Source organism: Rathayibacter sp. AY1B6 (genome assembly GCF_002932755.1).
In the GTDB taxonomy this organism is placed as follows: Bacteria; Actinomycetota; Actinomycetes; order Actinomycetales; family Microbacteriaceae; genus Rathayibacter.
In genome coordinates this window covers 110,554-165,919 of sequence record NZ_PSWL01000004.1, presented here as the reverse complement: position 1 = coordinate 165,919, position 55,366 = coordinate 110,554, and the positions used below count along the sequence as shown (strand labels likewise).

Genomic DNA, 55,366 nt, shown 5'->3' with positions numbered 1-55,366 from the left:
CCCCCGACCTCAGGACACCGTGAACCCTCAGGACACCGCGAAAGCCCCCGCCTTCCCCTGGATCGGCCTGCTCACGCTCGCCGGCGCCGTCTTCGTCTCGGTGACGAGCGAGTTCCTCCCGACCGGGCTCATCCCCGACATGTCGCGCGACCTCGGCGTGAGCATCTCGCTGACCGGCCAGCTCGTCACGATCTTCGCCGCGACCGTCGTCGTCGCGACGACCCCGCTGACCCTCGTCACCCAGCGCTTCTCGCGCAAGAGCCTCCTCCTCGTGGCGCTGTGCACCATCGCGGTCGCCAACGTCCTCGCCGCGCTCGCCCCCACCTTCGGGCTGCTCATCGGCGCGCGCATCCTCGGCGGCCTCGCCCACGGCCTCTTCTGGGCGATCGTCGCCGCCTACTCCGCGCACCTCGTCGCTCCGGAGCAGCTCGGCCGCGCGACCGCGATCACGGCGGGCGGCGGATCCGCGGCCTTCGTCCTCGGCGTCCCCCTGGGCACGGCGCTCGGGCACGCGTTCGGCTGGCGGCCCACCTTCGCGATCCTCGGCGGCGTGGTCCTCGTGCTCGCGCTGATCGTGGTGAAGTTCCTGCCCGCGGTCGACCACCACATCCCCTTGCGGACCGGCGAGATCCGCCTGCCCGCGCGAAAGGACCGCACCCTCCCCCGCATCATCGGGGTCTGCGTCGTCATCCTCCTCGTGCTGATCGGCCAGAACACCCTCTCGACCTACATCACGCCCTGGCTCGAGAACGCCTCCTTCGCCCCCGACACGGTGCCGCTCGTGCTCTTCGCGTTCGGCGGCGCAGGGGCGGTCGGACTCGTCCTGGCCGGCTTCGCGACCGACCGGTTCCCCCGCTCCGGCTTCGTGGTCGCCGCGATCGCGGTCGTGCTGGCGCTCGCGGGCCTGGCCGTCGCCGCGGGCACCGGCGCCGCCACGGCCGTGGTCGTCGCCGCGGTGGTCTGGAACATCGCCTTCGGCGGGATCCCGGCGATGCTGCAGACCCGGATGCTGCGCACCTCCTCCTTCCAGCTGCGGAGCCTCGCCGCGGCGCTCCAGACGACGGCGTTCAACATCGGCATCGGCGGCGGCGCAGTCGTCGGCGGACTGGCGATCGACGCGAGCGGGCTCGACGTGCTGCCGTGGGTCGCGATCGTCATCGTCGCGGTGGGGCTCGTGGTCAGCCTGGTCGTCGACGCGCGGGCGACGGCGGCGGTGCGCGCGGAGGCGGTCCCCAACCGCTGATCGTGTTCACAACGGAGGAAGAACGTGCTCCGGCGCGCGCCGATCCGCCTGTTCGCGCTCGACCTGGAACGTTCTTCCTCCGTTGTGAACACGGCGGCCTCCAGCGTCGTGGACACAGCGGCGATCGTCCGGTGCGAACACGGGGATGTCGTCCGGTGCGAACACGGGGATGTCGTCCGCACGGACGACGCGGCGCCCCGGGGAGCAGGGGATACGGTCGAGGGATGAGAGACGGAACCCGATGAGCCCGAGCACCCTCGAGCCACCGCTGACCCTCCCCTACTACGGTGCTCCGCCGATGGCGGCGCTCCGCCGCTTCTTCGGCAACTACCTCCGCTTCCGCGGGAGGGCGAGCCGGGCCGAGTACTGGTGGATCATCCTCCTCGGCAGCGTCCTCACGGGGCTGCTGCAGCTGGCCGACGGCGGTCCGTGGCGTCTCGACTTCACGCTGACGCCGTACCCGAGCGGCGCGCCGTTCCAGACCTTCTGGGTGTCGCTCGCCGCGGGCGCGATCGCTCTGGCGACGTTCCTCCCGTCCCTCTCGCTGATCTGGCGGCGACTGCACGACGTGAACCGCAGCGGGCTCTGGATCCTCCTGATCCTCGTGCCGATCGCCGGCTACGTGTTCCTGCTGATCCTGTTCGTGCTGCCGCCGCGGCCGGAGGGCGCGCGATTCGACTGAGCGGCGGGCGCGTCGGCGGTGGAGGGCCGGACGCGGTCGGCGAGTCGATGGCCGGTCGTCAGGACGGCACCTCCGCAGTCAGGTGGACGAGCCGGTCCTCAAGCGTGCAGCTCTGCAGTCAGGTCGATGAGCCGGTCGTCGGGCCGAGCGTCGGCAGTAGGGCCGACACCGTGACGGCGGGCCGAACCTCGGCAGTAGGGCCGACACCGTGACGGCGGGCCGACGCCGTCACGGGCCCGGACGCCGCTCGTGCACGAGCCCGACGCCGCGAGGCGCGACAGCCGTCCCCCTATGCGCACCAGTCGCGTGAGCGCCCGTTGACGCTGCGCGCGGTGTCGCCGGTGCCGAGGTCGACGAGCACGGTCGAGGTCGCGCTGAAGCCCGGCTCGCCCGGGTAGTCGTCCGGCCTGCCCTCGACCGAGACGGTCTCGACGGCGAGGTACTGCCCGTTCGGCGAGAGGCAGACGCCGCGGATGCGCCCCGTCGGCGAGGTGCGGAACACCTCCGACGTGCCGGACCCGTTGACGCGGACGACGGAGTACTGGGTCGCCCCCGTCTCCGGCGCGTACTCGGCCTCGAGCTCGACGTAGCTCCCGGAGTCGAGGAGCAGGACCTGCACGGGCGACGCGGTCGCGCTCACGTCCGCCGGCGGGAGCGCGAGCGTCTCGACCGAGCCGTCGGCCAGGTCGATCAGCGAGCCCGACTCGGGGTCGGCGACCACGAGCCGGTTCGCCCCGGGCACGAACCCGCGCAGCTCCGCGTGCTGCCCGAGCGGGCTGATCGAGCCGGGCGTCAGCAGGTCGAGCAGGAGCACCATGTCGTCGAGCGAGTGGGTGACGACCGAGGTGGTGCCGGGCACGAACATCCAGTCGCGCGCCCGCAGCGGCCCGCCGTCGATCCCGAGCACGGGGACCGCCTCGGCCTTCTGATCGGTGAGGTCGTAGGAGTAGAGGGCGCGGTCGAGCGGGCCCGACGGCGCCTGGCCGGTGAAGGTCCAGCCGAGCACGCCCTTCTCCGGCGAGGAGTGCAGCTCGCGCACGGTCCCGGGGCCGGGGAGCGGGATGACGCCCTCGGAGCCGGTGTCCAGCGTGACCGTGCGGAGGAGGTTCGTGTCGTCCGGCTCGATGGTCACGACGACCAGCACCGGGCCGACGACGGCGTAGTCCTGGATCCGGTCGGCCGTCACGAGGACCCGGGCGTCGCCTCCGGAGAGCGGGCGGACGCGGACGGCGTCGGGCTGCGAAGGATCATCGGCGGTGCGGTCGAGGGTGAAGAGGTCGGGGTCCTTCGTGGTGAAGGAGGCGGAGACGTCGGCGGCCGAGCCGGTCGCGGCGCTGCGGGCGTCGTCGATCCCGATCTCGTAGCGGGTGGCGTAGCGGAGGGTGTCGGTGAAGGTGACGGTGAGGACGCCGCCGTCGAGCTCGGCGGTGTGGGGAGCCTCCGGAGCCACTCTCACCCGGTCCAGCGCGTCGGGCTCGAGAGCCTGGTCGAGGTGCAGCCGGGCGCGGGAGCCGTCGCGCTCGACCACGGCGCCGGTGCCGACCTCGAGGGACGCGACCCTCGGTCCTTTCGCCACGGTCGCTGCGGTCAGCCCGCCGACCGCGAGCACGAGCACGGCGACGACGATCCGGAAGCCGCGGCGGAAGCCGCGGGCCGGTGACGAACCGAGGTCGGGAGCTCGACGCGCGCCCCTTCGGCCCGTTCCTCCACTCTCGACCTCGGTTGCGAACGGATCAGTAGACATACGGCATCGCCGGCTCGTCGATCGGAGTGAGTGCCTCCGGCTCCAGCACCACCGCCTCGGCGCTCGTGACGCTCGGGTTCGCGCCGAAGCCGCCGCTCGCCTCCAGCCACTGCCCCTCGGCGTAGGTGTCGGCCCAGCCGGCCAGGTGGACCGGCACGCCCACCGGCTGCGCGTCCACCGCGCAGCAGGTGACCACGAAGCGGGCGATGTAGAAGACGTTCTCGGGGTCGGAGGCGTCGGGGGTCACGAAACCGCTCACCGTGGCCGTGCGGCCGGCGAGGAACTGCTCGCTCGCGCCCTGACGCAGCAGGGTCGCCCAGTCGCGCACGCTGAACGAGGCGGTGTCGCCGGTGGGCGCCGCGGCGGTCACGGAGGCGTCGACGGCGCTGGTGTTGACCTCGCGCTGCGTCGCGGTCGAGGCGGTGAGGGCGGCCGGCGGGAGCACGAGCAGGGCGACGGCGGCGGAGGCGATCACCGCGACTCCGGCCGCGACCGCGACCACACGGCGCCAGGGGCGGGCGGGCGCCGGGGCGTGGAGGTGCTCGACGTCGTCCTCGTGCGCGTGGGCGTCCTCCTCGGCGCCCGGCACCACCGCGAACGCCGCGATCAGCAGCACTCCCGCGATCACCGCGAGCACCACCGAGAACTCGAAGTAGCGGGGGTGGATGTAGAGGCCGAGCCGGCCGGTCGCCGCGAGCCACAGGGTCGAGACGACGCCGATCAGGCTGAGGACGACGCCCTTCCAGCGGGCGAGGAGGCGCTCAGAGCGCATAGTTCACCGCCAGTCCCAGCACGGCCGCGGCGAGGGCGACCAGCACGGTGACGCGCACCAGGGTCGCGGCCGAGAACGTGGTGCGCAGCAGCGCGAGCATCTTGACGTCGATCATCGGGCCGAAGACGAGGAACGCGATGATGCCTCCCGGCAGGAACGTGGAGCCGAACGAGAGGACGAAGAACGCGTCGACGTTCGAGCAGATCGAGATGACGAAGGCGAGCACCATCAGCGCCAGCACCGACCAGAGCGGGTCGCCGCCGAGCGTGGTCAGCACGTCGCGCGAGACGCCGACCTGGATCAGCCCTGCGATGGCGGCGCCGACGAACAGCGCCGGCATCATCGCCCCGGTCTCCTCGGCGAACAGCAGCACACTGCGCCGGGAGCGGTCGCGGAGGGAGCGGGACGGCCGCTCGCCCGCCTCGCACGCCGCGCGGAAGCGGTCGGTGAGCAGGCTCATCGGCTCGGAGTGGCGGCTGAAGATCCAGCCGACGAGGTTCGCGATCGCGAAGCCGCCGACGATGCGCCAGACGAGGATCCCGTCGGCCCAGCCGAAGGCCTGGTACGTCGTGACGATGGTGATCGGGTTCACGATCGGCGCGGCCAGCAGGAACGTCATCGACTCCGACACCGAGAGGCCCTTGACGATCAGTCCGCGGGCGAGCGGCACGTTGCCGCACTCGCAGACCGGGAGGAGCACGCCGAGCAGCGAGATCACGAGCCGCCGCGGAAGCGCCCGCTTCGGCAGGATCCTCAGCAGCACGGCCTCGGGCACCCACAGCTGCACGGCGATCGAGAGGACGATGCCGAGGAACACGAACGGCAGCGACTCGATGACGACGCTGATCGAGAGGGTGAGGAAGTCGCGCACCGCGTCCGAGAGCGAGTCGCCCGCCGCGTCCGGGGCGAGCAGGCGCGTCGCCACGAGGACGGCGACCAGGGCGAGCCCGAGGAGCGGCCCGCGCCGCGACCGCCGGGCGCCCGGGGACGCGCGGGTCGGGGCGGCGAGCGCGGATTCGGGGGACATCCCGACCCATCGTAGGCGGGGCCCTTGGGGGCCGGCGCGGGACGCGGCCGGTCGGCGCCGGGCCGCGAGTACGCGACGTCGACTGCGCCCGGGCCCCGCGAGTGTCCGGTGCGAGGGAGGGCGCCGAGGTCGCGGGAGGCGGTCGACGCACTCGCGCAGAAGCCCGGCGGGTGCAGGATGAGCGCATGCCCGCCTCCCCCGCGCACCCCCTCCGCGTGCGGATGCAGCCGCGCGCGATCGACGAGGCGCACCGCGTCTCGAGTCCGCTCGAGCTGCTCGTCGATCTGACCTTCGTCGTCGCGATCGCCCAGATCGCCCAGCAGCTCGCCCACGCCACCGAGGAGGGGCACCTCGCCGAGGGGCTCCTCCCCTTCGGCATGGTGTTCTTCGCGATCTGGTGGGCGTGGATGAACTTCACCTGGTTCGCCTCCGGGTACGACACCGACGACGTGCCCTACCGGCTGCTGACCCTCGCCCAGATGGGAGGAGTCCTCGTGCTCGCGGCCGGAGTGCCGGCCGGCTTCGAGGAGGGCGACTACCGGGCGATCACCATCGGCTACGCGATCATGCGGTTCGCGCTGGTGAGCCAGTGGATCCGCGTCGCCGTGTCCACTCCGCAGCACCGCACCTCCGCCGTGCGCAACGCCGTCGGCTTCTCGATCGTGCAGGCCGGCTGGCTGCTGCGGCTGCTCCTGCCCGAGGAGGTGGGGGTGGTGAGCTTCCTCCTCCTGGTCGCCTGCGAGCTGGCCGTGCCCCTCTGGGCGCAGCGGGCGGGGGACGCGAACTGGCATCCGCACCACGTCGCCGAGCGGTACGGGCTGTTCACGATCATCCTGCTCGGCGAGGGCGTCCTCGCGGCGGTGATGGGCGTGCAGCGGGCGGTGACGGAGGCGGGCGTCAGCACCTCGCTCGTGCTGGTCGCGGCGTGCGGGCTGGTGATCGTGTTCGCGCTGTGGTGGCTGTCGTTCTCGCATCCCTCCGGCGAGCTGCTGGAGCGGCGGCGCGGACTCTCCTACCGCTGGGGCTACGCGCACTTCGCGGCGTTCGCGGCCCTCGCGGCACTGGGATCCGGGCTGGAGGCGGCGGTCGCCGCGACCGCGGGCCACCTCGAGGCGTCCGACACGGTGATCGGCGCGGCCGTCGCGGTGCCGGTCGCGGTCTTCGTGCTGACCCTGTGGGCGGTGCACGCGCCGCTCGGCGAGCACCAGCCGATGCCCGCGCGACTGGCGCTCCCCGGCGTGGTGCTGGCGCTCGCGACTCCGCTGGTCGCTGGAGAGTTCGGAGTGGGCGGGGTGCTCGTCGCGCTGGCCGCGGTGTCGGCGGGGCTGGTCGCCGCGGTGGTGGGACGCGGGCGCACCGCGGAGTGACGGGGTCGGCGGGCGAGGCGCGTCGCGGTCGCGAGAGGCGCGGCCGGCGCCTCGAGACACCGCCCTCGTCGGCGAGACGCCGGGCTGGGGCGGCGTCTCGGCGGTAGCGGGACGCCTCGGCGACCGCATCGCGCCGGCGGCCCCGCGGCAGCGGCTACCGCGGCAGCGGCTCCGGCCGGCGGGGCACCCAGCAGCGGACGCGCGCGCGGTAGCGCTCGAAGTCGGCGCCGAAGCGGGCGGCGAGGTCCGCCTCCTCCAGGGGGCGCACGGCCTGGTTCCAGACGACGGCGCCGAGGAGCGCGTACAGGACGACCAGCCACGACGAGAGCAGCAGCCCGACCGCCGCTCCCTGCGCGATGCCGGCGACCGCCATCGGGTTGCGGACCCAGCGGTAGGGGCCGGCGATCACCAGGCGGTTGGTCATCGCGATAGGCAGCGGCGTGCCGTCGCCGAGGAGCGACATCGTCAGCGCCGACCAGATCCCGAGCGCGCTCGCCGCGACCAGCAGCAGGACGCCGAGGCCGACGACCACCGGCGGTGCCGCTCCGAGGCCCACGCCCCAGCGCGCCTCCAGCGCGGCGATGACCAGCGGGATCACGACCAGCGCGCCTCCCCAGAACACCGCGATCTGAGCGAGGGTCGCCGCGAGGTGCGAGCCGGGGCGGCGGCCGGCGGTCGCGACGCGGAAGGAGAAGGGGCCGGAGGCGATCCAGCGCGTGGGCACCCGGCCGAGCAGGAGCAGGCACGCCGCGACCAGGGAGCCGCCCGCCGCGGCGAGCATCGCGACGACGCCCCAGCCCGCCTCCCCCGTCAGGGTGGCCCAGGCGGTCAGCGCGACCGCGACGAGGAGCGTCCAGGCCGTCGCGGTGACGGCCGCCCAGCGCACCCCGGCGGCGGCGAGAGCGGAGGCTCCCACGAACAGCGGGAGGTCGAGTGCCGCGACAGGGACGGGATCGAGGCTGCCGAGCGTAGCGATCCGCACGGCCGGGACGAGAGCCACCGCGATCCACCACGCCGCTCCGCCGAGGGCCTGCGCGGCGAAGTAGAGGCGTCCCCAGGGCATGGCTGCACGGTACTTCATAGGGGAACCCTAGGAACGACCCAGGGCGTTGACGGGCTGGGCGCCCTAGGCTCGGAACCAGTTCCCGCCGCCTCCACGAGAAGCGGCCCACCACGACGCCAAGGACGACGCCGATGAACCGCACGACCGTGATCACCGCACTCGCCTGCGGGCTCCTCCTCTCCGCCGCCGCAGCGACTCCCGCTGTCGCCGCGACCTCCGACACCGCCGGCGACTCCGCCCGCTCCGTCGACGAGTTCGGCGTGCTCGCCGCGACCGACGGCGACACCCTGCTGATCAACGGGCGCGCCTTCCTCCTCGAGTAGGTCCTCCCCGCCGCGCACGGCCGCGAGGACGCCACTCGAGACCCGGGCCTCCCGATCCGCCACCGCGTCGACGTCGACGCCACCCCGGGAGCGCTCCGGGCGGCCGTCATCGAGACCGCCGACGCCGACCACCGACCCCGCCGAGACCCTCCCTGCGGCCGTCACCGAGACCGCCGACGCCGACCACCGACACCCCGGCCCCCATGGCCCGTGGGCGAAGCCTCGCGGCGGGCGACCCCGGATCGTCATCCACCCCCGCTCGGGTGACGCTACTCATGCCGGGTCCTCCGGCCGTGGACCGGATCCGACAGGGATCCCGCGAGGGGTGCCGCCCGGCAGTCGTCTCGCCCGTTCGCGGACCGCCCTCTCCGGGAAGGCTCCGCCTCCCCGCGGCTGGAGTCAGCATAGAGTCCCCCTTCCCCCTCGCGCACCGGAGATCCGGCACCACCGTCGGACTGCTGTCGACCTTCCCGCCCACGCGCTGCGGGCTCGCGACCTTCACCGAGGCCCTCGGCGGTGCACTGGCCGACGACCACGGCGCCGGCATCCGCACCGTCCGCGTGATGGACGAGCTCGCCGTGCCCGGATCGACGCCCGGCACGAGCGTCGTCGCCGAGCTCGTCGCGGGCGACCCGGTGAGCACCGCGCGCGCTGCGGCCGAGCTCGACTCCTGCGACGTCGCGATCATCCAGCACGAGTACGGCATCTACGGCGGACCCGACGGCGACGAGGTGATCGCCCTGATGGAGCGGCTCGCCGTGCCCGCGATCGTGGTCCTGCACACGGTGCTGGAGACGCCGACCCCCTCGCAGCGCCTCGTGCTGGAGCGGGTCGCCGCTCTCGCCGACGCGGTCGTGGTGATGACAGCCGTCGCGGCCGAGATCCTCGAGCGCCGCTACGACGTGGACGCCTCGCGCGTCGTCGTCATCGCGCACGGCGTCCCCGTCTGGAACGCGGCAGCCCGGTCCGCCGCCGCCGCGGATCCGCAGATCATCACCTGGGGCCTGATCGGCCCGGGCAAGGGCATCGAGTGGGGGATCCGCGCGATGGCCGACCTGCGCGACGCCGGCGTCTCCGCCCACTACACCGTCTACGGGCAGACGCACCCCAAGGTCGTCGCGCACGCCGGCGAGGCCTACCGGGAGTCGCTGGCGGAGCTGATCGCCGAGCTGCGGCTCGAGGACCGGGTCGTGCTCGACGGCCGCTACCTCGATCCCTCCCAGCTCGCCGCGGCGGTCGCCGATGCCGACGCGGTCCTGCTGCCCTACGACTCCCGCAACCAGGTCACCTCGGGGGTGCTCGTGGAGGCGCTGGCCGCCGGACGACGGGTCGTCGCGACGGAGTTCCCCCACGCTCTCGAGCTGCTCGGGAACGGCCGCGGCCGCACGGTCGCGCACGAGGACCCCGCCGCGATGGCCGCAGCACTGCGCGAGGCGCTCGCCGACTCCGCCCCCGCAGCCGCTCCGGCCGCCCTCCCCTGGCCGGCGGCCGCCGGCCTCTACCTCGGTCTCGTCGAGCGCCTCCGCATCGAGCACGCGGCGTGACCGCGGGGCCCGCACTCGCGACGGCACTCCCCTACGAGCACCTCGACGCCCTCACCGACGAGCGCGGACTCCACGAGCACGCGCTGCTCGACGCGCCCCGCCCCGAGCACGGGTACTGCGTCGACGACGTCTCGCGCGCCCTGATCGTGGTGGCGCAGGAGCCGGAGCAGACGTTCCGGACCCGTCGCCTCACCGAGCAGTACCTCCGCTTCCTCGAGGCGGCCGCGGAGCCGGACGGCACCGTGCACAACCGGCTGTCGCCCGACGGCGAGTGGGCGGACGTCTCCTCGCTCGGCGACTGGTGGGGCCGCAGCGTCTGGGCCGCCGGGGTCGTCGCCGCGCACGCCGAGCTGCCGCTGACCCGCCGCCGCGCGATGCGGCTCTTCCTCCACCTCGCGGAGGAGCGCTCGCCGGACCTGCGCGCGATGACGTTCGCGGTGCTCGGCGCGGTCGAGGTCGTCGCCGTCCGCCCGCACTCGCTGGTCGCGGTCCAGCTGCTGCACGACGCCGCGCCGATGCTCCTCTCCTGCACGGATCAGGCCTGGCCCTGGCCGGAGGCGCGCCTGCGCTACGCCAACGGCTGCGTCCCCGAGGCCCTCCTGGCGGCGGGCGAGGCGCTGCAGGATCCGCCGCTGCTCGCGCGCGGGTTCGCCGCCCTCGCCTTCCTGCTGGGCCTCGAATCGCGCGACGGCCGCCTCTCGGTGACGGGCGTGGCCGGCCGCGGGCCGGACGAGCTCGGAGTGCTCTTCGACCAGCAGCCGATCGAGGTCGCCGCCATCGCCGCCGCGTGCGCCCGCGCCCTGACGCTCGACGAGGATCCGCTCTGGCGCGAGGGCCTCGCCTCCTGCTGGGCCTGGTTCCACGGGGTCAACGACTCCGCGACCGTGATGGTCGATCCGCTCTCCGGCGCCGGGTACGACGGACTGGAGCCGCAGGGCCGCAACGAGAACCGGGGCGCGGAGTCGACGATCGCCGCTCTGCACACCTCGCTCGTGGTGCGGCGGGCCGGCCTGCAGCCGACGCGGCCGAGCGTCCCGGCGACCCCCGCGGTCGTCGCCGCCCGATGACCGCAGGACCCGGGGACCCGGCGGCCGGGCTGCGGATCGCGATGCTCGCGCCGGTCGCGTGGCGCACGCCGCCGCGCCACTACGGGCCGTGGGAGCAGGTCGCGAGCCTCCTGACCGAGGGGCTGGTCCGCCGCGGAGTCGACGTGACGCTCTTCGCGACCGGCGACTCCGTGACGACAGCCGCGCTCGAATCGGTCACTCCGACGGGCTACGCCGAGTCGGGCCGCGACGGCCGGGTGTGGGAGGCGCTGCACATCGCGGCGGTCCTCGACCGTGCCGGCGAGTTCGACCTGGTGCACAACCACCTCGACTGGCTGCCGCTCGCCCTCGCGGCGCAGTGGCCCGTCCCGCTCGTGACGACGGTGCACGGTTTCTCGGGGCCCGAGATCCTGCCCGCCTACCGCGAGGCACTGCGGCACCCGCGCACCGCGAACCTGGTGTCGATCTCGGACAGCGACCGCTCCCCCGAGCTCGACTACGCGGCGACGGTGCACCACGGGATCGACGTGGAGGGCTTCCCCGCCGGATCCGGAGGAGAGGACCTCGTGATCCTGGGCCGGATCCACCCCGACAAGGGCACGGCGGAGGCGGTCCGGATCGCCGCCGCGGCCGGGCGCCGCCTCCTCCTCTGCGGCATCGTCCAGGACGAGCGCTACTGGCGCGAGGAGGTCGAGCCGCTCGTCGACGGGACGCGCGTCGTCTACCGCGGCTCGGTCGGGCCGGAGGAGCGGGCCCTCGTGCTCGGCGGGGCGCTCGCGCTCCTGCATCCGATCGGCTTCGACGAGCCGTTCGGCCTCTCGGTGGTCGAGGCGATGGCGTGCGGGACGCCGGTGATCGCGTACCGCCGCGGATCGATGGCGGAGATCATCGACGAGGGGCTCACCGGGTACGCGGTGGGCTCCGCGTCGGAGGCGGTCGCCGCGGTCGAGCGGGTCGGGCTCCTCGATCGCGCGGCCGTGCGGGCGACTGCTCGCCGCCGCTTCGCCGTGGACCGGATGGTCGACGAGTACCTGGCTGTGTACGCGGGGGTGCTCGGGCGACTCAGTGATGCTGATAGGAAGAGGGCGTGCCTCGACCTCATCTCTTCGTCACCCGCGGAAGTTTCCGACCGGCCGCAGATGGCGGGCCAGGCTCCGCGCAGACCCGAGCGCTCGACCGGAATCGAGCCGGAGGGGAAGCGGCTGGGTGCGGTCAGCCCCTCAGGCCCTCCTGCAGCCGGACGAGCAGCCTCTGGTCGGCGGGGGCGGCTGCAACGAGCCCGTCCTTCGTGACCGCCAACTGCGACTCCACCACTCCATAGGCCTTCACTTGATCCAGGAAGACCTGCTTGTCCTCGATCGACGCGAATCGATAGAGCTGAACCCGCACTCCGTCGAGCTGGCAGGTGCCGTACTCTGCTGCACCCGGCGCGACCGTCGCAGCCAGTGCGTAGTCGGAGCACTCGAGATCCATGGCGATCTCCGCAAGTGCGACGCCCTCGACAGGCGCCCCGCTCGGTGTGGGCACCTCGGAGTCAGATGTCGCATCGGATTCGACAGCGGTCGGCGCCGAGCTCGACGGTGCGGGCTCGGAAGGCACTGACGCCTCCGAGCACCCAGCGAGAAGCGAGAGCGAGACCAGAACGACGGGGAACACCGCGAGGGTGCGCATATTGAAGCGTCCTTGGGGATCTGTTGAGGCGCGAGTCGAACGCATCCGCACGCTCGTGCTACACGGAGGAACGGCTGACCCCACGGCTCAGACGGCGGCGTGAAGTCGAACGTTGTCCTGATAGTCGAAGTGCGTCTGGACGCGGTCGGACACGTCGATGTTCTGCAGCTTGCTGGACGCCGGAACGAAACCGCTCAGGCCCGCCGCCGTCTCACCTGCCTGCGCTGTTCGGTAGACCACCTTAAGGATGTTGTCGTTCCTCGAGTGGTAGTTGTAGACCGCTTCATCGACCGAGGCGGTGAGAGACTCCCACCTGCTCTTCGCACCGATGGCGGCACCGAGGAGGTGGGCCGACTGGATCCGAGGACCTCCGGGCTTGGTGCCGAGAGATTCCGTGGCGACCACCATCGCTCGCGCCCCCAGGCTGTGACCGATGAGCACGTAGGACTCCGCATCCGTGCGTGCCAGCAGGTCGCCGATGATCACGCCGGTCTTGTCCGCCCGGTTCTTCGCGACGTGCCAGGGGTTTCTCGCCAGGTCGGAGATGACCATCGCCGGACCCACGACCGCTCCGAGCAGCTTCGCTCCTGCTTTGTTGCCCACCGCTGCAGCTCCTCTCAGAGCCGCCATGGCGCCACCCTTTCCCACAGCCCCGAAGGCCATATCGGTCAAGTCCCGGAGCTCCTTCGCTCCCCACTTGACCCGGTAGACGGGCGAGTCCGGATACCGTGCATCGACGATCGACCTCCACCCGCCCCATTTCTCGCCCTTGACGTCGGTGAGGAAGCCGTTCGCGACGACGACGGGGATTCCGCCCTTGCCTGGTCGGAGCAGTTCGATGTCGAACGACTTGTCCTCGCTCAGGTACGCGTTCGCGACGGACGCCCCGAGGACACCTCCCACCGCAGCTCCGACGGCCGTCACGACCGCCGTGCCGCCGGCCATGCCGAGTCCGCCCGCGGCGAGGGTGCCGCCACCGAGCAAGGCGAGTCCGTGAGAACTCGCCGCTGCGCCGGACAGGCCGCCGAAGAGGCCGAGTGAGCCGATCGCGCCGCCGATCGCCGGAGCGGCGAGGAGCGCTACCGGGGCCGCTGCCGCGAGGACCGCGATCCCACCGATGACGATCTTCGAGGTCGCGTCGAGGTCGGGCTTCTCGTATTCGAGGAAGGCCTCGTAGTCGTGCAACTCGCCGAAGCTTCCCTGGGCCTTCTCGAAGCCTGGGATCTCGTGCTTGTGCTCGGCGCAGAACTGGGGGACGCGCAGAGCGCCGCGCTCCCGCACCGCCATGTTGCCGCAGCCGACAGCCACGCACGGGAGCGTCGCGGACCCGCAGCCCTGGCAGACATAGACGGGAAGCTGCCCAGCGGGACGGTTCGACTTCCGGTGCTCGGTGTTGAAGAAGCACGAGGAGCACCATCCGTGCTGAACGTCCAGCAGCGAGACGTCGTCCGCGACGTCCGCGATCCACTGAGCCGTCTTCGCGTACGTCTCGGCCATCTTCTGTGCGGTCCGCCGCTCCTGCTCCACCTGCTGGAGAGCGGCTTTCTGCTCGGCCGGGTCCGAATGCGCGAGAGCCTCGGCATTGGACGTCGTCCGGGCGCGATACCAGGTCTTGGCGTAGGCCCACATGTTGCTGCGCAGTGCGGGATTGCTCTCGAGCACGCCACCGCTTTCTGTCACCGGCTCGAGATCGGTGAATTCTCCTGCAAGGGAGAGAGCCGCCCCCTGATCCGAGACCACATCCACTCGGAGACGGGTTCCTTCGACGACGTAGGCGTGCAGTGAGCCGGGCATGGGTTGATCGTGCCACACCGGTCGGGGTTCGGGTCGCCGCAGAAGGACTGTCGTCTTCTTCTGCACCGGCTACTGATCACCTCGATTCTCCCCAGTGAAGTGCACTCTCTGATCCCCCGTTCCAGCTCGCGCAGTCGACCTCAAGCCGCGCAGCAAGCACTCACGGACCGGTTCTTCCCCTCTCTCCGATGAACGACCGAGACTCTGAGTCGATGGAGAGACATCTCGCCGTCGATCACCCCACCGCGGCCGGCCAGCCGCCCGGACCCCACTCCTCCAGCAGCTCCCGCTCCCGCTCCTCCTCCAGCCCCGCCCCGCGTCCCGGCACGTGCGCGGCCGCCGCGTCCCGCAGCGTCTCGGCGAGCTCGCGGCGCTCGAAGCCCGCCGCCTCGGCCCGGGCCGTCGAGCGCGCGTTCATCCCCCTCCAGTCCGGGTCCGCGATCCACAGCGGGAGCGAGCCCGGGCCCGCCCACTGGCCGACGCCGCGCTCGAGCAGCCACTCCTCCGGCACGGCGACCGCCTCGGCGGACGATCCGCCGCGCGCCGCGGCCAGGTGCTCGCCGAACGGCACGGGGGCCCCGCAGACGTTCATCACGCCCGCCACCCGCGCCTCGGCGGACGCCACCAGCCAGGCGGCGAGGTCCCGCACGTCGACCACGGACGTCGGCAGCTCGGGCGCATCCGGCACCAGCACGGGGCCGGACCGCGCACCGAAGCGCCAGGGCCAGTAGGAGGAGCGGCTCGTCGGGTCGCCGGGGCCGCCGATCAGGCCCGCGCGCGCGATCAGCGACGGCGCGGATCCGGCCAGCACGGCCTGCTCGCAGGCGGCCTTCGCGGCGCCGTACGAGGCGGGGTCGTCGGAGGGAGCGAGCAGCTCCGCGTCCTCGTCCGCTCCGACGACCGTGTTGTCGGCGTAGACGCTCGTGGTCGAGACGAGGAGGTAGGCGCCGCAGCGCAGGTCGCGGACGGATCGGCGGATGTGCTGCGGGGTCGAGGAGACGTCGATCACCGCGTCCCACGATGCTGCAGCCACGGTGTCGAGAGCGTCGTCGCGGTCGCGGTCGGCCCGGACGAGGGACGCCCCCGCGGGCACGGCCGCCCCGCGCGCGAGGCAGGTCACGTCGTGGCCGCGCCGCAGCGCCTCCGCCGCGAGGTGCCCGCCGAGCCGGCCCGTGCCTCCGAGGATCAGCGTTCTCATCCCCGCATGCTCGCACGGGCCGCCTCCCGCGAGGCCCGCTGAGGTGCCCGAGAATGTCCCCGAACGGCCGGAAAGGCTGCATTCTCGGGCGACTCACCGCAGTGGGCGCCGGGCGGGCGGATCTCGACGCGACGAATCGGGACGAGCACCTCCACGACGCCGGACCCCGAGCGACCACCTCAGCGAGAACGAACCCGCCCAGGACCCCCGAACACCCGGCCACCCGAGCCCGCCCGCGTCCTCTGTCCGGAATCGCGCGGGCGGCTCGGGCGCCCGAGCGGCTCACACGACGACGAAGGCGTCCAGGATCAGCGAGTTGCCCGTGGAGGCGGCGTTGCGCTTGCTGCCGCGGCGGATAGTGATGGTGTGCTCGCCGGCGCTGAGGGTGCTGCTGGTGAACACGGTGCGGGCCGAGCGGTTGGTGGCGCTGTAGCGGTCGACGGAGGCGACGAGCACGCCGTCGATCAGGACCTCGTTGATGCCGGAGGTCGGGGTGATCCGGCTCACCCAGCTGACCTTCGTGCCCTGGAAGCGGAGGGTCGCCGAGGCCGTGGAGGTGCTGGAGTACGAGATGCTGCCGCCGCTGTCGGCGGTGCTCGAGAGCGTCGCCCAGGTGCCGACGGTCGCGATGACGGCGGCACCGTTCTGGTACGTCCCCGCCGCCGGCAGCGTCGAGGTCGGGGTGGGCGTGGAAGTGGCCGTCGGGGTCTCGGTCGGAGTGGGAGTGTCGGTGGGCGTCGGCGTGTCCGTCGGTGTGGGCGTGCTGGTCGGCGACGCCGTCGCGGTGGGAGTGGGGGTCGACGTGGAGACGGTCCCGGCGGTCACGACGAAGGCGTCGAGGATCAGCGTGTACCCGGTGGACGCCGGGTTGCGCGTCGTCCCGCGGCGGATCGTGACCGTGTGGGTGCCGGCGGCGATCGGCCCGCTCGTCCAGACCGTCTGACCCGAGCGGGTCGTGGGGCTGTAGCGGTCGACGGTGGCGACGAGGACGCCGTCGAGCAGCACCTCGTTGATGCCGGAGGTCGCCGTCATCCGGCTCACCCAGCTGACGCCCGTGCCCGAGAAGCGGAAGCTCGCGGACGCTCCGGCCGAGCTGGAGTAGCTGATGCTCCCGCCGCTGTCGGCGGAGGAGGAGATCGTGCTCCAGGTGCCCGCGGTCGTGATGAGCGGGGAGTAGTTCTGGTACGTGCCCTCGCCGGGGATCGACGAGGCGGGCTCGTCGGGCAGCGGAACGACCGGCTGCTCCGCGAGCCAGCGGTCGAACGTGTCGAGCATGTCCTTGTTCGTCAGGCTCGGCACGTTGTGGCCGTTCGGAGCGCCGTCGGTGGGCGTGTAGAGGACCGCCGCCTCCTTCGCGACGGGCTTCGCGAGCGCGACCCAGGCCCCTCCGTGCACGGCGATCGGGACGAGGACGTCCTCCGTCGAGCCGGTCGCGCGGATCCGCGCCCCCGCCCACGAGGCCTGCGGCAGCAGCGCGGGGTCGGTCGCCGGGATCGTCGAGGGGTCGTTGTCGTAGTCCGGCAGGACCCGCTCCGGGTCGCGGCGGGCCATGTCGCCCATGTCGTAGACGCCGGCCGCGTGGTACGCGCCGCGGATCTCGGGGACCAGCTTGTTACCGTACGCCCAGCAGAGCAGTGCGCCACCGCCGGAGTTCGAGCGGAGGAAGCTCGCGCCGATGCGCCACGTCTTCTGGAACCAGGCGACCGCGTCCACCTGCATGGCGACGGCCCGCTTGTTCGTGTAGATGCTGCCGCCGTAGTTGGGGCAGATCGAGATGACGCCCTTGTCGACGGCCTGGTCGGCGCTGTACTGGTAGGCGCCGGACAGGGCCGCGTAGGTGCTCCCGTTGGCGTGGTAGTACCAGTAGACGACCCGGCCGATCCGCTGCGAGGGGACCGCGGTGTGCGGGACGAAGAGCCGCGCGCGGTCGGTGCCGATCATCACGTCGATGATCTGGTACGGCTTCTTCCCCACGCGCGAGATCGCCGTGTCGCTGCGCCCGAGCTCGCCCGGCAGCGGCGGGATCACGCTGTAGTCGGGCGCCGCGGACGCGGTCATCGCGTAGGCGAAGGCGGATCCGACGCCGAGGGCGGCTCCGGTGAGGACGAGACGGCGGCTGTGGCGCGCAGGAGAGGACATGGGATCCCGACGTGGAGAGGGCTGCTCGGTCGGCGGAGCCTGACCGGAAGGTGTGAGGGGGGGTGCTGCGGTCCGGATCGGACCACCGTGGAGGGGGCGCGGTGCGGTCCTTCGGGGGACCGTGCGGGCGGGCAGGCGCGAGTGCATCCTCCCGCGTCCGCCGCGCGACCACCAGACCCGCTTCAGGGACACCCGCGGCGGCGCTCCCACCTGGCGTCGAGCGGCGGGGGTACGCGGAGGAGGTCCTGGTGAGAGCGCTATCTCGCGCCACTGCTCTGGAGATGCCCGCCACGGGAGCGGAACCGCATCGCCCCGACAACGGATCACACCGGCCGCACCGGGCCGACGCGGATCCGGGCGTCTCACGGCCGCTCCGACAGCCATGCGCACGTCAACACGCCCGCCGGGGCACCCTGGTGAGGGCCCGAACCCTGTGCGCGGGCTGAGCGATGGTTCAGCACACCCTGTCCCCATTCTGAGTGCCCACCGGATCGGGGGCCCGTCGTCTGCCGCCCCTGTCCCGTCTCAGGGGGACAAGGCCCCTCCGAGCCGCGACCTATCGTGATCCCGCTCCACCCGGAAGGCCCGGCGAGGCGCTCCGGGGGGAGGTCGATCCGTGTCGAACGCGCATGCCCGACCGAGCCACGACCGCTCGATCGCCCTCGGCCTCGTCCTGCTCCTGCTCGCCGCGGTCCTCGTGGTCCTGCCGGCGACGAGGGCCGCGGCGGCCACGGTGCTCCTCCAGGAGGGGTTCGGCGGCACGTCCGTCCCGGATCCGGCGTGGCAGGCCCTCGACGGTGGCTGCCTCTCGCGAGCGACGGCCGCGCCCCCGACCGGATCGTCGAACCTCGGCGTCTGCGCCAACCGGATCCAGGCGCCCGCCACCGGGACGACGCCGGGATTCCTCCAGCTCACCGACAACCGGACCAACCTCAAGGGGGGCGCGGTCTTCAACCGTCCGATCCCCTCCGTCGCGGGCCTGGACGTGCAGTTCGACCAGTACCAGTACCAGTCCGTCGCCTCCCTGCAGGGTGCCGACGGGATCGCGTTCTTCCTGACCGACGGCTCCCGGAACCTCACCGCGGCCGGCGCCCCCGGAGGATCACTGGGATACGGGCAGTCGAGCACCACCGACGGGGTCAACGGCGGCTACCTCGGCATCGGCCTCGACGTCTACGGCAACTTCTCGAGCACGGACGGGGGCCTCGGCGGCACCGGATGCGCCGGCTCCCCTGCACCGCCGGGCCGGTTCGGCGGCCGGATCGTGGCGCGCGGTCCCGGGCAGGACAGGACCGGCTACTGCTACATCCAGGGCAACAACGTCCCGAACGGTCTCGCCGGGCTCCGTCCCCTCGTCAACGTCGGCACCCCGACCGCGCCGGACGCGACGACCGGCCGCACCATCCGCGTGACCGTGTCGCCGGCATCGCCGCCCGTCGTGACCGTCTACTACGGCGCCCGAGCGGGACTGGCCGCCGCCGACCTGACGCAGGCGATGCAGTTCACGATGCCGACGACCGCTCCGTCGACCTACAAGCTCGGCTTCACGGCCTCGACCGGCGGCTCGAGCGACACCCACCTGATCCGGAACGTCTCCGTCTCGTCCGTCAACACGCTCGACGACATCACCCTCGTCAAGCAGATCGACCGCACCACCGCGCAGCCCTCCGCCTACACCGAGGGCGCTGCGATCCCCTACCAGTTCGTCGTGACGAACGGCTCGATCAAGGCGTCCCTCAGCGGGATCGTCGTCACCGACCCGAAGGTCGCGACGATCACCTGCGCGGCCACGACGCTCGCTCCGCTCGCCTCCACGACCTGCACGGGATCCCATACGGTCACGGCAGCGGAGGCGGTCGCCGGCTCCCTCGTCAACACGGCGACGGCCTCGGCGACGCGGACGGCGTCCGGCGAGACGACGACCACCGTCACCAGCCGGACCGCCACCGTCACCGCGCCCATCGCCACCCCCGCTCCCTCCCTCTCGCTCACCAAGACCGCCCTGCTCACCGACACGAACGGCAACGCCCAGGCCGACGCCGGCGAGCAGATCCGCTACTCCTTCCTCGCCCTCAACTCCGGCAACGTCACGCTGCAGACGGTCGCCGTCGCCGACCCGAAGGTCACCGGCATCACACCCGCCTCGACCCAGCTCGCACCCGGAGCGAGCGCGACCTTCACCTCGGCGCCGTACACGGTGCTGCAGACCGACATCGACAAGGGCACGGCGGTCACCAACACGGCCACGGTCAGCGGGCGCACGCTCGCGGCCTCGCCCGTGGCGGTCTCCGCCTCCTCCACCGCGATCACGCCGATCCGCTACGCGCCCTCGATCTCGCTGGCCAAGACCGGCACGCTCCCGGCCGGGGCCGCGACCGGCGCGACCCTCTCGTACAGCTTCACCGCGGCCAACACCGGCAACACGGCGCTCACCTCCGTCGCGATCAGCGACCCCAAGAGCGGGCTCTCCGCGCTCGCCTACTCCTGGCCGGGAACCGCCGGACGCCTCGAGATCGGCCAGTCGGTCACCGCGACCGCCTCGTACACGCTCACGCAGGCCGACGTCGACGCGGGCCAGGTCCTCAACACCGCCACCGCGACCGGCACCCCTCCGACCGGCGCCGCCGTCACGGCCACCGCCTCGCGGACGGTGACGATCGCCCGCACGAACGACCTCGCCCTCGTCAAGACCGCGAACCCCGCCTTCATCAGCGCCGCCGGCACCGTGGTGACCTACACCTTCCGCGCGACCAACACCGGCAGCACCACCCTCACCGCGGTCGCGATCAGCGACCCCAAGAGCGGGCTCTCCGCTCTCACCTACTCCTGGCCGGGCACTTCCGGACGACTGCTGCCCGGCCAGGTCGTCACCGCGACCGCCGCCTACACGACCACCGCCGCCGACGTCACCGCCGGCACGATCGCCAACACCGCCACGGCGACGGCGACCGGCCCGACCAGCGGGGCCTTCACCCGCACGGCCTCGGTGAGCATCTCGGTGATCCCCGATCCGGCCGCCGACGCCGCGACGGTCGTGCAGGGCGGCTCGGTCGTGATCGACGTGCTCGCGAACGACGGGCCCGCCGCGACCGGCGCGACCTTCTCGCGCGCTCAGCTCTCGGCGACGCCGAAGGCGATCGGAGGCGCGGCGGCACCCGCCCCCGCCACTCCCGTGCAGGGAGCCGTGTCCTGCGTCGCGAGCGGAGCGACCCGCGGCCAGTGCACCTACCGCCCGATCGCCGCCTTCGTCGGCACCGACGTCTTCGACTACTCCCTCTCGGGCCAGTACGGCACCTGGAACGTGCGGGTCACGGTCACCGTCACAGCGCTCAACCGCGCGCCGGTCGCCCGGCCCGACCGCGTGGTCGCGACCACCGGCGGCCCCGTCGTCACCGTCGCTCCGCTCGCGAACGACACCGACGAGGACGCGGGCACGACCCTCTCCCTGGCCGGGACGAGCGTCCCTGCCGGGCTGCGCGGCAGCTTCTCCTGCTCCGGATCCACGTGCACCTACACTCCCGCGGCCGACGGCTGGACCGGCAGCGCGACGATCGCGTACACCGTCTCGGACGGGGCGCTCACGGCGGGCAGCACGATCACGGTCTGGGTCGATCCGGCGCCGCTCGTCCGGCGGGGATTCTCCGGCACCGGCACCACGAGCGGAGCGGTCGGGCTCGGCGCCTGGACCGGTTCCTCCGTGGTCGCGACGCCCGTCGCGAGCTGCACGGCCGGTCGGCCGAGCACCCTCGTGAGCTGGTCGGCCGCCGCCGGAGCGACCGGGTGGACCCTGGAGCGCCGCCTCGCCGGGACGACGCCCGGACCGTGGACCGTGATCGCGGCACCCGCCGCCTCCGCGACGAGCTTCACGGACGACCGGGTCGGCGAGGGCCGCAGCTACCAGTGGCGGGTCCGCCCGGATCTGCAGCGCTGGCTCGGAGTCGCCTCCGCCGCCTCGACCGCCGTCGCCCAGCCGGCCGTCACCACCGCCGGAGGCTGCTGATGCCTCCCCCTCGACACCCCTCTCGTCCTGCACGTGTCCTCGTGAGGGAGACCACGCCCGCACCGGGCACCACCCACCAGAAAGGAACGGTCGCCATGACCACCACAGCACCCACCCGTCGCAGCCCCTGGAAGAAGATCGCCCTCACCGGCGGCGTCCTCCTCGCCGCGGGAGCCCTCGCCGGCGCCGGCGCGTTCGCCGTGTTCACCGACTCCGGGACCGCCGTCGGCAACGTCGACGCCGGCCAGACCGACATCGCGGTCACCGGAGCGTTCACCGTCGCGAACATCGCGCCCGGCGACACCGTCCAGCGCCCGATCAAGCTCGTCCTGCCGAACGCGACCAACGACGGCGACCTCGTCTCGTCGGTCCGGTTCTACCAGGACGTCACCAACGACGTCGTCGGCTCGGACACCACCGACCCGGGCCGCGTCGGCGCCTCCCTCGTCACCGGCGAGAACGGCCTCGACTACCGCCTGCTGACCTGCTCGACCGCCTGGGTCCCCGCCGCCGCTCCCGCGGAGGCCGGCCCCTACACCTGCGCGGGCACGCAGACCGTCACCGGCACCGGCAAGCTCTCGACCATCGGCGGAGTCGCCAACGCGGCGAACTTCACCCCGGCGAACTTCGGCATCACCCCCACCGCGACCGGGACCTTCCCCTCGGACGCCGGTGACGTGACGCTGAACACGCTGATCGAGCTCGTCCTGCCGACCGCGGCCGACAACGCCTACGAGAACGCCTCCGCCACGGTCACCTTCACCGCCGCCGCGATCCAGCGCGCCGGCATCCAGAAGTAGACCGTCCCCCACCGCCTCCGCCCTGCCCGGCCGCCGCCGGCGCGGGGCGGAGGCATCCCCCTTCTCCCGGAGTCGTCCCCATGCCACACGCCCGCGCGCTCGTCGCCGTCCTCGCGGCGGTGCTCCTCGCCCCTGCGGCGAGCGCCGAGCCCGTCGGAGTGCTCGACGTGCGCGAGCTCTCGGCACCCGGGTCCCTCACCGACCTCGCTCCGGGCGACCGCGCCGAGTGGGCGGTCGAGGCGACCAGCACCCGCCTGTCGCCGGAGGGGGTCTCCGTGGCCTTCGCGGTCGACGGAGGGACGCTGGCTCAGGACCCGCGCGACGGCCTCCAGCTGTCCGTCGAGCTCTGCGACTCGGCGTTCACCGTCGCCGAGGTCGTCGACGGCGCTCGCACGGTCGAGCGCTACCTCTGCCCCGGTGACGCGGTGCCGCTCGGATCCGGACCCGCGGCGACGCTCGGACGGCTCGACGGCGTGCGTCCGCTCGAGCCCGGGTCCACCGTGGGCGTGCGCGTCCGCGTCCGGTTCCCGGAGTCGGCCGGCAACGGGTCCGAGCTCGCGGCGGCGTCGCTGCGGGTGCTCGTGGGCACGACGGAGGAGGATCCCTCCGCGGCGCCCGGCCCCGGCTCCTTCCCGGGTGCGGCGGGCGGCGGGCTGGCCGTCACCGGCCGCGACCTGGGTGCTGCGCTCCTGGGCGGGATGCTCGCCCTCGGCTCGGGCGTCCTGCTCGCCGCGGCCGCGCGCCGTCGTCACCGGAGGGAGCAGGCGTGAAGGCCCTCCGCGCTCTCCTCGGCGGCCTGGTCACGATCGTGGCCGTCGCAGGCATCACCGTCTTCGTCCTCTCCGCCCTCGGTCTCGTGCGGCTCGTTCCGGTGCTGTCGAATTCGATGGCACCCGGGATGCCGGTCGGCTCCCTCGCCGTCACTCTGCCCGTCGACCAGGCCGGGATCCGCGCCGGCGACGTCATCGTCTTCACCGACCCCGACGATCTGGGCCGCCGCGTCATCCACCGCGTCACCTTCGTCTACTCCGAGGAGGAGGCGGCCGCCCTCCGTGGCCGCGAGCCCGGCCAGCTGGCGCTCACCACCAAGGGCGACAACAACGAGTCGGCCGACCCGTGGATCGTGACGATCGCGGACGAGCGGATCTGGCGCGAGAGCTCGGTGGTGCCGCTGCTGGGCTGGCCGAGCATCGGCCTCGCCCACCCGGAGGCGCGGTTCGCGCTCTTCGCCGCGGGCGGCGCGGTCGTCGTGGGCGCGCTCCTGATCGCCATCTGGCGCCGCCCCGCGGAGGTCGCCCCGTGAGCGGCGCGCACCGCTCCACCGACGGGACGCCGCCCCCGGAGCCGCAGCGTCCTCCGGTCGAGCACGGCCGGCACAGCGCACGCCCCACCGGCCGCGACCGCGGAGCGCCGCGCCACTCCCCCGACGTCCGCCGCCGCGTGGTCTCGCGCGCCGGTCTCACGGGCATCATCGCCGGCGCGCTCGTCCTCGGCGCCGCCGCCACTGCGACCGCCGTGTTCCTCGACCGCGCCTCCGTGAGCGCACGGGTCGCCTCCGGCACCGTCATCGCGAGTCTCTCCGGTACCGGAGCGACCACCGTGCCGGTCCCCGTCGCGGGCCTCGTCCCCGGCGGCACGGCCCGGCGCCTCCTCGACCTGACCAACGCCGGCACCCTGCCGATGTCGGCCCTCCAGCTGCAGACCACGACCGGCACCGACCTCTCGGACGGCCTGCATCTCGTGATCGAGCGCTGCACGCAGTCCTGGTCGGCCGATGCCGCGACCTGCCCCGGCACGGTCACCACCGTCTCGGCCGACCGGCCCGCCACCTCCCGGCTCGACCTGCCCGGCTCCCCCGCCCTCGCCGTCGGCGCGACCGACCACCTCCGCCTGACCGTGCGCCTGTCGGACTCGTCCCCGTCCGCCGCGCAGAGCACCTCCGCGACGCTGACCGTCACCGTCGTGGGCGTGCAGCGGCCGGGCCGCCAGCTGTAGGGCACGGTCGGCTCACTCGGCGGCGGCGAGTCCGACGGAGTCGCACAGCGCGTCCGCGTCGCTCGCCTCACCGGGCAGCACCACCGCCAGGCCGTCACCCTGACGGCAGGCCACCAGCGGCGGGACGGGCCTGCGCACCCCCCGCTCCGCAGCCGCGTTCGCCGCGGCGCGGTCGAGCTCGAAGCCGCCGTCCTCCCAGACGCCGGCGCAGAGACCGACCGCGGTCTCCGCCGACAGGGGCGCACCCTCCTCCAGGGGCTGCCCGTCCTGGTCGAGGAGGGACTCGGACACCTCCCCCACCAGGCCGGTGTCCACCGGTCCTCCAGCGCCTCGGGCACCCGCCTCGAGGGAGGCGGTCGGGTAGCAGCGCGCCCCGATCTGCGTGAGTGCAGGGGGAGTGAGCACCGCGGCACCCGCTGCGAGGAGCACGCCCCCGGCGAGGGCACCGGTCACCGCGACCACGGTGCGGCGACGACGGATCGCTCGGCGGTCGTTCCGCATTCTCCCGAGCACACGCTCTCGGACGAGCAGCGCGCGATCGCGTCCGGGGTAGTCGTCCGTGTTCACAGGGCACCTCTCACGTAGTCGTCGTCCCGGATCCTCCGGCGGAGGCGGGAGAGTCTGTTGCGGACCACCGAGGTGGTCACGTCCAGTTCGGCGGCGGCCTCGTCGTAGCCGAGTCCGCGCTCGAGGCATGCCGCGTAGATCCTCCGGTCGAGCTCGGGGAGCGCGGCGACGACCGCATCGACCGATCGGAGCAGCGCGGCCACCTCCGCCGCTCGCTCCGGCCCGTCGACGGTGGGCCCGTCGAGCACGTCGGCCCCGCTCGCGAGCGGCCTCCGAGAGCCTGCTCGGTTCTCGTTCATGGTCAGGTTCCGTGCGGTCACCATCAGCCACGGCAGAAGCGAGTCGCCCGCGATCCTCACCAGGTCGCGCTTTCTCCAGAGCACGATGAACGCCTCCTGCACCACGTCGTCGACGGCCGAGGCATCCGTCACCCGGCTGCCCACCAGCCGGAACACCGCCGGCGCGTGGCGGTCGTACAGCGCCCGCATCGCGGCCTCACCTCCGCTGCCGGCGAGCCGTCGGAGCAGCTCCCGATCCTCGACCTCGTCCGTCATGTGCGCCCGTCCTGCTCCCCCGTGCCCTGCCCGGCTCGGTCCGCCGGCGGCCGGTCGGCGATTCACCCTGCCGCGGCCCTCACGGAGAAGTCTCCGGAGGCGAGGATTCGTCTCGAAACAGTTGCAGGACATGACGATATGTCGGATGCTGGCTGCGGGTCCCGCCGACCCGACATCATCCGACACTCTTCAGACGGGACCATTCATGCCGATCATCACCCGACGCTTCCCCCTCACCGCCCGCGGCAGCTTCTCGCTCGTCGCCGGAGCGGTGTTCTGCATCGCTGCAGCATCTCCCGACTCCGCCAGGCTTCCCGAGGACTGCTCGATGCTGGTCGAGACCGGGCAGACGGTCTGTGTGGACCGCGGGGAGGACCTCGACGCCGCCGTACTCGCCCGGACCGGTCGCGTGGTCGTCGAGACCTCGCTCGACGACCCCTCGACGTCGAAGGCCGCGACGTCGCCGCTGAGCCTCGCCGACTCCCAGTACGTCCTCGGGTACGTCTACGACGACATCGACTTCGGAGGCGACAGCTTCAGGTTCACGACCTGGGATTCTGCGCTCTGCAGCCCCGGCAAGCGCTACGGGACAAGCTCGCTCCGTTCCATCGGATGGAACGACCGTTTGAGCTCGTTCTCCGGTCGCAACGGCTGCCTCGGCACGATCTTCATGGACGACGACTACTCGGGAGGCTCGTTCGGGCCGGTCGGAAGCGCCGCCTGGGTCGGTGATTCCTTCAACGACAAGGCGTCGTCGATCCAGTGGGCGCGCTGACGCAGCGCTGAGGTGCCCGAGACGGTCGGCGACACGCCGGAGCGTGCGACCATCTCGGGCACCTCAGCGCGGGGGCGCCGGCGGGGCTACTCCCAGAAGCCCCGGTGCGCGCTGGAGGCCTCCTCCTCGAGGTGCGGGCCCGAGACGACGATGGAGCGCTGACCGCGGGCGAACACCTCGCGGCACGGGAGCGAGAAGGTCGGGTTCTCGGGGTGGTCGCCCGTGAGCTCCAGGAGGCGGTGCTCGGAGAGGGCGTAGACCACGCGGTCCACGCCGGTCCAGTAGACGGCGCCCGAGCACATCGCGCAGGGCTCCGCGCTCGTGTAGAGGGTGCTGCCCGACATCCCCTCGGCCCCGAGCTCGCGGTACGCGGCGGCGACCGCGCGCAGCTCGGCGTGCTGCGTGGGATCGCCCTCCGGCGGGAGGGAGTTGTTGCCGGCCTCGGCGACGACGCGGCCGGCGGCGTCGACCACCAGGGCCGCGAAGGGGTGCCTGCCCTCGGCGCGGGAGCGCTCGGCGGCGGAGATGCTCCGGCGCAGGAACGCGAGGTCGTCGGTGCTGAGCTCGGTCATCGTGTCCTCCGCCTGTGTACAAACCGTCGATCCGACGTCGAGGGGGAGCATACGGTCACGGAAGTCCTCCGCCGAGGTGCCCGGGACGGTCGTCGACACCCCCCAGCGGACAGCTATCCCGGGCACGTCAGCGCCCACTACTCGCGCAGGGCCTCCACGGCCTCGTGGAAGCTCGTCACGTCCGCCCGCACCCCGTCCGGCCCCAGCACCGTCCAGGTCGTGCCTGTGCGGATCAACACGCCCAGCTCCTCGGCGGGCCGACGGCGGGTGCGTCGCAGCTCGAGCACGAAGACTCCGGGACGCGCCTCTCTGATCTCGGGAGTGCGCCGGTCGGGCAGCATCACGAGTCCTCCCCGAGGGTCAGCGGTAGACGCTCCACTCCTTCTTCACGATCCGGCGCTCCTCGCCGTCGACCGCGACGATCCACTCGCCGTCCTTCTTGGCCACGACCCGTCCGCGCAGGTACTGCGGCTCCCAGCCGTCGGCCTTGTTGACCCACTTCACGAATCGCGCGAACCGCCCCGGTGCCACGTCGTCTCTGGACATCTCCCGACTCCCCTCGTCGTCACCGGCACGACCATCGACCTCCGTCAGGAGAGCACCTCGCCCAGCGCGAGGAGGACCTCTCCTGTGAGGTCTCGAAGCCGGTACACCGACGGTAGAACGTGCTGCTGATAGTGGACGAGACCGTTGACTGATCGACGATCGTCTGGCAAAGGGTCAGGAGTCGAACAGCACGTGCGGCCGTCCGGCGTCGACGATCACGCGAGCGCGCACACCGTAGACGTCCCCGATCAGCGCCGGAGTGAGCACCTCCGCCGGGGTGCCGCCCGCCACCACGCACCCCTCGCGCAGCACCAGCAGCGCGTCGCAGAAGAGGGCCGCGAGGTTGAGGTCGTGCAGCGCCACGACCGTGGTCACCGGCAGCGCCCGCACCAGGGCCAGCAGCTCCAGCTGATGGCGGATGTCGAGGTGGTTGGTCGGCTCGTCCAGCAGCAGCTCGCGCGGCTCCTGCGCGAGCGCCCGGGCGATGTGCGCGCGCTGCCGCTCGCCGCCCGAGAGGGTGTGCCAGAGGTGGTCGGCCTTCGCCTCGAGGCCGACCTGCTCGAGGGCGCGGTCGATCGCGCGCAGGTCCTCGGCCGTGTCTGCGCCCAGGAGGGAGCGGTGCGGGGTGCGCCCGAGCCGGACGACGTCGCGGACGGGGAGGTCCGCCTCCGTCTCGGCCTGCTGCGTCACCGTGGCCACGGCCCGGGCGACCTCGCGGCGGCGGAGCGAGCGGAGCGGCGCGCCGTCGAGGGTGACGACGCCGGCGTCCGGAGCCGCGGTGCCCTGCAGCAGCCGCAGCAGCGACGACTTGCCCGAGCCGTTGGGCCCGAGCAGTCCGACGGTCGAGCCGGGAGCGGGGCTGAGCGAGACGCCGTCGACCACCAGGCGGCCGCCCCGGCGCCACGAGACCCGGTCGGCCTCGAGCGTCACGAGCGGCCTCTCCGCCGCAGGAGCAGCAGCATGAACACCGGCACGCCGACGAGTGCCGTGCCGACCCCCACCGGCAGCGGAGTCGGCGCGAACGCCACCCGCGACCCGGCGTCGACCCACACCAGGAACACCGCGCCGAGCAGGATCGTCGCCGGGATCACCCGCGAGTGCCGCTGCCCGAACACGAGTCGCGCGGCGTGCGGCAGCACCAGCCCCACGAAGCCGATCGCGCCGGCGATGCTCACCAGGGTCGCCGTCAGCAGGGCCGTCACCACCAGCAGGAGGAGGCGGGTACGGCCCACGTGCACGCCGAGCGACGCGGCCACGTCCTCCCCGAAGGCGAACGCGTCGAGCGTCCGGGCTGCGGCGAGGCAGACCACGGAGCCGAGCAGCACGACTCCTCCACTCAGCGCCACGTCGTCCCAGCGCATGCCCTCGAGGGAGCCGAGCAGCCAGAACATCACGCCGCGCGTCTCGTCCGAGTCGGCGAGCGCGAACACGATCAGCGAGGTCAGCGCCGAGAACAGCTGCGTGCTCGCCACCCCCGCCAGGATCACGCCCGAGGTGCCGCCCGCCGAGAACCGCGTGAGCAGCAGCACGAAGGCGAAGGCGACGAGCGCGCCGACGAAGGCGCCTCCGGAGAGCCCGACCACTCCTCCGCCGACCCCGAGCACGCCGACGAGCACAGCACCCGTGGACGCGCCGGAGGAGACGCCCAGCACGAACGGGTCGGCGAGCGGATTCCGCAGCAGCGACTGCAGGATCACTCCGCACACGCCGAGCCCCGCCCCGCACGCCGCGGCCACCAGCGCGCGCGGGAGACGCTCCTGCCAGACGATCGCGTCCTCGGCCGCACGCACAGGAACGGAGGCGAGCCCGAGGTGGTTGAGGAGGATGTCGCGGACGTTCACGAGCGAGACGTCGGCCGGGCCGAGCGTCACCGCGACGCCGACCGAGAGCGCCAGCGCGAGCAGCCCGCCGAGGACCAGCGCCGCGGCGACCAGACCCCGCGGCACACGGCGGACGAGGACCGTGCTCAGAGCGAGGCCCCGTTCTCGTCCCACCAGGCGCGGATCTTCTCGAGGCCGTCGACGAAGCGGATCGACGGGTTCAGCTCGGCGCCGTGCAGCGAGATGAAGCGGCCGTCCTGCACCGCGGGCAGGCTGCTGGTCAGCGGGTCCGAGCGGAGGAACGCGGTCTTGTCGTCGAGCCGGTCGCCGGGGAAGCGGTCGCGCTGCAGGTCGCCGAGGACCAGCACGTCCGGGTCGGCCGCGACGACGCTCTCCCAGCCCACGGCCGCCCAGTCGTCGGTCCGGTCGGCGAAGACGTTGGTCATGCCGGTCGTGGTGCCCAGCATCGAGGCGAAGTTGTAGCCGCCGGCCATGTAGGGCGTCCTGGTGTCCGCGAACCAGAAGGCGACGCTCCGGCCGCCGAAGTCGACTCCCTCCGTGGCGACCGCGGCGCGCGCCTGCAGCTGCGCGACCAGGGCGTCGCCGCGCTCCTGCACGTCGAACACCTCGGCGAGCTCGTGGATCTCCTGGTAGAGGTCGTCGACGGTCAGCGGGACGGTGCGCGTGCCGCTCCCGCCGTTGACGCTCTCTCCGCCGTCGCAGTCGGTGGGAGAGAGGTAGGAGCCGATGCCCGTCTCGGCGAGGCGCTCGCGCGAGGCGACCCCCTCGGGGGCGTAGTGGCGGCCGAAGGAGGCGGTGACGAAGTCGGGGTCGGCGCCGAGCAGCACCTCGTAGGTGGGCGCGTTGTCGGCCAGGCGCGGCACGCTCTCGTTCGCGGTGGCGAGGGTCTCGAGCACCGGGTCGGTCCAGGAGGCGGTGCCGACCATCCGGTCCTCCAGGCCGAGCGAGAGCAGGATCTCGGTCGAGTCCTGATCGAGGGAGACGACCCGCTGCGGAGGGGCGGTGACGGTGGTGCTCGTGCCGCAGTTCTCGACGGTCAGCGGGTAGGAGGTCGTGCCCTCCCCCGCGGCAGCCGTGCTCTCGGGCTCGATCTGCTCCGAGGCGCCGCAGCCGGTGAGGGCGAGCAGGGTCACGGCGGCGAGGGCGAGGGCGGCGGGGCGCCGGCGGTGCGTGGACATGGATCTCCCGTGGTTCGTGGGGCGTCGTTCGTCGGCGGGCAGCACCCCGGTGCGGCGCGGAGCCTCCGGGGTGGCGCGGAGCCTCCGGGGTGGCGCGGAGCCCGGGTAAGCATAGCCTTACCTCACCTCGACCCGTCCGGTCGCGCCAGTCGATCCGCGCCACGCGCCCTCGGCCCGACCGCCGGCGACTCCGCAGACGTCGCCGTGGGCGCGCGCGTGCACGGCGACGTCCGGGTTCTCGCCGCGCTCGGAGAACCCCGAACGGACGAGTAAGCGGACACCTGTCGCGCACCTCGCCTCCGCAGCCCCCAACCGGGTGGACAGCACCCCGGACACGGTTCCCCTGGGGGCGAGAGAGCGCGATCCTGGACACCGACGATCGCCGGCACCCGCCCCACCGCCCGCCGACCGTCACGGAAGGATCCTGTTGCCCCGCCACTCCGCCCGCACCGCCCCCTCCGGCCGGTCCGCGCTGGTGCGCAAGGCCGACGCCTCCGGCTACCGGCCCGAGATCGAGGGACTGCGCGCCGTCGCGTCCCTCCTGGTCGCGACCTTCCACATCTGGCTGGGCCGCGTCTCCGGAGGCGTCGACGTCTTCTTCGTGGTCGCCGGGTTCCTCACCACCCTCACCCTCCTCGGCCAGATCCGCCGGTTCGGACGCGTCCGTCCGATCGCCTTCCTCCGGAGGCTCGCCTCGCGGCTCTTCCCGGCGGCCGCGGTGGTGCTGGTCGTCGTCGCGGCGCTCGCTCCGCTCCTCCTGCGCCCCTCGCAGCTGCTGCAGACCTTCACCGAGGTGCTCGCCTCGACGTTCTCCGTCGAGAACGTCGCGCTCGCGCGGGCCGGAGTGGACTACCTCGCGCAGGACGACTTCCACTCGCCGGTGCAGAACCTCTGGGCGATGTCGGTGCAGGGGCAGTTCTACCTGATCTGGCTCGCCCTGGTGCTCGTCGCGACCCTCGCCGCCGTGCTGCTGCGGCGCCGCGCGCACCTGCCGCGGTTCCTGCTGGCGCTCGTCGCGGCGCTCACCGTCCTCTCGTTCGCGTTCTCCGTCGTTCTGGTCGGGATCGACCAGCCGACCGCTTACTACAGCACCCTCGCCCGGTCGTGGGAGTTCGGGCTCGGCTCGCTCGCGGCCCTCGTGCTCCCGGGCCTGTCGATCCCGGCGGCCCTGAGGACGGTCGCCGGCTGGCTGGGGCTGATCGGAGTCGTCTCCTGCGGATTCGTGCTCCAGGTCTCGAGCGCGTTCCCGGGCGCCGCGGCGCTCTGGCCGACCCTCTCGGCGGTGCTCGTCCTCGTCGCCGGGACCGGCCCCGCCCCGGAGCGCGGAGTCGGCCGGCTGCTGGCCCTGCGCCCGCTCGTGCGGCTGGGCGGCCTGAGCTACGGGCTCTATCTCTGGCACTGGCCGCTCCTGGTCTTCTGGCGTGAGAGCACCGGCGAGGACCCGACCGCGTCGACCGGCGTGGGCATCATCGCGGCGGCGGTCCTCCTCGCCGCCGCCTCGAAGCGCTTCCTCGAGGACCCCCTCCACCGCCGCGCCCCCGCCGAGCACCCGCACCGCCTCCGCGCGCTCGCCCCGGCGGCCCTGCTGGCCGTCGCCGCCCTGGTCGGGGTGACGGGCCTCACCGGCACGAACGCCGCGATCGCCGCCGACCTCACCCGCGCGCACGCACTCCCCGTCTCGACCGAGGGCTGCGTGGGAGCCGCGGCGCTCGCGAACTCCTGCCCGGACTCCTGGACCACGAGCCTGCCCGCCGTCGACGCCTCGGAGGACGGCTCCGTGCTGAACACCGACGAGTGCAGCACCGGCAACTCCGGCACCGAGCTCAAGGAGTGCCGCTTCGGCGATCCGGCCGGCCTTCGCGTGCTGCTCATCGGCAACTCGCACGCGGCGTCCTTCTTCCCGGCGCTGCGCGGCGTGGCGGAGGAGCGCGGCTGGGATCTGCACACCTACTACAAGACGGGCTGCGTCTTCTCGACCGCCGAGCGGCGCGACGACTCCGCCTCCGCCCGCCGCTCCTGCGACGTCTGGAACGAGAAGCTGCAGGGGGAGCTCGCGGGCCAGGACCCGTATGCGCTCGTGGTCACGGCCTACTCCGCGAAGAAGTCCGTGTTCGTCGACGCGTCCGGCACCCCCGACGAGCAGGCCGGGATCGACGGGTTCCACGAGTCGTGGGCGCCGCTGATCGCCCGCGGATCCACGGTGGTCGCGATCCGCGACAATCCGGTGCTGCCCTCGCTCGCCCTGCTGGCCTGCGCCGAGAAGCCGGGCTCCGCGGACGACTGCAGCGTGCCTCTCGACGAGGCCTTCGCCGACCGCGAGCTGATGGCCGCGGCGGCCGAGGGCTGGCCCGGTGCGGCCACGGTCGACCTCACCCGCTGGTTCTGCGACGACCGCGGCTGCCCCCTCGTGATCGGCGGAGTGAAGGTGTACCGCGACCTCGGGCACCTCACCGAGTCGTACGCCCGGACCCTGACGCCCTACCTCGGGGAGGCGCTGGACCCGCTGGTCGGCTGAGGGCGCTCGCGCTCGCCTCCGGACGCATGCAAGACTGTTTATACGAACAGGGATCGGAGGAGCCGATGGGCCACTCTCACGGCGTTCCGGCCGGCTCCGCCGCCGCCCGGCACCGGCGTCCGCTCGTGGCCGCCTTCGTGCTGACCGCGGCGTTCACGGTCGTCGAGTTCGCGGTCGGAGTCGCGACGGGCTCGCTCGCGCTGCTCTCGGACGCCGCGCACATGGGCACCGACGTGCTGGCGCTCGGAATGTCGATCGCCGCGATCTCGCTCGCCGCCCGCCCCGCCGCGAAGGGCCGCACCTACGGCTCCTACCGCCTCGAAGTGCTGGCCGCCCTCGCCAACGGCCTGCTGCTGTTCGCGGTCGCCGCGTTCGTGATCGTCGAAGCGGTCCGCCGCTTCGCCGAGCCGCCCGCGGTGCCCGGCGGCCCCCTCCTGATCACCGCCGTCGTGGGCCTGGCGGTCAACCTCGTGAGCCTGCGCCTGCTCTCGGCCGGCGCGAAGGAGAGCATCACCCTCCGCGGGGCCTCCCTCGAGGTGCTCGGCGACGCGCTCGGCTCCATCGGAGTGATCGTCGCGGCGATCGTGCTGCTCACCACCGGCTGGGCGTGGGCGGATCCGATCGTCGGCGTGCTGATCGGGCTGCTGATCCTGCCGCGCACCTGGTCGCTGACGCGGCAGGCGCTCGGGATCCTGATGGAGTCGGCGCCCGCGCACGTCGACCTCGCCGCGCTCGAGCGCGACGTCTGCGCCGTCCCCGGCGTGCTGGCGCTGCACGACCTGCACGTGTGGACGATCACCTCCGGCATGGAGAGCGCCACCGGCCACGTGGTCGTCGCCCCCGACGCCGACTACCGGACCGCGCTCTCGCGGGTGCTCGCCGTCCTCCGCGAGCGCCACGGCATCGACCACGCGACCATCCAGTGCGAGCCCGAGGCCTTCCCGGAGACGACGCACCGCCTCTGAGCGCGGCGCCGCCGTGCGCAGGGCCGCCCGCCCGCGGGCCTGCGCCCCCGGCACGCCTGCACCCACCCCGCGCCCACGACTCTCCAGGAGTTGTCGCACTCGGCGTCGAGCGCGACAACTCCTGGCCTCTCGCGGCGCGAGATCTCCTCGTGCGACCGCTCGACGGGCAGGCGCTCCGCCCGCGCTCCGCCCGCGCTCCGCCACTCTCCGCCACTCTCCAGGAGTTGTCGCACTCGGCATCGAGCGCGACAACTCCTGGCGTCTCGACGAGGGGAGGCCCGCCCGCCCTGAGCACCTTCCGATTGTTGACGTGAACATGTACAGTCGGCCGTCAGGGCGCGTTCACGTGAACACGCCCGCATTTCAATGGCGAAAGAGAGACCGCATCAATGTCGATGTCCTTCAGAAGGGTCGCCGCGCTCGCCACGAGCGCCGCCCTGGCCACAGGCGCCCTGCTGGCGATCCCCGCCGCAGCAGCCCCCGCTCAGGCCGCGGACGCGCTCCGCATCACGCCGAACCCCGCCGCCGCCGGTGAGGCGTTCGAGGGCTGGGGCACCAGCCTCGTCTGGTTCGCGAACGCGACCGGCAACTATCCCGAGGCCCTCCGCGAGGACCTGTACCAGAAGGTCTTCGGCGACAGCGGCCTCGACCTGAACATCGCCCGCTACAACATCGGCGGCGGCAACGCCTCCGACGTGAAGGACTACCTCCGCCCGGGCGGCGCCGTCGAGGGCTGGTGGAAGCCGAACCCGGCCGGCGACGCGGCGACCTACGGCGGCACCTCCACGAAGCTCGCCGACCGCGACGCGCTCCTGGCGAAGTGGAACCCGGACGACCCCGCCTCCTACGACTGGACCGCCGACGAGACGCAGCGCTGGTGGGTGGAGAAGCTCGCGCAGGAGAAGCAGATCTCGCACTGGGAGGCGTTCTCCAACTCCGCCCCGTACTTCATGACCGAGAGCGGCTACGTCTCGGGCGGCTTCGACGCGAAGAGCGAGCAGCTGAAGCCCGCCGCCGAGGAGAAGTTCGCGAAGTACCTCGTGGAGGTCACTGAGCACATGGAGGACGAGTACGGCATCGAGTTCGACACGCTCGACCCCTTCAACGAGCCGAACACGGACTACTGGGGCACGCAGCTCTCCAACGGCGTCCCGACCGGCGGACGCCAGGAGGGCATGCACGTCGGCCCGACGCGCCAGGCGGGTCTGATCCCCGACGTCGTCGCCGCGCTGGACGCCTCGACCACCGACGCCGGACTCGCCGCGATGGACGAGACCAACCCCGACATCTTCGCCACGAACTGGGCCGCCTACTCCGCCGCCGTCCGCGCCGAGGTCGACCGGATGAACGTCCACACCTACGGGACCTCGGGCCGCCTCAAGGTCCGCGACCTCGCGAAGCAGGCCGACACCGACCTCTGGATGAGCGAGATCGAAGGCAACTGGGTCAAGGGGTTCGACCCCACCAACATGGAGAACGGCCTCGGCATCGCCGGCCGCATCAACGACGACCTGCGCGAGCTCGAGCCCGAGGCGTGGGTGCTCTGGCAGCCCGTCGAGGACTACTACAACATGCAGCAGCCCGCGCCCAAGGGCGAGAACCTCAACTGGGGCTCCGTCTACATCGACCTGGACTGCAAGCCCTACCAGGAGAACGGGACCGAGGTCTGGAAGTCGGTCCGCCGCGTCGCCGACGCCGGTGGCGACTCCACCAAGGCCCCGGTCTGCGGCGTCGAGACGAACTCGAAGTTCAACACCATCCGGAACTTCACGAAGTTCATCCACGAGGGCGACCACCTGATGCCCTCCACGGACAGCTCCTCCACCGCCGCCGTCCGCGGCGACGGCTCGGGCGCGACCGTCGTGCACGCCAACAGCACCACGGCCGACCAGACCGTCGTGCTCGACCTGTCCCGCTTCGGCACCATCGCCGACACCGCGGCGGTCACCCCCTACGTCACCACGAAGGCCTCCTCGGCCGCCGCTCCCACGAGCAACGCGCTGGTCGCGAAGACCCCGGTGGCCGTCGACCGCATCTCACGCACCGCCACGATCACCGTGCCCGCCAAGTCGGTCACGAGCTTCTCGATCGACGGAGTCTCGGGAGTCGCCGACTCCGCCCCCGCCCTGCGCGACGGCCACCGCTACCAGCTGGTCGGCACCCAGAGCGGCAAGGCGCTGACCGGCAACCCCTCGGGTGCCGCGACCACGCTCACCACGCTCGCCACCGACTCCGCCACGGCCGCCAAGCAGACCTGGACCGTCCGCGAGGTCGCCGCCGGCGACCGCGAGGCCACCCGCCGCGTCGTGCTCGTCAACGGCGACGGACGGGTGCTCGGAGCGACGACCGCCGGCACCGACCTGCGCACGCTGTCCGTCGACACGGCGAAGACGACCGCCGCGACCCGCTGGATCGTCAACACCACCGACGGCGTGAACTTCTCGCTCGTCAACGAGGCGATCGCCCAGTCGCTCGACGTGAACGGCGCCTCCAGCGCCGACGGCGCGGCGGTCGGGGTCTACACCTCCAACGGCGGAGCGAACCAGTCGTGGACCCTCCGCGACCTCGCCCCGGCCACGGGTCAGACCGTCGCGGTCCGCACCACGGCGGGCGTCGCTCCGACCCTGCCCGCGAGCATCACTCCGCAGTACTCCTGGGGAGCCGGCGCACCGCTCGCCGTCACCTGGCAGCGCCCCGCCGACTCGGCGTACGGCTCGACCGGCCGCGTCGAGGTGCCCGGCACCGCGACCGACCTCTACGGCCAGACGATCACCGTCACCGCGCTCGTCGACGTGGGCGGACTGACCGCGACCGATCCCGTGTCGGTCACGGCCGCCGCGGGCGCCTCGGTCACCGGAGTGAAGGCCTCGGCTCCGACCACGGTCCCCGCCCGCGTGGGCGCCTCGGCCAGCACCTTCCCGGTGCCGGTCGTCTGGGACTGGACGCCGCTCACCACCGCCTCCCTCGCCCAGGCCGGGCAGGTGACGGTCTCGGGAACGGCGACCGCCGACGGCGCGTCGCTCCCCGCCACGCTCACGGTGCTCGTCACCACGGGCACGCTCCGCAACTTCAACCCGGACGCCGGCATCGTCGCGACCGCGTCGTCGTCGGAGTCGGGCTACGGACCGGAGCGCACCCGCAACGGCGTCGACGGCGACAAGGGCTGGTCGAACTGGACCAACGGCACCAAGGCCGCGCAGAGCTCGCTGACGTACACCTTCCCCTCGACCCACCAGGTCGAGAAGGTGTCGGTGCAGTTCCTCGCCGACGGCGGCACCAGCTGGGCGCAGACCTACCAGCTGCAGTACCAGGCCGCCGACAGCACGACCTGGACCGCGGTCCCCGGCTACGAGTCGGCCGTGGCCCTCGCGTCGCCGGCCGGCGGAACGGCTCCCACCCTGGTGGCGTCGTTCGCGCCCGTCACGGCCAAGGCCTTCCGCGTCGTGATGAACGCCTACGACAACACGCACCTGATCGTGGCCGAGACCAAGCTCTACGAGTCGGTCGCCTCGGCGGCCGCGGTCACCACCCTGGGCGCCCTGCGCGTCGGCGGAGCCGGCATCGCCGGGTTCGACCCGGCCCGCACCTCCTACGCGGTCACCGTCGAGGGCACCGCGATGCCGGTGATCGGAGCAGTGGCGACCGACTCGGCGGCCACCGTGCGGATCACCCAGCCGACGAAGGCGAACGGCGGAGTCGCGACCATCGCGGTCCGCGCCGCCGACGGCTCCGTCACGTCGACCACGACGGTGACGGTGACCCTGAAGGCGCCCGCCGCCCTCGCGATCGCGGTCACGGCGACCACCCGCTGCGTCGCCGGCAAGGTGACGCTCACCGTCGCGGCGAAGAACGGATCCGCCGTGCCGGTCTCGATGACCATCGCGACGCCCTCCGGGTCGAAGCAGGTCACCGGAGTCGCCCCCGGCGCGAGCGGCAGCGCCGCGTTCACCACGCGCGCCGCCTCGGTGGCGGCCGGTCAGGCGACCGTCACCGCGACGGGCACCGTCGACGGCAAGCAGGTCACCTCGGTGGCGACGGGAGCGTACGCGGCCCGCAGCTGCTGACGCCCCCTCCGGCACGGACCGCCTCCGCCCCTCCGGGGACGGGGGCGGTCCGTCGTTCGCCGTGGGAGCGGTGCGGCAGGGGCCGCTAGGACAGGGGCCGTCAGGACAGGGGCCGTCAGGACAGGGGCCGTCAGGGCAGGGGCCGTGCGTCGCGGGATCTCGAGACACCCGCTGCGCGGGCTACTCGATCAACAAGGACCTGACGCCCCGTGCAGGCCGGACACCCGCCCCCACCCCGGCTGGTCCCGAACCGCACACTCGTGCCGGTCGGGCAGCCGCCGCATCCCTGCCGGTCGGGCAGCCGCGGCACGCGGCGACTCGACACCCACCGACTCCGAACGGGTCGGGAAGCCGCCCGCGACTCATGCCTGTCGGGCAGCCGCGGCACGCGGCGACTCGAGACGCGTCAGTGCCCCGCAGCCGCCCCGTCGCGCTTCCGCAGGCGCGAGACGCCCATCACGACGGCCGCGATGACCAGACCCAGCACGAGGCCGAAGATCATCGAGACGAAGGTGTCGGCCAGCCAGACGACGACCGGGCCCGCGCCCTCGACCGCATGGGTGACGACGTGCACGAGGTCGTACGGACCGTGCCAGACCGTCTCGGCGAGGTTCGCGACGACGAGGTGCCCGCCGACCCAGAGCATGGCGAGCGTCCCGATGATGCTGATCGCGCGGAACACGACGGGCATCGACGCGACGATCCTCGCTCCGGTGCGCCGCACGCCGCGGGCCGCGTTCTTCATCAGGCGCAGGCCCACGTCGTCGATCTTCACGAGCAGGGCGACCGCGCCGTAGACGAGCACCGTCATCCCGAGCCCGACGACCAGGAGCGCGCCGAGCGTGGGCCAGATCCCGAAGTCGGGGTCGAGGCCGTCGAGCGCGATCAGCATGATCTCGGTGCTCAGGATGAGGTCGGTGCGGATGGCGCCGAAAACGAGCTTCTTCTCGTCGCGCGCCTCCGTCTCGTGGCCGCCGTGCGAGACGCCGAACCACTCCAGCACCTTCTCCGCCCCCTCGAAGCAGAGGAAGGCGCCGCCGAGGATCAGCAGGTACGGCAGCACCTGCGGCGCGAACGCCGAGAGCAGCAGCGCCAGCGGGATGATGATGACGAACTTGTTGAACAGGCTCCCCAGCGCGATCCGACCGACCACCGGCAGCTCCCGCGCGGGCGTGAGGCCCTGCACGTACTGCGGGGTGACGGCCGCGTCGTCGATCACGACGCCCGCCGTCTTGGCGCTCGCCTTCAGGGCGGCGGTGAGGATGTCATCGACAACCGCGAGCAGGCCGACCGACATGTGCGTCTCCTTGGAGGTCCGGGGTGAGAGGGCTCACAGTATCGCGCGCGGGCGGCGGCTCCGCGTCGCCGGCCGCGTGCGATCCGCAGGAGGGTGCCGTCTACAGGAGTGCGTGCGATCTGCAGGAGTGCGTGCGATCTGCAGGAGGTTGCTCAGCGGGGGACGTGTGCGTGAGCTATCTGCAGGAGCGTGTGCGATCTGCAGGAGCGATGTGCAGGAGTGCGCGCTGTCCGCAAGGGAGCCAGACCCCTTGAGGTGTGCGATCTGCAGGAGTGCGTGCCGTCTGCAGGAGTGCGTGCGATCTGCAGGTGCGATGTGCAGGCCATCCGTCCGAGGGAGCGCTCTCCTCCGGATAGGCCGCCGAGAAACGCGAGAATCCCCTGCAGACCGCACTAGCCGACCCTGCAGATCGCACAGGTGCCTGCAGATCGCACGTGAGGCGGAGGAAGAGGACTAGGACCAGGACTAGGACTAGGACTAGGACTAGGAGCCGGACGAGCGGGAGGACGCCGAGGACGCGGACGACGCGGAGGAAGAAGCCGCACCCGACCCGGACGCCCCCGCCCCCGCCCCACCGCTCGGCGCCGGCCCCGTGCTCTCGCGCACGATCAGCCGGGTCGGCACCAGCGACACCCCGGTGCGCTCGCCCGACTCGAGCTCGCGCAGCAGGATGTCGACCGAGCGGCGGCCCGTGTCGCCGAAGAACTGGCGCACCGTCGTCAGCGGCGGCCAGAAGCTCGCCGACTCCTGCATGTCGTCGAAGCCCGCGACGCTCACCTCGCCGGGCACGGCGCGTCCGGCCTCGTGCAGCGCGCGCAGCACGCCGAGCGCCATCTGGTCGTTCGCGGCGAAGATCGCGGTGACCTCGGGATCGGCGGCGAGCCGCTTGCCGAGGCGGTAGCCGGAGTCGGTGGACCAGTCGCCGACCAGCACCTCCGGCACCGGGGCGCCGCGCTCGATCAGGGTCGACTCCCACGCCTCGTGGCGGCGCTCGGCGGAGTAGGAGCGGTCCGGGCCGGCGATGTGGTGCACGGTGCGGTGGCCGAGTCCGAGCAGGTGCTCGACGGCCTGACGGGCGCCCGACATCTGGTCGGTGTCGACCACGGGGTACTTCTCGCCGCCGGCGGAGTCGACGACCACCACGGGCAGCTCCGGCGGCAGGACGATGTCGGCCTCGTCGAGCAGGTGCGCCTCGACGATGATGATGACGCCGTCGACCGCCTCCTCGCTCAACCGGTGGAACGCGACCGAGACCTCGCCCTGGGTGGGGTGGGAGACGGGGATGAGGGTGATCGAGTAGCCCGCGTCGGCGGACGCGACCGCGATGGCGTCGAGGGTGCGCATATTGCCGAACGAGGACAGCGTGAACATGATCACGCCGATGCTGTGGAAGCGTCCCGTCCGCAGCGCCCGCGCAGCACTGTTGGGCCGGTAGCCGAGGGCCCGCATCGCCTCGAGGACCCGCTCGCGCGTCTCGCCGTCGACGTTCTGCTTGCCGTTCGACACCCGCGAGACCGTCTGGCCCGAGACGTTCGCGCGCCGGGCCACGTCGGCCATCGAGACGCCGCGTCGCGGCCGGGCGGACGGGGACGGGCGGTCGGTCTCGAGTGCCATGGGGTTCCCTTTATAGCGCGCCGCCCGTCAGCCGTGGTGCATCGTGCGCCGGATCGTGACGCAGGAACAGTCGCGGGTGGCGACGTGAACATGCTACGGTGACGCTCTGCCATGTTGACGTGAACATGGCGGGCCCGCACTACTCCCGAACGGAATCCCATGACGACGACGTCTCCCCCCGTCCCGCTGAGCGAGGTCGCCCCTCCGGCGTCCCCCCTCGCGGCCCCGAAGTCGCGGGCGAAGAGCGAGTGGAAGGGCCTGGCGTTCGTCGCCCCCTTCCTCGTCGTCTTCCTCCTGGTCTTCATCGCCCCGGTCGTCTACTCGATCTACCTCAGCCTGTTCCGCGAGCAGCTGGTGGGCGGCAACTCCTTCGTCGGCTTCGCCAACTACACGGCGATCTTCACCGACCCGAACTTCTGGGAGGGCTTCGGCCGCGTCCTGCTGTTCCTCGTCGTGCAGGTCCCCGTGATGCTCGTGCTGGCCCTCGTCGCGGCCCTCGCGATCGACAGCGGCCGCCTCCACGGCACCGGCTTCTTCCGCATCGTGGTCTTCCTCCCCTACGCCGTCCCCGCGGTCGTCGCGGTGCTGATGTGGGGCTTCATCTACGGCGACAACTTCGGCCTGGCCGCGAACGTCAACGACCTGCTCGGCTCCGATGTCGTCCAGCCCTTCTCGCGCGACTGGATCCTCGCCTCGATCGGCAACATCGTCACGTGGGAGTTCGTGGGCTACAACATGCTCATCTTCTACTCCGCGCTGAAGACGATCCCCGGCGAGCTCTACGAGGCGGCCGAGATCGACGGCGCCGGCCCGATGCGCGTCATCCGCTCGATCAAGCTGCCCGCCCTGCGCGGCGCGATCGTCATCGCCACGATCTTCTCGATCATCGGCAGCTTCCAGCTGTTCAACGAGCCGAACATCCTCCGGACGCTGGCGCCGAACATCATCACCACCTACTTCACCCCGAACATGTACGCCTACAACCTGTCCTTCGCCGGTCAGCAGTACAACGCGTCGGCCACGGTCGCCATCGTCATGGGCGTGATCACCGCGGTGATCGCCTACGTCGTGCAGCTCCGCGGCGCGCGGAAGGAGAACTGATGGCCCTCGCGACCGCTCCCCGGACGCCCTCCCGCGCCCCGAAGCGCCCGGCCGCCCGCCGCGGCTCCTCGGTGCAGCCCAAGAAGTCGATCGCCTTCACCCTGCTGATGTCGGTCTTCATCCTCTACAGCCTCGTGCCGCTGGCCTGGCTGGTCATCAACGCGACGAAGACGCAGGCCGGCCTGCTCTCGAGCTTCGGCCTCTGGTTCGACGGCGACTTCGTCTTCTTCCAGAACATCGCCGACACCCTCAGCTACCGCGACGGGATCTTCCTCCGCTGGCTCGGCAACACCCTGCTCTACGTCGTCGTCGGCGCCGGAGGAGCGACGCTCCTGGCCACGCTCGCCGGCTACGGCCTCGCGAAGTTCCGCTTCACGGGCCGCAAGGCGGTCTTCGCCGTGGTGCTCGGAGCGATCGCGGTCCCCGGCACGGCCCTCGCCGTCCCGACGTTCCTCATGTTCAGCCAGCTCGGCCTGACCAACACCCCGTGGGCGATCATCATCCCCTCGCTGATCAGCCCGTTCGGCCTCTACCTGGTATGGGTCTACGCGGTGGAGTCGGTGCCCACCGAGCTGCTCGAAGCGGCGCGGATGGACGGGGCGGGGGAGTTCCGCACCTTCTTCACCATCTCCATCCGACTCCTCGCCCCCGGCATCGTGACCGTGCTGCTGTTCTCGGTCGTCGCGACCTGGAACAACTACTTCCTCCCGCTGATCATGCTGAGCGACCCCACCTGGTACCCGCTCACCGTCGGCCTCAACCAGTGGAACGCGCAGGCCACCGGCGTCAGCGCGCAGCCGATCTACAACCTCGTGATCACGGGCTCGCTGCTCACGATCATCCCCATCGTCGTCGCCTTCCTCGGACTCCAGCGCTTCTGGCAGTCCGGCCTGAGCGCCGGCAGCGTCAAGGGCTGAGCCCTCCCCTACCCATCCCCCGGCCGGAGCGTCCTGCCCCGTCCACAGCACCCGCAGCACGAAGAAGTGAAGGGAAACACCACCATGAAGATCGCCCGTTCCGCCCTCCGGCGGACCCTGACGGTCGCGGCCGTCGCGGCCCTGGCCGCCGGCTCCCTCGCGGCCTGCTCGTCCACCTCCGGTGGCGGCACGACCACGAGCGCCGGCTCCGCCGCCGACCTCGACTCGGCCCTCGAGGCCGGTGGCAAGATCACGTACTGGAGCTGGACCCCCAGCGCCGAGGCGCAGGTCGCCGCGTTCGAGAAGGCCTACCCGAAGGTCGACGTCGAGCTCGTCAACGCCGGCACCAACAAGGACGAGTACACCAAGCTCGAGAACGCGATCAAGGCCGGCTCGGGCGCCCCCGACGTCGTCCAGATCGAGTACTACGCCATGCCGCAGTTCGCGCTGTCGGACTCGCTCCTCGACCTGTCGCAGTACGGCATGGGCGACCTCGAGGACAAGTACTCCGCCTCCACCTGGGGCAGCGTCAACATCGACGGCAAGCTCGTCGGCCTCCCGCAGGACTCGGGCCCCATGGCGCTGTTCTACAACAAGACGGTCTTCGACCAGTACGGCATCGCCGTCCCCGCCACCTGGGACGAGTACGTGGCCGCGGCCGAGAAGCTGCACACCGCCGACCCGTCGAAGTACATCACCGCCGACACCGGCGACGCCGGCTTCGCGACCAGCATGATCTGGCAGGCGGGCGGCGAGCCGTTCACCACCGACGGCACGGACGTCACGATCGACCTCGCCGACGAGGGCACCGCGAAGTGGACCGGCGTCTGGAACCAGCTCGTCGAGAAGAAGCTGCTCTCGGACACCCCCGCCTGGGGCGACGAGTGGTACAAGGGCCTCGCCGACGGCTCCATCGCCTCGCTGGTGACCGGCGCCTGGATGCCCGGCGTGCTCGAGTCCAGCGTCCCCGACGCCTCCGGCGACTGGGCCGTCGCGCCGATCCCGACCTACGACGGCACCGCCGTCAGCGCCGAGAACGGCGGTGGCGGCCAGTCCGTCACCAAGCAGAGCGAGAACCCGGCGCTGGCCGCCGCGTTCCTGCGCTGGCTGAACAGCGACCAGGCCTCGGTCGACGTCTTCCTGCAGAGCGGCGGATTCCCGTCGACCACGGCCGACCTCGACAGCTCGGACTTCACCGGTCAGGAGTCGGAGTACTTCGGCGGCCAGAAGATCAACGAGGTGCTGACCCAGGCCTCGAAGGACGTCCGCTCCGGCTGGTCGTACCTGCCCTACCAGGTCTACGCGAACAGCGTCTTCGGCGACACCGTCGGCCAGGCGTACGCCAACGGCACCAGCCTCGACCAGGGCCTCGCCGACTGGCAGAGCAAGCTCGTCCAGTACGGCAACGCGCAGGGCTTCACCGTCTCGGAGTAGCACCACTGCTCGACGCGGGGCCGGCCGGATCGCTCCGGTCGGCCCCGCGTCGTTCTCACGCTCGGACACACCGGGCACCGATCCTGAGGGGGATCCAGATGACCACCGCTCCCGAGAGCCGCTTCGCCATCGGCGCCGCCGACTTCGAGCTCGACGGCCGCCCGCACCGCATCCTGTCGGGGGCGCTGCACTACTTCCGCATCCACCCGGACCTCTGGGCCGACCGGATCCGCAAGGCCCGCCTGATGGGCCTGAACACCATCGAGACCTACGTCGCCTGGAACGCGCACGAGCCGCGCCGCGGCGAGTGGCGCGAGGACGCCGGGCTCGACCTGGGCCGCTTCCTCGACCTGATCGCCGCCGAGGGCATGCACGCGATCGTGCGCCCCGGCCCCTACATCTGCGCGGAGTGGGACAACGGCGCCCTCCCCGCCTGGCTCTTCCGCGACCCCGAGGTGGGCGTGCGCCGTTCCGAGCCGAACTATCTCGCGGCGGTCAGCGACTACCTGCGCCGCGTCTACGCGATCGTCGAGCCGCGCCAGATCGACGCCGGCGGGCCCGTGGTCCTCGTGCAGATCGAGAACGAGTACGGCGCGTACGGCTCCGACAAGGAGTACCTCGCCGAGCTCGTCCGGGTGACGCGCGACTCCGGCATCACGGTGCCGCTCACCACCATCGACCAGCCGACGCCGCAGATGCTCGCCGACGGCAGCCTCCCGGGCCTGCACCTCACCGGCTCGTTCGGCTCGCGGACCACGGAGCGCCTCGCGACGCTGCGCGAGTTCCAGCCCACCGGTCCGCTGATGTGCATGGAGTTCTGGTGCGGCTGGTTCGACGACTGGGGCACCCAGCACCACACCACCGACGCCGACGCCTCCGCCCAGGAGCTCGACACCCTGCTCGCGGCCGGCGGCTCCGTCAACATCTACATGTTCCACGGCGGCACCAACTTCGGCCTGACCAGCGGAGCGAACGACAAGGGCCGCTACGCCGCGATCACGACGAGCTACGACTACGACGCCCCGCTCGACGAGGGCGGCGACCCGACCGCGAAGTTCTGGGCGTTCCGCGACGTCATCGCGCGCTACGCGCCGGTGCCCGAGGAGGTGCCCGCGATGCGCCCGCCGGCGCCGGCCCTCACGGCTCCGCTCGTCTCCGGCCCGGCCCTGCTCGGCCTCGGCCAGGCGTTCGGACCGGCCGCGCACCTCGACGCGATGGCCTCCTTCGACGACCTCGGCCACGACGACGGCTTCGTGCTCTTCACGACGACGCTCGACGGCTCCTCCGCTCCGGCCCGCCTCGTGGTGGGCGAGGAGGTGCGCGACCGCGCCTGGGTGCTGCTGGACGGCGTGCCGGTGGGCGTGCTGGCGCGCGACCACCACGAGCGCGCGCTGACGCTCCCGAGCGGACGCGGCGAGCTCGCGATCCTGGTCGAGAACCAGGGGCGGGTGAACTACGGCACGCGGATCGGCGAGCACAAGGGCCTGATCGGAGGGGTGCGGCTGGACGGCGCCGAGCTGATCGGCTGGGCCGCCCGCGCCCTCGCTCTGGAGTGCCTGCACGACCTCGCCGTCGCGGCGCCGGCGTTCTCGGCCGGGCCGCAGCTCGCCTCCGGCTCGTTCGAGCTCGACGAGCAGGCCGACCTGTACGTGGACACGCTGCACTGGGGCAAGGGCCTGGTCTGGGTGAACGGCTTCCTCCTCGGTCGCTACTGGCGCCGTGGACCGCAGCGCACGCTGATCGTCCCCGCGCCGGTCACCCGCGCCGGCCGCAACCGCGTCGTGGTACTGGAGCTGGAGGGCATCGCCGAGCCGGAGATCCGCCTTCTCGCGGGGGCCGAGCTCGGGCACACCGAGATCTGAGCTGCGGAGCGGAGGCCGGGAGGGCCGGGGGACGCCGTAGGGCGTCGATCCGGGCTCCCGGCCTTCGTCGTGCAGGCGCCGCGGTGCCGCCTCCGGGATGCGGGGCTCTGCTAGCCTCAGGCGCCCCGGTGCGGCGCCGGCGGGCGAAGGGGGAGACACGATGTCCAAGGCACTGCTGCGCACGACTCTGATCGGAGGCGCGCTGCTGCTCGCCCTCTCGGGCTGCGCGGGGACCGCGACGAGCGGATCGACGCTCCGGCCGTTCACTCCGACGCTCCCCTCGTCGTCGGCCGCCCCGTCCGCCACCGCGACGGCCGCCGCCCCTGCCGCCGACACCGCTCAGAAGACCGGCGAGCAGGTGGCCGCCGTGCTGACCGGCGTGCAGTTCGTGCCCGGCGAGTACGCGAGCATCCAGGAGATGCTCGACTCGATCTACCCCGGCCTCACCGCGACCGACGCCAGCTGCCTCTCGCCCTTCGGCCTGGGCTGGGACACCGCGCAGCCCGCCGCCGGGCTCTCGTACGGCACCAGCGCCGACCGCTCCATGACCGCCGTCGTGTCGAGCACCGGCACCGCCGACGCGGCCGCCTCGCTCCTCGCGAGCGCCACCGACGCGACCACGCGCTGCGCCTCCGGCTCGGCGCTCTTCGCCATGCAGGGCGTGCCGGTCGAGACGACCGTCGAGCGCACCGAGCAGACCCTGACCGGCGCCGACGAGACGCTCGGCTGGAAGGTGTCCGGAGCCGTGGGCGGCAAGCCGTTCTCGCTCGTGGGCATCACCGCGCGCGTCGGTGGCGACGCGGTGGCGCTCGTGGGATGGGACCCGACGACGAACACCTCGTACGTCCCGCGCGCGACGCAGCTCGTCGTCGACGGCCTGTAGGGCGCTCGGGCGCCGGGGCTCTGACTTCGGCCGTCCTCACCTTCGCGACTGTCCAGGAGTCGTCGCACTCGACGCCGAGTGCGACGACTTGTGAACAGTGGCGGAGGGAGCACCGGGCTCCGCGCACCGGGCTCCGCGCACCCCGGACGCGGCGCGGGAGCGCGCCTCAGGTCAGCCAGGAGAGGGTGCCGCCGTGGGCGGCCGCGCTCGCGAGCGGGACGCCGTCGGCGGCGAGCAGGAACGGGGTCGGCTCAGGAGCGACGCGGGCCCGCCGGGCGGCGACGAGGTGCGGGAGCAGCGCCTCCGCCTCGAGCGTCACCAGGCTCGCGTCGCGCGCGGCGACCGTCGCCAGCACGCTCTCGCGCGCGGCCCACGGGAGGTAGACCAGGGTCCCGAGGGAGACGACGACCGTCCGCAGACCGCGCGGTACCGCGTCGAGCAGGGCGGGCAGCTCGGCGGCCGCATCGCCCGCGACGATCGTCGGCGGGCCGTCCTGCAGAGTCTCCACGGCCGAGCGGAGACGCGCGGTCCGCTCCGGGCGGTCGGGCGGGAGAAGCGCCTCCAGCCAGGCCACGTCCTCGGGCGTGCGGATGTCGAGCGGCGCCAGGTCGAGCCCCCGGCGCCACGCGACGACCGGAAGCCGCGCCGGCGCCGCGCCTCCGCTCACCGCGCACCGCAGCAGAGGCGCGCCCGTCCCGAGCCGCGTCTCGCCGTCGCTCGCCGTGAAGGCGTAGGAGTACCGCTCCGGAGCCAGGCACAGCCCCGCCGAGGCGCCGATCTCGACGAGCGCCACCGGTTCGCCCGGCTCCGTGATCCGCTCCAGCGCCGCGACCAGGGGCGCGCACCGCAGCGCCTCGTTGGTCTGCGTCCGCCGCACGGCCGCGACCGGCGCCACCCGCCCCCACTCGCTCCGGAGCCACACGGCGAACCCGGCGCCGTCCACGTCGGGCACGCCGAGCAGCCGCGCGACCGAGAAGAGCAGGGACGGCTGCCGGTGCTGCGCGGGAAGCTGGTCGATCAGGGCGAGGAGGCGCGCGTCGTCCGCGACGGCGAGCGCCCACTCCACCTGCCGCTCGGAGGTCAGCGCCAGCTCGACGGCGGCGCGGCGGAAGCGGTCGGCGGAGGAGGGCATGCGTCCATCCTGCGGGGAGCGGCACCACAGTGCCTGCCGACGGGTGGAGGATCTGCGCGGCGGGCGACGATCCCCCGCCCCTGTTCACAACTCAGGAAGAACGTCCGAACGGCGGCCGGTCTCCGCGGATCGGGAGGCGCTCGGACGAATCCTTCCTGCGTTCTGAACACGATCCGGGCTCGGGTCCCGCGTCGGAGACTCTCCCCCGCCGCCCGGAGATGTCCGTGGCCGCCCGCCCTCGGGGAGCGGCTGGCATCCGAAGGCGGAGCCGCTGCTCTGGCAGCCGGGCCGCCAGGAGCGGAAGGTCCCCGAGAACGGCGCCGTCGACATCCGCTGCCGACGCGACCTCATGCCCGCCGCCCTCGACCCGCAGGAGCGCACCCGCCCGCTCCGCCCGCCGCCCCGCCGAGACACCCTTAGCCCGCTCGACACACCGCCGCGCCGGCGGCGTCCCGCACACGAGCGCGGTGTCTCGACGCAGCCGCACCGCCACCGGAGGCATCCCGTGACTGAGCCCCGGAGTCGCCCGGCTGGGAGTCCGCCCGGCGGCCGACGCCACCGCTTCGCATTACGGATAACGGCACGTGCCCTCCGAACGAGGGGCGTACTTTCGGAGAACAGCCGGAGGGACGGCACGACCGTCCGACTCCACCGCCTGCAGAGCAGGCGTCGGCGGGGTCGGCGCGACGGCACCCGGGATCGGCATCCCGGAGCCCGGCACCCCGGATCGACACTCCGGACACTCGACTCGGCGGCACGGCACACCCCGGGTCCTGCTCCCCACGAACACCCCCCACCCTCTCGCACTCCCCCTCCCGGCGGCACTCGTCGGGGCACCCCACCGTCGCGGCCGGCACCCGCGACACAGCACAGAACGGCGGCACGCACCATGGGCGCTCTCCTCTACGGCACTCCCCCCACCTCGCACGAGATCGACGACCGTGCGCTCGCGCACCTGCAGATCGTCATGATCAACAAGTTCCGCCGCGACGAGGCGTTCGCTTTCCAGCTCGACGCCTCGAGCGCGCACGGCACCGGACGCCAGACGCTCTGGCTGCACCCGACCATCCCCCTCCAGTTCTCGTTCCACGGCAGCCGCATGCCGGCGATCAACGCCACCTGGGTGCGCGCACTGATGGAGGAGGCCAACAGCGGCCGGGGCCTGCGGATCGTCACCGAGCCGGCGCAGCAGCCCGAGTCCTCCGGGCTCACGCACGCTGCCTGAGCGCGCCGTGTCCAGGCGCGACGACGACGAGCCGATGGAGGTCACCGACTTCGTCGAGCTCGCCGGTGCAGTGCACAACGATGCCGGCTTCGAGTGCTCCTCCACTGTCGACGGGGTGTCGGGCGCGCTCTGCGTGCTGCCCGACTCCCTGGTGCTGAGGAGCGCCGGCACCGGCGACTCGACCCGCGTCGGCACCCGCGACATCCGCTCCTGGCGGGCCACGTCGGCCGGCGCCACCTTCTCGCTCGCCGTCGAGGCCGGAGCGCGGCACACCGTGGTGCTGCTCACGCAGTTCCAGGCGGCGACCGTCCAGGCCATGACCCGCGCCGCCGGACCCGCGACTGGCTTATCCGCTTAACGAATTCCCCGTTCGGGGCACGCGGTGGAGGGCGCCTCCCGTGCGACCCTGATCGGGATGAACGAGAAGGACGAGGTCATGCGCTCCGACATCGGCGGGCGTGACATCGAGCAGGCGCGGGCCCTCTTCGAGCAGTCGTACAACGGGCACCGCTTCGTCGTCGAGCCCGGCGAGGACTTCTCGTACCGCTACACCTCCGTCGGCGACGGCGACGTGACGCTCCGCGGCAGCCAGTTCGCCGGCTCCGTGCAGGGCTCGATCCAGACCGAGGGCGAGTACGTCGTCTCGTGGCTGACCGCCGGCGCGGGCGTCACCGATCTCGACGGCGACGCGGTGACCCTCGGATTCGGGCAGCCGGCGATCTTCGTCAACGACCGCCCCAGCCGGTTCGAGTTCCACGACTACCGCCAGAACCTCATCCACTTCGACGGCGCGTACCTCGAGGGCATCGCGGAGGAGGTCGAGGGCACCCGCGGCCCCCTCCTCTTCGACACCACGTCACGGCCCGAGGGCGCGGCGCTGCGACGCTGGTCGGCGACCGTCGCGACGGTCGCCCGGGTGATCTACGACGCCGACAGCTCGCCGCTGCTGCGCCGAGAGGCTGACCGCGCGGTCGCCGTCGCCCTGCTCGAGACCTTCCCGCACGCGACGCTCGACACGCCCGGCGACCTCGGAGTGCCCCGATCAGGACGCCTCCGCCAGGCGGTCGAGTACATGTACGCGCACGCTCACGAGCCGTTGCGGACCGAGCAGATCGCCGACGCGGCGGGCATCGGCCTGCGGACGCTGCAGACCGAGTTCCGGCGCGAGTTCGGCTTCACCGCGGTCGACTACCTGCGGCGGATCCGGCTGGACGGCGTGCAGAGGGAGCTGCGGGCGGGCGAGTCCGGAGTCGTCAGCGTCAGCGAGGTCGCACGGCGCTGGGGCTTCGCGCACCTCGGCCGGTTCTCGGCCTCGTACGCCCACCGCTTCGGCGAGCGCCCCAGCACCACGCTCGACACCTGAGACCTCAGAGGTAGTCGGTCCCGCCGTCGTCCTCCCTGTCGTCGCCTTCGCCGCGCGGCTGCACGGTCGGCCGCGCGGGCTGGAGCCGGCGGGTCTTCTCGCGCATCGACTCCACCGCCTCCGGGTCGTCGAGGTCGACGCCGCGGTCGAGCGCCGGGCTGGTGAAGAGCTGGCTGGCCGGTCCGACCAGGAGACGGGTCTCGCCGCGCATCCCCTCGTCCGAGAGCGACGGCACCACGACCAGGTCCGACTTCCCCACGTTCGCCAGCGCCTGCGCGTACTCGACGACCGCCGAGCACACCTCGTCGCCCAGCAGCACGAATCCGCTCGCGTAGTACAGCTTCTGCATCTCGCCCTCCCCTGGATCCCGGACCGCCCCTCCGGTCGGCCCGTCCCCCGACGCTAGGACGGCGCCGACCGGGCGCCCCACCCCTTGACGGGGGTGGGGCGGAGGGGTCAGAGTCAGCGCTGAGCGGGCAGTCGCAGCGCGGTCGCGAGCGCCTCGACGACGCGGGTCGCGCGCACGTCGCCGACCCCCTCCATCCGGTTGGTGAGGAACGCGAAGCCGACTCCCGCGTCCGGGTCGGCGAAGGCGACCCGTCCGCCCGCGCCGTCGTGCCCGAAGCCGCTTGGAGTGAGGTACCGGCGGGCCCCGGTGCCGAGCTGGAAGCCGCAGCCCAAGGCCGGCAACGGGCCCGGCACCGGCCACACCGGCGGGCCGCTGCTGAGCGGAGCGGTGGCCCGCTCGATCGTCGCGTCCTCGAGCAGCCGCACGCCCTCGGTCTCGGTGAACGCCGCCGACCAGATCGCGGCGAGCGCGCGGGCCGAGCCGATGCCGCCCGCTCCGGGGATCTCGGCGGCCTGCAGCACGGGGTCGTTGAAGCCCGTGCCCGGTCCGACGAGCGCGACGGGCAGGGCACCGCCGAGGGTCATCGCCCGCTCGCCCCACTCGACGACTCCGGGGGTGCGCGCCGCGGCCTGAGCCGCCGTCAGCTCGGCGAGGGTGGGACCGACGAGCATCGTCGCGACGCGGCCCTGCTCGGAGGCTGCTCAGCGGCGCGCCGGGCGAGCGCGTGCTGGTGCCGATGCCGCTGGTGGAGCGGGCGTCGACGCGGCGGGTCTGAGGGGCGGGGCCGGGGCAGGCGGGATCGGGCGGAGCCGCCTCAGCCGGCCGAGCGGATCCCACCGGTCGGGCCCCAGGCGACTCCGGCGCCGCCCGCGTCGCCGTGGTAGTCGTCGGGCGAGAGGGTCATGCCGGTCGCGACGAAGTCGGCGGTCGCCGCGCAGTCCGTGACGACGACGTCGCCGTCGGAGCGCGCGAGCCCGTAGAGGCAGACGGACTCGTCGGCGAGCTCCGCGGCCGAGAAGGAGTCGAGACTGAGGGTGGCGAAGTAGTCGACTCCGGCGATGCTGCCCAGGTAGCGCGTCGGGCCCCAGTGGAAGACGCGGAGGCTCGCGAGGGTCGACAGGGGGCGCGTGGCGACGTCGTCGGGGACGTCCCAGGGCTCGGTGAAGACCTCCAGCGACGGGCGAGGGGCGAGCGCGACGGAGGCGGCCGCACCGAGGGCGGCGAGCCCGAGCACGGCGACGAGCGCGGCGATCACCCCGAGGAGCCGGCGCGGGCGGGGCGGGACGGAGTCACGGAAGTCGGCGTCGTCGCCCCCGGTCGTCCCGCTGCGCTCGCCCCAGCCGGGCGGCGCGTCCCGGCCTGGTTCGCCTCGGCCCGATTCGTCCCGACCGGTCTCGTCCCGACCGGTCTCGTCCCGACCGGTCTCGTCCCGACCGGTCCCGTCCCGGCCGGTCTCGTCCCGACCGGTCCCGTCCCGACCGGTCCGGACACGGCCGGTCTCGTCACGGCCGGTCTCGTCTCGGCCGATCTCGTCCCGACCGGTCCCGTCCCGACCGGTCCCGTCCCGACCGGTCTCGTCTCGGCCGGTCTCGTCCCAGCCGCTCGCCGTCGCGCGGCCGACCCGACCCTGTGCCACTGCGGGTCCGGCAGGCGCCGCCAGTCCGGCGACCGCGGCGTCGAGCGCCCCATTCTGCTCGCGGAGCCGCGCGCGCAGCAGCGCCAGCTCCTCGAGGGCCGCAGGGTCCGCCTCCGCACTGAACGCCCGGCGCTCCAACTCGACCCACCGCCTCCGCTCCTCCGGTGACGCCCCGTCGCGGCGCCGCTCCAGGGCGGCCCGGCCGCGACCGCGACCGCCCAGGGCCGCGTCGAGCGCCGCCTCCGCCGCGGGACCGAGCTCGTCGAGCAGCCGCGCCGCGCGCACGGACGTGACCGTGGTGCCGACGGACGCCGGCACGTCAGCCCCGGTCGCGGACGGCGCGCGCCAGCGACTCGAGGCGCTCCCGGTACTCCGGCCACCACTCCTCGGGCACCGGCGGGAGGTTGTCACCGGGCGTCCGGAGCCCGACCCGCCCGTCGATCAGCTCGCGGACGATGTCGGCGTGACCCGCGTGCCGGTGCGTCTCCGCGGTGATGTGGACGAGGATCCGGTGCAGCGTCACGTCGCGGCCCGTCCACCAGGGGACCTGCCCGGGAGCGTCGAGCGGGAGGGCCGCGACCGTCGCGTCGGAGTGGGCCCACACGCGGCGGTACAGCGCGACGACATCGGCCAGCGACTCGTCGGCCGTCGCCCACATGTCCGCGTTCGGCTCCGACTCGTCCTCCATCCACGGCATCGGCTCCGCGAACGGCCGCCCGAACACGGCGCCGAGGTAGCCCGCCTCGGTTCTCGCCACGTGCTTCACCAGGCCCAGCAGGTTCGTGCCCGTCGCGACCATCGGCCGCCGCACGTCGTACTCGTCGAGCCCGTCGAGCTTCTGCAGCAGGGCGTCCCGCCCCTCCTGCAGGTAGCGGAGGAGGGTCTGCTTCGCGTCGTCGCTCATCCCCCCAGCCTGCCGCGCCCGACGGAGCCGCGCCAGAGCAGTACCCCGACCGCGCCCGCGCCCTGCCGACGCCGTGACATGTTCACCATGCAGGACGGATCTCCTCGCGAGCACCAGGATCCGCGGATCCACGGGCGGCTGAAGCGATCGGTCCTGAGTTCTGAACACGATCAGGCCCTCCGATCCACTGGCCGCCTGAGCGATCCGTCCTGAGTCCTCAACGGACTCGAGCGTGAACGGCCGCTGCCGCCCGCCGAACCCGTCGTTGGAGTGATGCGAACCCCCGCTCGGGCCGCGCCGTGTTCACAACGGAGGAAGGATCTCCCCGCGGGCACCGGGATCCGCGGATCCACGGCCCGCCGAAGCAGTTCTTCCTCCGTTACGAACGGGATCAGGCCGGAACGCCCGCTCCGCACGCTGAGCCCGTCGCTCGGAGCAGGGCCGGGACTGCGCCCAGGAGTGGTCGACGTCGGGCCGGGGCCCTGGCCCGGGGGTGGGGCCCGGGCCGTATCGAGGCGGAGACGAGGCCGGGCCGTGTTCACACTGCAGGAGGAATCGCCCCGCGGGCACCCGGATCCACGGGCCAGCGGAGCGATCGCCCGGAGTCCTGAACGGGATGAGCCGGAACGCCCGCTCCCGCCCGCCGACCCGTCACCGGAGCGATGCCGGAACCGCGCTCGAACCGCGCCCGGGCCGGGCCGGGCCGGGCCGCACCGGGACGGGCCGGAGCCCCGACCTGTTCACAACGGAGGAAGGATCGCCCCGCGGGCTCCGGGATCCGCGGATCCACGGGACGCCGAAGCGATCCTTCCTCCGTTGTGAACGGGGTCAGGCCGGGACGCCCGCTCCCGCCCGCTGGACCCGGGTGCCGACGAGGCGCTGCGAGGAGGCGTCGACGGCGGCGGCCGGGCCGACCAGCTCGAGCGCCGCCTCCGTCTCGCGCGTCGCGCAGTCCGGGCCCACCCACAGCTCGATGCGGCCGGGCTCCACGATCCGAACGCCCTCGCGGCCGGTGAAGGCCAGGCGCGCGGCCGGGACCTCGAAGCGGACCTCCGCCTCCTCGCCCGCCTCGAGCGCGACCCGCGCGTAGCCGAGCAGCTGCGCCACCGGCCGGGTCACGCTCGCGAACACGTCGCGGGCGTAGAGCTGCACCAGGTCGGTGCCCGCCCGCTCGCCCGTGTTGCGCACGCGCACGGTCGCCGTGAAGGAGCCGTCCGTCGGGGCGGACTCCTCGGCCGCCAGCTCCGTCCGGGCGAAGGTCGTGTAGGAGAGCCCGTGGCCGAACGGCCGCACCGGCGTGCTGTCGGCGGAGGTCACGTCCGACGGCCCGCCGAGGATCGGGTGCAGGTACGAGAACGGCTGCGCCCCGGCGGAGCGCGGCAGCGAGACCGGCAGGTGGCCGGAGGGGTCGACCCGGCCCGAGACGACGCCCGCGATCGCGCCGGCGCCCTCCTCCCCCGGGAAGAACGCCTGCAGCACCGCGGCGGGAGCCGCCGGTCCGTCGAGCGCCCAGCCCACGGCGTAGGGGCGGCCGGTCAGCAGCACGAGCACGACCGGGGTCCCGGTCGCCACGACGGCCTCGACCAGCTCGCGCTGGCGCCCGGGGAGCTCGAGGCTCTCGACGTCGTTGCCCTCGCCGACCGTGCCGCGGCCGAACAGGCCCG

At 72.9% G+C, this 55,366-nt stretch carries 48 protein-coding genes (1 of these 48 cut by a window edge); 24 read left to right on the top strand and 24 right to left on the bottom strand.

Translation table 11 applies throughout. The features are described from left to right. The coding region (locus C5D08_RS03495; protein ID WP_219815143.1) for an MFS transporter at positions 1-1,243 on the top strand (1,243 nt) is incomplete at its 5' end. 241 nt (positions 1,244-1,484) lie between these two features. Further along, a complete protein-coding gene (locus tag C5D08_RS03490; protein WP_181110084.1) occupies positions 1,485-1,925 on the top strand; it encodes a DUF805 domain-containing protein in 441 nt (146 codons plus the stop codon). Between the two features lie 289 nt (positions 1,926-2,214). Here the strand turns inward: C5D08_RS03490 and C5D08_RS03485 are convergent, their stop codons facing one another. From C5D08_RS03485 to C5D08_RS03475, 3 genes are all read right to left on the bottom strand, one after another. After that, positions 2,215-3,540, bottom strand: a complete 1,326-nt coding sequence (locus C5D08_RS03485) for a hypothetical protein (protein ID WP_104275831.1) — start codon at positions 3,538-3,540, stop codon at positions 2,215-2,217. Between the two features lie 118 nt (positions 3,541-3,658). Beyond that, positions 3,659-4,441 (bottom strand): TIGR03943 family putative permease subunit, encoded by a 783-nt coding sequence (locus C5D08_RS03480; protein WP_104275830.1) that lies wholly within the window; start codon positions 4,439-4,441, stop codon positions 3,659-3,661. Next, positions 4,431-5,468 carry a permease gene (locus C5D08_RS03475; RefSeq protein WP_104275829.1) on the bottom strand — a complete coding sequence of 346 codons (1,038 nt, stop codon included), beginning with the start codon at positions 5,466-5,468 and terminating at the stop codon, positions 4,431-4,433. Before C5D08_RS03475 ends, C5D08_RS03480 begins: the two co-directional genes overlap by 11 nt. 185 nt (positions 5,469-5,653) lie before the next feature. On the opposite strand from C5D08_RS03475, the gene C5D08_RS03470 reads away from it, so the two are divergent. Further along, complete coding sequence (locus C5D08_RS03470; protein WP_219815142.1) at positions 5,654-6,835, top strand: low temperature requirement protein A; 1,182 nt, start codon at positions 5,654-5,656, stop codon at positions 6,833-6,835. Between the two features lie 154 nt (positions 6,836-6,989). Here C5D08_RS03470 and C5D08_RS03465 read toward each other — a convergent pair whose 3' ends face one another. Further along, entirely contained in the window at positions 6,990-7,916 is a 927-nt protein-coding gene (locus tag C5D08_RS03465; RefSeq protein ID WP_258067264.1) for a methyltransferase, read from the bottom strand. A 113-nt stretch (positions 7,917-8,029) separates the two neighbouring features. On the opposite strand from C5D08_RS03465, the gene C5D08_RS03460 reads away from it, so the two are divergent. The 4 genes from C5D08_RS03460 (at position 8,030) to C5D08_RS03445 (ending at position 12,103) form a co-directional block, all read left to right on the top strand. Further along, positions 8,030-8,221, top strand: coding sequence for a hypothetical protein (locus C5D08_RS03460; protein WP_104275827.1), 192 nt, complete (start codon positions 8,030-8,032; stop codon positions 8,219-8,221). 563 nt (positions 8,222-8,784) lie between these two features. Then, positions 8,785-9,765 (top strand): glycosyltransferase, encoded by a 981-nt coding sequence (locus C5D08_RS03455; protein WP_219815141.1) that lies wholly within the window; start codon positions 8,785-8,787, stop codon positions 9,763-9,765. Further along, the gene (locus C5D08_RS03450) at positions 9,762-10,832 is read left to right on the top strand and encodes a glycosyltransferase (RefSeq protein WP_181110083.1); all 1,071 of its coding nucleotides are present in this window, start codon (positions 9,762-9,764) and stop codon (positions 10,830-10,832) included. The genes C5D08_RS03455 and C5D08_RS03450 overlap by 4 nt, the downstream gene beginning before the upstream one ends. Then, positions 10,829-12,103, top strand: coding sequence for a glycosyltransferase family 4 protein (locus C5D08_RS03445; protein WP_258067263.1), 1,275 nt, complete (start codon positions 10,829-10,831; stop codon positions 12,101-12,103). The genes C5D08_RS03450 and C5D08_RS03445 overlap by 4 nt, the downstream gene beginning before the upstream one ends. Here C5D08_RS03445 and C5D08_RS03440 read toward each other — a convergent pair. The 4 genes from C5D08_RS03440 to C5D08_RS16900 form a co-directional block, all read right to left on the bottom strand. Further along, positions 12,024-12,482, bottom strand: coding sequence for a hypothetical protein (locus C5D08_RS03440; RefSeq protein WP_104275825.1), 459 nt, complete (start codon positions 12,480-12,482; stop codon positions 12,024-12,026). The two genes, C5D08_RS03445 and C5D08_RS03440, sit on opposite strands and share 80 nt — an antisense overlap. Before the next feature lie 87 nt (positions 12,483-12,569). Beyond that, entirely contained in the window at positions 12,570-14,276 is a 1,707-nt protein-coding gene (locus C5D08_RS03435) for a DUF726 domain-containing protein (RefSeq protein ID WP_104275824.1), read from the bottom strand. A gap of 235 nt (positions 14,277-14,511) precedes the next feature. After that, entirely contained in the window at positions 14,512-15,474 is a 963-nt protein-coding gene (locus tag C5D08_RS03430) for an NAD-dependent epimerase/dehydratase family protein (protein ID WP_104275823.1), read from the bottom strand. 282 nt (positions 15,475-15,756) lie between these two features. Then, positions 15,757-17,613, bottom strand: coding sequence for a hypothetical protein (locus C5D08_RS16900; RefSeq protein ID WP_181110081.1), 1,857 nt, complete (start codon positions 17,611-17,613; stop codon positions 15,757-15,759). A 616-nt stretch (positions 17,614-18,229) separates the two neighbouring features. On the opposite strand from C5D08_RS16900, the gene C5D08_RS03420 reads away from it, so the two are divergent. From C5D08_RS03420 to C5D08_RS03400, 5 genes are all read left to right on the top strand, one after another. Continuing rightward, positions 18,230-21,613 carry an Ig-like domain-containing protein gene (locus C5D08_RS03420; RefSeq protein WP_104275822.1) on the top strand — a complete coding sequence of 1,128 codons (3,384 nt, stop codon included), beginning with the start codon at positions 18,230-18,232 and terminating at the stop codon, positions 21,611-21,613. A gap of 95 nt (positions 21,614-21,708) precedes the next feature. Next, the gene (locus C5D08_RS03415; RefSeq protein WP_104275821.1) at positions 21,709-22,413 is read left to right on the top strand and encodes a TasA family protein; all 705 of its coding nucleotides are present in this window, start codon (positions 21,709-21,711) and stop codon (positions 22,411-22,413) included. 80 nt (positions 22,414-22,493) lie between these two features. Next, positions 22,494-23,183 carry a sortase gene (locus C5D08_RS03410; RefSeq protein WP_104275820.1) on the top strand — a complete coding sequence of 230 codons (690 nt, stop codon included), beginning with the start codon at positions 22,494-22,496 and terminating at the stop codon, positions 23,181-23,183. Continuing rightward, positions 23,180-23,716 carry a signal peptidase I gene (locus tag C5D08_RS03405; RefSeq protein ID WP_104275819.1) on the top strand — a complete coding sequence of 179 codons (537 nt, stop codon included), beginning with the start codon at positions 23,180-23,182 and terminating at the stop codon, positions 23,714-23,716. Before C5D08_RS03410 ends, C5D08_RS03405 begins: the two co-directional genes overlap by 4 nt. Beyond that, positions 23,713-24,408: a peptidase gene (locus tag C5D08_RS03400; RefSeq protein ID WP_104275818.1), complete on the top strand. Its 696-nt coding sequence runs from the start codon at positions 23,713-23,715 to the stop codon at positions 24,406-24,408. Before C5D08_RS03405 ends, C5D08_RS03400 begins: the two co-directional genes overlap by 4 nt. A gap of 12 nt (positions 24,409-24,420) precedes the next feature. Here C5D08_RS03400 and C5D08_RS03395 read toward each other — a convergent pair whose 3' ends face one another. Together C5D08_RS03395 and C5D08_RS03390 are read right to left on the bottom strand one after the other, a co-directional pair. After that, the gene (locus C5D08_RS03395) at positions 24,421-24,909 is read right to left on the bottom strand and encodes a hypothetical protein (protein WP_146082532.1); all 489 of its coding nucleotides are present in this window, start codon (positions 24,907-24,909) and stop codon (positions 24,421-24,423) included. A gap of 62 nt (positions 24,910-24,971) precedes the next feature. Further along, positions 24,972-25,529 (bottom strand): RNA polymerase sigma factor, encoded by a 558-nt coding sequence (locus C5D08_RS03390; RefSeq protein ID WP_181110079.1) that lies wholly within the window; start codon positions 25,527-25,529, stop codon positions 24,972-24,974. Between the two features lie 205 nt (positions 25,530-25,734). On the opposite strand from C5D08_RS03390, the gene C5D08_RS03385 reads away from it, so the two are divergent. Beyond that, positions 25,735-26,304: a hypothetical protein gene (locus C5D08_RS03385; protein WP_104275815.1), complete on the top strand. Its 570-nt coding sequence runs from the start codon at positions 25,735-25,737 to the stop codon at positions 26,302-26,304. Positions 26,305-26,390: 86 nt separating this feature from the next. Here C5D08_RS03385 and C5D08_RS03380 read toward each other — a convergent pair whose 3' ends face one another. The 6 genes from C5D08_RS03380 to C5D08_RS03355 all read right to left on the bottom strand — a co-directional run bounded on the left by C5D08_RS03380 (position 26,391) and on the right by C5D08_RS03355 (position 30,441). Beyond that, entirely contained in the window at positions 26,391-26,927 is a 537-nt protein-coding gene (locus tag C5D08_RS03380) for a nucleoside deaminase (RefSeq protein WP_181110078.1), read from the bottom strand. Between the two features lie 86 nt (positions 26,928-27,013). After that, positions 27,014-27,217, bottom strand: coding sequence for a hypothetical protein (locus tag C5D08_RS03375; protein WP_104275813.1), 204 nt, complete (start codon positions 27,215-27,217; stop codon positions 27,014-27,016). A gap of 19 nt (positions 27,218-27,236) precedes the next feature. After that, positions 27,237-27,422: a hypothetical protein gene (locus C5D08_RS03370; RefSeq protein ID WP_104223398.1), complete on the bottom strand. Its 186-nt coding sequence runs from the start codon at positions 27,420-27,422 to the stop codon at positions 27,237-27,239. Between the two features lie 174 nt (positions 27,423-27,596). Beyond that, positions 27,597-28,352 carry an ABC transporter ATP-binding protein gene (locus tag C5D08_RS03365; RefSeq protein WP_104275812.1) on the bottom strand — a complete coding sequence of 252 codons (756 nt, stop codon included), beginning with the start codon at positions 28,350-28,352 and terminating at the stop codon, positions 27,597-27,599. Beyond that, complete coding sequence (locus C5D08_RS03360) at positions 28,349-29,416, bottom strand: FecCD family ABC transporter permease (protein ID WP_374953944.1); 1,068 nt, start codon at positions 29,414-29,416, stop codon at positions 28,349-28,351. The genes C5D08_RS03365 and C5D08_RS03360 overlap by 4 nt, the downstream gene beginning before the upstream one ends. Beyond that, positions 29,389-30,441, bottom strand: a complete 1,053-nt coding sequence (locus tag C5D08_RS03355; RefSeq protein ID WP_104275811.1) for an ABC transporter substrate-binding protein — start codon at positions 30,439-30,441, stop codon at positions 29,389-29,391. Before C5D08_RS03355 ends, C5D08_RS03360 begins: the two co-directional genes overlap by 28 nt. A gap of 427 nt (positions 30,442-30,868) precedes the next feature. Here C5D08_RS03355 and C5D08_RS03345 point away from each other — a divergent pair, with 427 nt between their 5' ends. From C5D08_RS03345 to C5D08_RS03335, 3 genes are all read left to right on the top strand, one after another. After that, a complete protein-coding gene (locus tag C5D08_RS03345) occupies positions 30,869-32,956 on the top strand; it encodes an acyltransferase family protein (RefSeq protein WP_181110076.1) in 2,088 nt (695 codons plus the stop codon). Between the two features lie 65 nt (positions 32,957-33,021). After that, entirely contained in the window at positions 33,022-33,921 is a 900-nt protein-coding gene (locus tag C5D08_RS03340; protein ID WP_104275808.1) for a cation diffusion facilitator family transporter, read from the top strand. 395 nt (positions 33,922-34,316) lie between these two features. Continuing rightward, entirely contained in the window at positions 34,317-37,985 is a 3,669-nt protein-coding gene (locus C5D08_RS03335) for a glycoside hydrolase (protein WP_146086071.1), read from the top strand. Positions 37,986-38,391: 406 nt separating this feature from the next. Here C5D08_RS03335 and C5D08_RS03330 read toward each other — a convergent pair whose 3' ends face one another. After that, positions 38,392-39,282 (bottom strand): DUF808 domain-containing protein, encoded by an 891-nt coding sequence (locus C5D08_RS03330; RefSeq protein WP_104275806.1) that lies wholly within the window; start codon positions 39,280-39,282, stop codon positions 38,392-38,394. A gap of 483 nt (positions 39,283-39,765) precedes the next feature. Then, entirely contained in the window at positions 39,766-40,896 is a 1,131-nt protein-coding gene (locus C5D08_RS03325; protein ID WP_146086070.1) for a LacI family DNA-binding transcriptional regulator, read from the bottom strand. Between the two features lie 159 nt (positions 40,897-41,055). On the opposite strand from C5D08_RS03325, the gene C5D08_RS03320 reads away from it, so the two are divergent. The 5 genes from C5D08_RS03320 (at position 41,056) to C5D08_RS03300 (ending at position 47,093) form a co-directional block, all read left to right on the top strand. Continuing rightward, on the top strand, positions 41,056-41,997 hold the full coding sequence (locus C5D08_RS03320) for a carbohydrate ABC transporter permease (RefSeq protein WP_104226355.1): 942 nt from the start codon (positions 41,056-41,058) through the stop codon (positions 41,995-41,997). Next, positions 41,997-42,914, top strand: coding sequence for a carbohydrate ABC transporter permease (locus C5D08_RS03315; protein WP_104275805.1), 918 nt, complete (start codon positions 41,997-41,999; stop codon positions 42,912-42,914). The genes C5D08_RS03320 and C5D08_RS03315 overlap by 1 nt, the downstream gene beginning before the upstream one ends. Positions 42,915-42,998: 84 nt before the next feature. Next, entirely contained in the window at positions 42,999-44,348 is a 1,350-nt protein-coding gene (locus C5D08_RS03310) for a sugar ABC transporter substrate-binding protein (RefSeq protein ID WP_104275804.1), read from the top strand. A gap of 98 nt (positions 44,349-44,446) precedes the next feature. Then, positions 44,447-46,210, top strand: coding sequence for a beta-galactosidase family protein (locus tag C5D08_RS03305; RefSeq protein ID WP_104275803.1), 1,764 nt, complete (start codon positions 44,447-44,449; stop codon positions 46,208-46,210). Positions 46,211-46,370: 160 nt separating this feature from the next. Beyond that, complete coding sequence (locus C5D08_RS03300; protein ID WP_104275802.1) at positions 46,371-47,093, top strand: hypothetical protein; 723 nt, start codon at positions 46,371-46,373, stop codon at positions 47,091-47,093. A gap of 166 nt (positions 47,094-47,259) precedes the next feature. Here C5D08_RS03300 and C5D08_RS03295 read toward each other — a convergent pair whose 3' ends face one another. Further along, the gene (locus tag C5D08_RS03295) at positions 47,260-48,225 is read right to left on the bottom strand and encodes a DUF2332 family protein (protein WP_104275801.1); all 966 of its coding nucleotides are present in this window, start codon (positions 48,223-48,225) and stop codon (positions 47,260-47,262) included. 889 nt (positions 48,226-49,114) lie between these two features. Here C5D08_RS03295 and C5D08_RS03290 point away from each other — a divergent pair. Genes C5D08_RS03290 through C5D08_RS03280 form a run of 3 tightly spaced genes read left to right on the top strand, consistent with a single transcriptional unit; the run spans position 49,115 to position 50,813 of the window. Then, positions 49,115-49,450: an ATP-dependent DNA ligase gene (locus C5D08_RS03290; RefSeq protein ID WP_104223411.1), complete on the top strand. Its 336-nt coding sequence runs from the start codon at positions 49,115-49,117 to the stop codon at positions 49,448-49,450. A 7-nt stretch (positions 49,451-49,457) separates the two neighbouring features. Next, positions 49,458-49,808 carry a hypothetical protein gene (locus tag C5D08_RS03285; protein WP_104275800.1) on the top strand — a complete coding sequence of 117 codons (351 nt, stop codon included), beginning with the start codon at positions 49,458-49,460 and terminating at the stop codon, positions 49,806-49,808. A 57-nt stretch (positions 49,809-49,865) separates the two neighbouring features. Continuing rightward, complete coding sequence (locus tag C5D08_RS03280) at positions 49,866-50,813, top strand: AraC family transcriptional regulator (protein WP_104281916.1); 948 nt, start codon at positions 49,866-49,868, stop codon at positions 50,811-50,813. Between the two features lie 4 nt (positions 50,814-50,817). Here the strand turns inward: C5D08_RS03280 and C5D08_RS03275 are convergent, their stop codons facing one another. The 5 genes from C5D08_RS03275 to C5D08_RS03255 all read right to left on the bottom strand — a co-directional run. Then, positions 50,818-51,162: a hypothetical protein gene (locus C5D08_RS03275; RefSeq protein ID WP_104275798.1), complete on the bottom strand. Its 345-nt coding sequence runs from the start codon at positions 51,160-51,162 to the stop codon at positions 50,818-50,820. A gap of 113 nt (positions 51,163-51,275) precedes the next feature. Beyond that, positions 51,276-51,833 carry a serine hydrolase domain-containing protein gene (locus C5D08_RS03270; protein ID WP_104275797.1) on the bottom strand — a complete coding sequence of 186 codons (558 nt, stop codon included), beginning with the start codon at positions 51,831-51,833 and terminating at the stop codon, positions 51,276-51,278. A 143-nt stretch (positions 51,834-51,976) separates the two neighbouring features. Then, positions 51,977-53,116 carry a hypothetical protein gene (locus tag C5D08_RS03265; RefSeq protein ID WP_104275796.1) on the bottom strand — a complete coding sequence of 380 codons (1,140 nt, stop codon included), beginning with the start codon at positions 53,114-53,116 and terminating at the stop codon, positions 51,977-51,979. 1 nt (position 53,117) lies between these two features. Further along, a complete protein-coding gene (locus C5D08_RS03260; protein ID WP_104275795.1) occupies positions 53,118-53,702 on the bottom strand; it encodes a DinB family protein in 585 nt (194 codons plus the stop codon). 828 nt (positions 53,703-54,530) lie between these two features. Then, positions 54,531-55,366, bottom strand: the 3' end of a protein-coding gene (locus tag C5D08_RS03255; protein WP_104275794.1) for a glycoside hydrolase family 3 N-terminal domain-containing protein. Its footprint extends 1,411 nt past the window's final position; the window shows 836 of its 2,247 coding nt (coding positions 1,412-2,247); its start codon lies off the right edge, out of view; the stop codon is at positions 54,531-54,533.

Bases quoted from the DNA above. Each gene is read 5' to 3' on its own strand.
- C5D08_RS03330 (WP_104275806.1), bottom strand. From the start codon at position 39,282: ATGTCGGTCGGCCTGCTCGCGGTTGTCGATGACATCCTCACCGCCGCC.
- C5D08_RS03370 (WP_104223398.1), bottom strand. From the start codon at position 27,422: ATGTCCAGAGACGACGTGGCACCGGGGCGGTTCGCGCGATTCGTGAAG.
- C5D08_RS03410 (WP_104275820.1), top strand. From the start codon at position 22,494: ATGCCACACGCCCGCGCGCTCGTCGCCGTCCTCGCGGCGGTGCTCCTC.
- C5D08_RS03430 (WP_104275823.1), bottom strand. From the start codon at position 15,474: ATGAGAACGCTGATCCTCGGAGGCACGGGCCGGCTCGGCGGGCACCTC.
- C5D08_RS03435 (WP_104275824.1), bottom strand. From the start codon at position 14,276: ATGCCCGGCTCACTGCACGCCTACGTCGTCGAAGGAACCCGTCTCCGA.
- C5D08_RS03340 (WP_104275808.1), top strand. From the start codon at position 33,022: ATGGGCCACTCTCACGGCGTTCCGGCCGGCTCCGCCGCCGCCCGGCAC.
- C5D08_RS03375 (WP_104275813.1), bottom strand. From the start codon at position 27,217: ATGCTGCCCGACCGGCGCACTCCCGAGATCAGAGAGGCGCGTCCCGGA.
- C5D08_RS03470 (WP_219815142.1), top strand. From the start codon at position 5,654: ATGCCCGCCTCCCCCGCGCACCCCCTCCGCGTGCGGATGCAGCCGCGC.
- C5D08_RS03270 (WP_104275797.1), bottom strand. From the start codon at position 51,833: ATGCTCGTCGGTCCCACCCTCGCCGAGCTGACGGCGGCTCAGGCCGCG.
- C5D08_RS03295 (WP_104275801.1), bottom strand. From the start codon at position 48,225: ATGCCCTCCTCCGCCGACCGCTTCCGCCGCGCCGCCGTCGAGCTGGCG.
- C5D08_RS03325 (WP_146086070.1), bottom strand. From the start codon at position 40,896: ATGGCACTCGAGACCGACCGCCCGTCCCCGTCCGCCCGGCCGCGACGC.
- C5D08_RS03290 (WP_104223411.1), top strand. From the start codon at position 49,115: ATGGGCGCTCTCCTCTACGGCACTCCCCCCACCTCGCACGAGATCGAC.
- C5D08_RS03415 (WP_104275821.1), top strand. From the start codon at position 21,709: ATGACCACCACAGCACCCACCCGTCGCAGCCCCTGGAAGAAGATCGCC.
- C5D08_RS03445 (WP_258067263.1), top strand. From the start codon at position 10,829: ATGACCGCAGGACCCGGGGACCCGGCGGCCGGGCTGCGGATCGCGATG.
- C5D08_RS16900 (WP_181110081.1), bottom strand. From the start codon at position 17,613: ATGTCCTCTCCTGCGCGCCACAGCCGCCGTCTCGTCCTCACCGGAGCC.
- C5D08_RS03480 (WP_104275830.1), bottom strand. From the start codon at position 4,441: ATGCGCTCTGAGCGCCTCCTCGCCCGCTGGAAGGGCGTCGTCCTCAGC.
- C5D08_RS03475 (WP_104275829.1), bottom strand. From the start codon at position 5,468: ATGTCCCCCGAATCCGCGCTCGCCGCCCCGACCCGCGCGTCCCCGGGC.
- C5D08_RS03315 (WP_104275805.1), top strand. From the start codon at position 41,997: ATGGCCCTCGCGACCGCTCCCCGGACGCCCTCCCGCGCCCCGAAGCGC.
- C5D08_RS03440 (WP_104275825.1), bottom strand. From the start codon at position 12,482: ATGCGCACCCTCGCGGTGTTCCCCGTCGTTCTGGTCTCGCTCTCGCTT.
- C5D08_RS03260 (WP_104275795.1), bottom strand. From the start codon at position 53,702: ATGAGCGACGACGCGAAGCAGACCCTCCTCCGCTACCTGCAGGAGGGG.
- C5D08_RS03310 (WP_104275804.1), top strand. From the start codon at position 42,999: ATGAAGATCGCCCGTTCCGCCCTCCGGCGGACCCTGACGGTCGCGGCC.
- C5D08_RS03355 (WP_104275811.1), bottom strand. From the start codon at position 30,441: ATGTCCACGCACCGCCGGCGCCCCGCCGCCCTCGCCCTCGCCGCCGTG.
- C5D08_RS03305 (WP_104275803.1), top strand. From the start codon at position 44,447: ATGACCACCGCTCCCGAGAGCCGCTTCGCCATCGGCGCCGCCGACTTC.
- C5D08_RS03335 (WP_146086071.1), top strand. From the start codon at position 34,317: ATGTCCTTCAGAAGGGTCGCCGCGCTCGCCACGAGCGCCGCCCTGGCC.
- C5D08_RS03455 (WP_219815141.1), top strand. From the start codon at position 8,785: ATGGACGAGCTCGCCGTGCCCGGATCGACGCCCGGCACGAGCGTCGTC.
- C5D08_RS03465 (WP_258067264.1), bottom strand. From the start codon at position 7,916: ATGAAGTACCGTGCAGCCATGCCCTGGGGACGCCTCTACTTCGCCGCG.
- C5D08_RS03395 (WP_146082532.1), bottom strand. From the start codon at position 24,909: ATGCGGAACGACCGCCGAGCGATCCGTCGTCGCCGCACCGTGGTCGCG.
- C5D08_RS03460 (WP_104275827.1), top strand. From the start codon at position 8,030: ATGAACCGCACGACCGTGATCACCGCACTCGCCTGCGGGCTCCTCCTC.
- C5D08_RS03275 (WP_104275798.1), bottom strand. From the start codon at position 51,162: ATGCAGAAGCTGTACTACGCGAGCGGATTCGTGCTGCTGGGCGACGAG.
- C5D08_RS03280 (WP_104281916.1), top strand. From the start codon at position 49,866: ATGAACGAGAAGGACGAGGTCATGCGCTCCGACATCGGCGGGCGTGAC.
- C5D08_RS03320 (WP_104226355.1), top strand. From the start codon at position 41,056: ATGACGACGACGTCTCCCCCCGTCCCGCTGAGCGAGGTCGCCCCTCCG.
- C5D08_RS03380 (WP_181110078.1), bottom strand. From the start codon at position 26,927: ATGCTCCCCCTCGACGTCGGATCGACGGTTTGTACACAGGCGGAGGAC.
- C5D08_RS03300 (WP_104275802.1), top strand. From the start codon at position 46,371: ATGTCCAAGGCACTGCTGCGCACGACTCTGATCGGAGGCGCGCTGCTG.
- C5D08_RS03490 (WP_181110084.1), top strand. From the start codon at position 1,485: ATGAGCCCGAGCACCCTCGAGCCACCGCTGACCCTCCCCTACTACGGT.
- C5D08_RS03385 (WP_104275815.1), top strand. From the start codon at position 25,735: ATGCCGATCATCACCCGACGCTTCCCCCTCACCGCCCGCGGCAGCTTC.
- C5D08_RS03390 (WP_181110079.1), bottom strand. From the start codon at position 25,529: ATGACGGACGAGGTCGAGGATCGGGAGCTGCTCCGACGGCTCGCCGGC.